The 55,379-nt window shown below is 67.7% G+C and carries 60 protein-coding genes and 1 other RNA gene (2 of these 61 running past the window's edge); 36 read left to right on the top strand and 25 right to left on the bottom strand.

Features of this window, described 5'->3' with window-relative positions:
- The 5 genes from ON22_RS08355 to ON22_RS08335 form a co-directional block, all read left to right on the top strand.
- Nucleotides 1-342 carry the 3' end of a M20/M25/M40 family metallo-hydrolase gene (locus tag ON22_RS08355; protein ID WP_033244981.1) on the top strand. 1,071 nt of this gene lie to the left of the window's left edge, so the window shows 342 of its 1,413 coding nt (coding positions 1,072-1,413); its start codon lies off the left edge, out of view; it ends in the stop codon at nt 340-342.
- A gap of 78 nt (nt 343-420) precedes the next feature.
- Entirely contained in the window at nt 421-612 is a 192-nt protein-coding gene (locus ON22_RS08350; RefSeq protein ID WP_033244980.1) for a hypothetical protein, read from the top strand.
- 421 nt (nt 613-1,033) lie between these two features.
- The gene (locus ON22_RS08345) at nt 1,034-2,719 is read left to right on the top strand and encodes a sodium:solute symporter family protein (RefSeq protein WP_033244979.1); all 1,686 of its coding nucleotides are present in this window, start codon (nt 1,034-1,036) and stop codon (nt 2,717-2,719) included.
- Complete coding sequence (locus tag ON22_RS37515) at nt 2,716-2,844, top strand: putative transporter small subunit (protein WP_033244978.1); 129 nt, start codon at nt 2,716-2,718, stop codon at nt 2,842-2,844. The genes ON22_RS08345 and ON22_RS37515 overlap by 4 nt, the downstream gene beginning before the upstream one ends.
- A 243-nt stretch (nt 2,845-3,087) precedes the next feature.
- A complete protein-coding gene (locus ON22_RS08335) occupies nt 3,088-3,972 on the top strand; it encodes an alpha/beta hydrolase (protein WP_231508630.1) in 885 nt (294 codons plus the stop codon).
- A gap of 116 nt (nt 3,973-4,088) precedes the next feature.
- On the opposite strand, the gene ON22_RS08330 is transcribed toward ON22_RS08335, so the two are convergent.
- Nucleotides 4,089-4,652, bottom strand: a complete 564-nt coding sequence (locus ON22_RS08330) for a TetR/AcrR family transcriptional regulator (RefSeq protein ID WP_051743120.1) — start codon at nt 4,650-4,652, stop codon at nt 4,089-4,091.
- Complete coding sequence (locus ON22_RS08325) at nt 4,639-6,174, bottom strand: MFS transporter (protein WP_051157302.1); 1,536 nt, start codon at nt 6,172-6,174, stop codon at nt 4,639-4,641. Before ON22_RS08325 ends, ON22_RS08330 begins: the two co-directional genes overlap by 14 nt.
- A gap of 178 nt (nt 6,175-6,352) precedes the next feature.
- On the opposite strand from ON22_RS08325, the gene ON22_RS08320 reads away from it, so the two are divergent.
- Nucleotides 6,353-6,631 (top strand): HPr family phosphocarrier protein, encoded by a 279-nt coding sequence (locus ON22_RS08320; RefSeq protein WP_033244977.1) that lies wholly within the window; start codon nt 6,353-6,355, stop codon nt 6,629-6,631.
- A gap of 52 nt (nt 6,632-6,683) precedes the next feature.
- Here ON22_RS08320 and ON22_RS08315 read toward each other — a convergent pair whose 3' ends face one another.
- The 3 genes from ON22_RS08315 to ON22_RS08305 form a co-directional block, all read right to left on the bottom strand.
- The gene (locus ON22_RS08315; protein WP_033244976.1) at nt 6,684-9,695 is read right to left on the bottom strand and encodes a bifunctional [glutamine synthetase] adenylyltransferase/[glutamine synthetase]-adenylyl-L-tyrosine phosphorylase; all 3,012 of its coding nucleotides are present in this window, start codon (nt 9,693-9,695) and stop codon (nt 6,684-6,686) included.
- Nucleotides 9,696-9,756: 61 nt separating this feature from the next.
- On the bottom strand, nt 9,757-11,094 hold the full coding sequence (locus ON22_RS08310) for a glutamine synthetase family protein (protein ID WP_033244975.1): 1,338 nt from the start codon (nt 11,092-11,094) through the stop codon (nt 9,757-9,759).
- An 87-nt stretch (nt 11,095-11,181) separates the two neighbouring features.
- Nucleotides 11,182-12,726 (bottom strand): alpha/beta hydrolase, encoded by a 1,545-nt coding sequence (locus ON22_RS08305; protein ID WP_033244974.1) that lies wholly within the window; start codon nt 12,724-12,726, stop codon nt 11,182-11,184.
- A gap of 166 nt (nt 12,727-12,892) precedes the next feature.
- Between ON22_RS08305 and panB the strand changes: the two genes are divergently transcribed.
- From panB to ON22_RS08285, 4 genes are all read left to right on the top strand, one after another.
- Nucleotides 12,893-13,765 (top strand): 3-methyl-2-oxobutanoate hydroxymethyltransferase, encoded by an 873-nt coding sequence (panB, locus tag ON22_RS08300; RefSeq protein ID WP_086007690.1) that lies wholly within the window; start codon nt 12,893-12,895, stop codon nt 13,763-13,765.
- A 90-nt stretch (nt 13,766-13,855) separates the two neighbouring features.
- Complete coding sequence (locus ON22_RS08295) at nt 13,856-14,323, top strand: hypothetical protein (protein WP_033244973.1); 468 nt, start codon at nt 13,856-13,858, stop codon at nt 14,321-14,323.
- Nucleotides 14,323-15,288 (top strand): prolyl aminopeptidase, encoded by a 966-nt coding sequence (pip, locus tag ON22_RS08290; protein ID WP_033244972.1) that lies wholly within the window; start codon nt 14,323-14,325, stop codon nt 15,286-15,288. Before ON22_RS08295 ends, pip begins: the two co-directional genes overlap by 1 nt.
- Nucleotides 15,285-16,166 (top strand): CHAD domain-containing protein, encoded by an 882-nt coding sequence (locus ON22_RS08285; RefSeq protein WP_033244971.1) that lies wholly within the window; start codon nt 15,285-15,287, stop codon nt 16,164-16,166. The genes pip and ON22_RS08285 overlap by 4 nt, the downstream gene beginning before the upstream one ends.
- A 92-nt stretch (nt 16,167-16,258) precedes the next feature.
- On the opposite strand, the gene ON22_RS08280 is transcribed toward ON22_RS08285, so the two are convergent.
- Nucleotides 16,259-16,597, bottom strand: a complete 339-nt coding sequence (locus ON22_RS08280) for a hypothetical protein (protein WP_033244970.1) — start codon at nt 16,595-16,597, stop codon at nt 16,259-16,261.
- A 382-nt stretch (nt 16,598-16,979) separates the two neighbouring features.
- On the opposite strand from ON22_RS08280, the gene ON22_RS08275 reads away from it, so the two are divergent.
- Nucleotides 16,980-17,363: a hypothetical protein gene (locus ON22_RS08275; RefSeq protein WP_063820553.1), complete on the top strand. Its 384-nt coding sequence runs from the start codon at nt 16,980-16,982 to the stop codon at nt 17,361-17,363.
- 91 nt (nt 17,364-17,454) lie between these two features.
- On the opposite strand, the gene ON22_RS08270 is transcribed toward ON22_RS08275, so the two are convergent.
- Nucleotides 17,455-18,285 (bottom strand): SDR family oxidoreductase, encoded by an 831-nt coding sequence (locus ON22_RS08270; RefSeq protein WP_033244969.1) that lies wholly within the window; start codon nt 18,283-18,285, stop codon nt 17,455-17,457.
- Between the two features lie 429 nt (nt 18,286-18,714).
- Between ON22_RS08270 and ON22_RS08265 the strand changes: the two genes are divergently transcribed.
- Entirely contained in the window at nt 18,715-19,116 is a 402-nt protein-coding gene (locus ON22_RS08265; protein WP_156052329.1) for a hypothetical protein, read from the top strand.
- Between the two features lie 268 nt (nt 19,117-19,384).
- Here ON22_RS08265 and rnpB read toward each other — a convergent pair.
- Nucleotides 19,385-19,799: RNase P RNA component class A (rnpB, locus tag ON22_RS34510), an RNA gene on the bottom strand.
- Between the two features lie 53 nt (nt 19,800-19,852).
- Nucleotides 19,853-20,482: a TetR/AcrR family transcriptional regulator gene (locus tag ON22_RS08260; protein WP_033244967.1), complete on the bottom strand. Its 630-nt coding sequence runs from the start codon at nt 20,480-20,482 to the stop codon at nt 19,853-19,855.
- A 37-nt stretch (nt 20,483-20,519) separates the two neighbouring features.
- On the opposite strand from ON22_RS08260, the gene ON22_RS08255 reads away from it, so the two are divergent.
- Together ON22_RS08255 and ON22_RS08250 are read left to right on the top strand one after the other, a co-directional pair.
- Nucleotides 20,520-21,248 (top strand): 2-oxoglutarate/malate transporter, encoded by a 729-nt coding sequence (locus ON22_RS08255; RefSeq protein ID WP_051157300.1) that lies wholly within the window; start codon nt 20,520-20,522, stop codon nt 21,246-21,248.
- Nucleotides 21,249-21,287: 39 nt separating this feature from the next.
- On the top strand, nt 21,288-22,175 hold the full coding sequence (locus ON22_RS08250; RefSeq protein ID WP_033244966.1) for an alpha/beta hydrolase: 888 nt from the start codon (nt 21,288-21,290) through the stop codon (nt 22,173-22,175).
- Between the two features lie 79 nt (nt 22,176-22,254).
- Here the strand turns inward: ON22_RS08250 and ON22_RS34485 are convergent, their stop codons facing one another.
- Nucleotides 22,255-22,923: a DUF4870 domain-containing protein gene (locus ON22_RS34485; protein WP_051157299.1), complete on the bottom strand. Its 669-nt coding sequence runs from the start codon at nt 22,921-22,923 to the stop codon at nt 22,255-22,257.
- A 191-nt stretch (nt 22,924-23,114) separates the two neighbouring features.
- A complete protein-coding gene (locus ON22_RS08240; RefSeq protein ID WP_033245362.1) occupies nt 23,115-24,593 on the bottom strand; it encodes an MDR family MFS transporter in 1,479 nt (492 codons plus the stop codon).
- Nucleotides 24,594-24,724: 131 nt separating this feature from the next.
- Here ON22_RS08240 and ON22_RS08235 point away from each other — a divergent pair, with 131 nt between their 5' ends.
- The 3 genes from ON22_RS08235 to ON22_RS08225 all read left to right on the top strand — a co-directional run bounded on the left by ON22_RS08235 (nt 24,725) and on the right by ON22_RS08225 (nt 27,379).
- A complete protein-coding gene (locus ON22_RS08235; protein WP_033245361.1) occupies nt 24,725-25,342 on the top strand; it encodes a TetR family transcriptional regulator in 618 nt (205 codons plus the stop codon).
- Nucleotides 25,343-25,500: 158 nt separating this feature from the next.
- Nucleotides 25,501-26,253, top strand: coding sequence for a 3-oxoacyl-ACP reductase FabG (gene fabG / locus ON22_RS08230; protein WP_033244965.1), 753 nt, complete (start codon nt 25,501-25,503; stop codon nt 26,251-26,253).
- A gap of 154 nt (nt 26,254-26,407) precedes the next feature.
- Nucleotides 26,408-27,379, top strand: coding sequence for an Rpn family recombination-promoting nuclease/putative transposase (locus tag ON22_RS08225; protein ID WP_033244964.1), 972 nt, complete (start codon nt 26,408-26,410; stop codon nt 27,377-27,379).
- A gap of 125 nt (nt 27,380-27,504) precedes the next feature.
- On the opposite strand, the gene ON22_RS08220 is transcribed toward ON22_RS08225, so the two are convergent.
- Together ON22_RS08220 and ON22_RS08215 are read right to left on the bottom strand one after the other, a co-directional pair.
- On the bottom strand, nt 27,505-28,473 hold the full coding sequence (locus ON22_RS08220; RefSeq protein WP_033244963.1) for an MsnO8 family LLM class oxidoreductase: 969 nt from the start codon (nt 28,471-28,473) through the stop codon (nt 27,505-27,507).
- A 36-nt stretch (nt 28,474-28,509) separates the two neighbouring features.
- Nucleotides 28,510-29,514: an alpha/beta hydrolase family protein gene (locus ON22_RS08215; protein ID WP_197039680.1), complete on the bottom strand. Its 1,005-nt coding sequence runs from the start codon at nt 29,512-29,514 to the stop codon at nt 28,510-28,512.
- Nucleotides 29,515-29,557: 43 nt separating this feature from the next.
- Here ON22_RS08215 and ON22_RS08210 point away from each other — a divergent pair, with 43 nt between their 5' ends.
- A complete protein-coding gene (locus tag ON22_RS08210) occupies nt 29,558-30,127 on the top strand; it encodes a helix-turn-helix domain-containing protein (RefSeq protein WP_033244962.1) in 570 nt (189 codons plus the stop codon).
- Between the two features lie 30 nt (nt 30,128-30,157).
- Here ON22_RS08210 and ON22_RS08205 read toward each other — a convergent pair whose 3' ends face one another.
- The gene (locus ON22_RS08205; RefSeq protein WP_033244961.1) at nt 30,158-30,754 is read right to left on the bottom strand and encodes a DUF1707 SHOCT-like domain-containing protein; all 597 of its coding nucleotides are present in this window, start codon (nt 30,752-30,754) and stop codon (nt 30,158-30,160) included.
- A 227-nt stretch (nt 30,755-30,981) separates the two neighbouring features.
- On the opposite strand from ON22_RS08205, the gene ON22_RS08200 reads away from it, so the two are divergent.
- Nucleotides 30,982-31,170 carry a hypothetical protein gene (locus tag ON22_RS08200; RefSeq protein ID WP_033244960.1) on the top strand — a complete coding sequence of 63 codons (189 nt, stop codon included), beginning with the start codon at nt 30,982-30,984 and terminating at the stop codon, nt 31,168-31,170.
- 116 nt (nt 31,171-31,286) lie between these two features.
- On the opposite strand, the gene ON22_RS08195 is transcribed toward ON22_RS08200, so the two are convergent.
- Nucleotides 31,287-32,090, bottom strand: coding sequence for a Fic family protein (locus tag ON22_RS08195; protein ID WP_231508629.1), 804 nt, complete (start codon nt 32,088-32,090; stop codon nt 31,287-31,289).
- Between the two features lie 207 nt (nt 32,091-32,297).
- Between ON22_RS08195 and ON22_RS08190 the strand changes: the two genes are divergently transcribed.
- The 4 genes from ON22_RS08190 to ON22_RS08175 all read left to right on the top strand — a co-directional run bounded on the left by ON22_RS08190 (nt 32,298) and on the right by ON22_RS08175 (nt 35,429).
- Nucleotides 32,298-32,696: a TOBE domain-containing protein gene (locus tag ON22_RS08190; protein WP_033244958.1), complete on the top strand. Its 399-nt coding sequence runs from the start codon at nt 32,298-32,300 to the stop codon at nt 32,694-32,696.
- Nucleotides 32,696-33,496, top strand: a complete 801-nt coding sequence (gene modA / locus ON22_RS08185) for a molybdate ABC transporter substrate-binding protein (protein ID WP_033244957.1) — start codon at nt 32,696-32,698, stop codon at nt 33,494-33,496. The genes ON22_RS08190 and modA overlap by 1 nt, the downstream gene beginning before the upstream one ends.
- Nucleotides 33,497-33,570: 74 nt before the next feature.
- Nucleotides 33,571-34,383 carry a molybdate ABC transporter permease subunit gene (gene modB, locus ON22_RS08180; protein ID WP_033244956.1) on the top strand — a complete coding sequence of 271 codons (813 nt, stop codon included), beginning with the start codon at nt 33,571-33,573 and terminating at the stop codon, nt 34,381-34,383.
- On the top strand, nt 34,380-35,429 hold the full coding sequence (locus ON22_RS08175; protein WP_081595412.1) for an ABC transporter ATP-binding protein: 1,050 nt from the start codon (nt 34,380-34,382) through the stop codon (nt 35,427-35,429). The genes modB and ON22_RS08175 overlap by 4 nt, the downstream gene beginning before the upstream one ends.
- A gap of 55 nt (nt 35,430-35,484) precedes the next feature.
- On the opposite strand, the gene ON22_RS08170 is transcribed toward ON22_RS08175, so the two are convergent.
- Complete coding sequence (locus tag ON22_RS08170; RefSeq protein WP_033244954.1) at nt 35,485-35,946, bottom strand: MarR family winged helix-turn-helix transcriptional regulator; 462 nt, start codon at nt 35,944-35,946, stop codon at nt 35,485-35,487.
- A gap of 92 nt (nt 35,947-36,038) precedes the next feature.
- Between ON22_RS08170 and ON22_RS08165 the strand changes: the two genes are divergently transcribed.
- A complete protein-coding gene (locus ON22_RS08165) occupies nt 36,039-36,611 on the top strand; it encodes a YceI family protein (RefSeq protein WP_033244953.1) in 573 nt (190 codons plus the stop codon).
- A 21-nt stretch (nt 36,612-36,632) separates the two neighbouring features.
- On the opposite strand, the gene ON22_RS08160 is transcribed toward ON22_RS08165, so the two are convergent.
- Nucleotides 36,633-37,043 carry a hypothetical protein gene (locus tag ON22_RS08160; protein ID WP_033244952.1) on the bottom strand — a complete coding sequence of 137 codons (411 nt, stop codon included), beginning with the start codon at nt 37,041-37,043 and terminating at the stop codon, nt 36,633-36,635.
- A 117-nt stretch (nt 37,044-37,160) separates the two neighbouring features.
- On the opposite strand from ON22_RS08160, the gene ON22_RS08155 reads away from it, so the two are divergent.
- Nucleotides 37,161-37,970: a helix-turn-helix domain-containing protein gene (locus ON22_RS08155; RefSeq protein WP_231508628.1), complete on the top strand. Its 810-nt coding sequence runs from the start codon at nt 37,161-37,163 to the stop codon at nt 37,968-37,970.
- On the opposite strand, the gene ON22_RS08150 is transcribed toward ON22_RS08155, so the two are convergent.
- The 4 genes from ON22_RS08150 to cobC form a co-directional block, all read right to left on the bottom strand.
- Complete coding sequence (locus tag ON22_RS08150) at nt 37,961-39,184, bottom strand: bifunctional RNase H/acid phosphatase (RefSeq protein ID WP_033244951.1); 1,224 nt, start codon at nt 39,182-39,184, stop codon at nt 37,961-37,963. The genes ON22_RS08155 and ON22_RS08150 overlap by 10 nt on opposite strands.
- Before the next feature lie 50 nt (nt 39,185-39,234).
- On the bottom strand, nt 39,235-39,972 hold the full coding sequence (locus tag ON22_RS08145) for a zinc ribbon domain-containing protein (protein ID WP_033244950.1): 738 nt from the start codon (nt 39,970-39,972) through the stop codon (nt 39,235-39,237).
- A 115-nt stretch (nt 39,973-40,087) separates the two neighbouring features.
- A complete protein-coding gene (locus tag ON22_RS08140; RefSeq protein WP_033244949.1) occupies nt 40,088-41,209 on the bottom strand; it encodes a Nif3-like dinuclear metal center hexameric protein in 1,122 nt (373 codons plus the stop codon).
- Nucleotides 41,210-41,258: 49 nt separating this feature from the next.
- The gene (gene cobC, locus ON22_RS08135; protein ID WP_033244948.1) at nt 41,259-42,302 is read right to left on the bottom strand and encodes an Rv2231c family histidinol phosphate aminotransferase CobC; all 1,044 of its coding nucleotides are present in this window, start codon (nt 42,300-42,302) and stop codon (nt 41,259-41,261) included.
- Between the two features lie 43 nt (nt 42,303-42,345).
- Between cobC and ON22_RS08130 the strand changes: the two genes are divergently transcribed.
- Both ON22_RS08130 and ON22_RS08125 read left to right on the top strand, forming a co-directional pair.
- Nucleotides 42,346-42,849, top strand: a complete 504-nt coding sequence (locus ON22_RS08130; protein ID WP_051157297.1) for a low molecular weight protein-tyrosine-phosphatase — start codon at nt 42,346-42,348, stop codon at nt 42,847-42,849.
- The gene (locus ON22_RS08125) at nt 42,849-43,697 is read left to right on the top strand and encodes an SURF1 family cytochrome oxidase biogenesis protein (RefSeq protein ID WP_033244947.1); all 849 of its coding nucleotides are present in this window, start codon (nt 42,849-42,851) and stop codon (nt 43,695-43,697) included. The genes ON22_RS08130 and ON22_RS08125 overlap by 1 nt, the downstream gene beginning before the upstream one ends.
- Before the next feature lie 209 nt (nt 43,698-43,906).
- Here ON22_RS08125 and ON22_RS08120 read toward each other — a convergent pair whose 3' ends face one another.
- Complete coding sequence (locus ON22_RS08120) at nt 43,907-46,564, bottom strand: AAA family ATPase (protein ID WP_033244946.1); 2,658 nt, start codon at nt 46,562-46,564, stop codon at nt 43,907-43,909.
- A gap of 142 nt (nt 46,565-46,706) precedes the next feature.
- Between ON22_RS08120 and ON22_RS08115 the strand changes: the two genes are divergently transcribed.
- A complete protein-coding gene (locus ON22_RS08115; protein ID WP_033244945.1) occupies nt 46,707-47,123 on the top strand; it encodes a Dabb family protein in 417 nt (138 codons plus the stop codon).
- A 246-nt stretch (nt 47,124-47,369) separates the two neighbouring features.
- Entirely contained in the window at nt 47,370-48,509 is a 1,140-nt protein-coding gene (locus tag ON22_RS08110) for a glycosyltransferase (protein WP_033244944.1), read from the top strand.
- A gap of 98 nt (nt 48,510-48,607) precedes the next feature.
- Here ON22_RS08110 and ON22_RS08105 read toward each other — a convergent pair whose 3' ends face one another.
- Nucleotides 48,608-48,901 carry a hypothetical protein gene (locus ON22_RS08105; RefSeq protein WP_033244943.1) on the bottom strand — a complete coding sequence of 98 codons (294 nt, stop codon included), beginning with the start codon at nt 48,899-48,901 and terminating at the stop codon, nt 48,608-48,610.
- Between the two features lie 376 nt (nt 48,902-49,277).
- Between ON22_RS08105 and ON22_RS08095 the strand changes: the two genes are divergently transcribed.
- The 3 genes from ON22_RS08095 to ON22_RS36600 all read left to right on the top strand — a co-directional run bounded on the left by ON22_RS08095 (nt 49,278) and on the right by ON22_RS36600 (nt 51,038).
- The gene (locus ON22_RS08095; RefSeq protein ID WP_033244941.1) at nt 49,278-50,174 is read left to right on the top strand and encodes a helix-turn-helix domain-containing protein; all 897 of its coding nucleotides are present in this window, start codon (nt 49,278-49,280) and stop codon (nt 50,172-50,174) included.
- A complete protein-coding gene (locus ON22_RS08090) occupies nt 50,171-50,359 on the top strand; it encodes a DUF397 domain-containing protein (protein ID WP_033244940.1) in 189 nt (62 codons plus the stop codon). The genes ON22_RS08095 and ON22_RS08090 overlap by 4 nt, the downstream gene beginning before the upstream one ends.
- A 355-nt stretch (nt 50,360-50,714) precedes the next feature.
- Nucleotides 50,715-51,038, top strand: coding sequence for a hypothetical protein (locus tag ON22_RS36600; protein ID WP_156052327.1), 324 nt, complete (start codon nt 50,715-50,717; stop codon nt 51,036-51,038).
- An 18-nt stretch (nt 51,039-51,056) separates the two neighbouring features.
- Here the strand turns inward: ON22_RS36600 and ON22_RS08080 are convergent, their stop codons facing one another.
- Nucleotides 51,057-51,989 carry a cobalamin biosynthesis protein gene (locus ON22_RS08080; protein ID WP_033244938.1) on the bottom strand — a complete coding sequence of 311 codons (933 nt, stop codon included), beginning with the start codon at nt 51,987-51,989 and terminating at the stop codon, nt 51,057-51,059.
- Between the two features lie 388 nt (nt 51,990-52,377).
- On the opposite strand from ON22_RS08080, the gene sigJ reads away from it, so the two are divergent.
- The 4 genes from sigJ to ON22_RS08065 all read left to right on the top strand — a co-directional run bounded on the left by sigJ (nt 52,378) and on the right by ON22_RS08065 (nt 54,930).
- Nucleotides 52,378-53,328 (top strand): RNA polymerase sigma factor SigJ, encoded by a 951-nt coding sequence (gene sigJ / locus ON22_RS08075; protein WP_051157296.1) that lies wholly within the window; start codon nt 52,378-52,380, stop codon nt 53,326-53,328.
- Between the two features lie 58 nt (nt 53,329-53,386).
- Nucleotides 53,387-53,902 carry a gamma carbonic anhydrase family protein gene (locus ON22_RS08070; RefSeq protein WP_033244937.1) on the top strand — a complete coding sequence of 172 codons (516 nt, stop codon included), beginning with the start codon at nt 53,387-53,389 and terminating at the stop codon, nt 53,900-53,902.
- A 171-nt stretch (nt 53,903-54,073) separates the two neighbouring features.
- Complete coding sequence (locus ON22_RS37220; protein WP_169332458.1) at nt 54,074-54,241, top strand: hypothetical protein; 168 nt, start codon at nt 54,074-54,076, stop codon at nt 54,239-54,241.
- 65 nt (nt 54,242-54,306) lie between these two features.
- Nucleotides 54,307-54,930, top strand: coding sequence for a TetR/AcrR family transcriptional regulator (locus ON22_RS08065; RefSeq protein WP_033244936.1), 624 nt, complete (start codon nt 54,307-54,309; stop codon nt 54,928-54,930).
- Between the two features lie 6 nt (nt 54,931-54,936).
- Here the strand turns inward: ON22_RS08065 and ON22_RS37850 are convergent, their stop codons facing one another.
- Nucleotides 54,937-55,379 carry the 3' portion of an Eco57I restriction-modification methylase domain-containing protein gene (locus ON22_RS37850; protein WP_051157295.1) on the bottom strand. 1,552 nt of this gene lie beyond the right edge of the window, so only the last 443 of its 1,995 coding nucleotides appear in the window; the start codon falls outside the window, past its right edge; the stop codon is at nt 54,937-54,939.

The raw sequence follows: 55,379 nt of genomic DNA, 5'->3' as shown, positions 1-55,379 counted from the left end.
CGGACTGTGCGCGATACACAGGTATCGATCGAACTGGTGGGGATGTCGGCCGAACCCTCCCCCGCCCCGGCGCCGGGACCGCAGTTCGATCTGATCGCCGAACTCACCCGGCAGGTGGCGCCGGAGGCCGCCGTGACCACCGGTTTGGTACCGGGTGCCACCGATTCCCGCCACTACGACGATCTGGCCGCGACCCGCTGTAATTTCGCGCCGGTCCGGCTCACCGCCGCGGATCTGGAGCGGATCCACGGAAACGACGAGCGCCTGTCGCGGGTGAACTACGCCCGGCTGATCGAATTCAACCGGCGCCTCTTCACTGCGCTCGCCGAGTCGGATCGGTAGCGCTGACACACCGGGCAAAGTCAGCGGACGGTGGATGATCCTGATCGGTCGACCAGGCCATCGGATAAGCTCACCTGCATGAGTGTGGGTGTTTTCGAGTCGAAATTCTGTGGTTCGGGGCACCTCGGCAGCGAAAGCGCCACCGTCACATCCATTCCGCCGACCGCCGGCGTCCCGGTACGCGGTAGCCAGACGGCGCTACCGTCCACGGCCTCCAAATCGGACGGATTCCCCTCCGGAGCCGATCCCGGAGAGTCCGCCGCTGCCTGACTGATTCCACTCAGCTGAGCGGCGCAGCCGCGCACAGAATTCTGTGGACTTCATACCGCCTGGCGAATACGCCACTGTGCCGGGCCTTTCGCGGCAGCCACTGCCGCCCGGCCGGCGGGATACCCGTATGCCACGCGTCCGGACATCCGTGAAAAGGCCTGGCTCGGCTGCGCCCGCGACCGGACAGGTGGCAGCTCTGCGTCCGATATCCGACTGATTCCACTGGCCGACGATGCGCGCCGCCGAGCGGCGCGCATCGCGCGGTAGTACCCGGCAGGGAAGGAGAACTGTGGATTTTGCACAGCGCACGACCGGCCACGCCGGTCGTATCGTTCCGCCCGATTGACGCGGCGTTCGCATCCGACCGTTCGCTCGGCCCTTGCATTGCGGGCCGGGTCCATGACGAGAAAGTGAGAACGCTGTGGGCGAGCTACAACGCCTATCGGGACCTGTCGTGGTCCTGCTCATCCTGCTGTTCTTCGGTGGCAGCTTGTACATCTCCATCCGGATCAGCAGGAAGAAGGAGAACGCCGACGGGTATATGACAGGCGGTGGCCGTATCGGTTTCGGTATTTCCGCCGCCTCGATGACAGCCACCTGGATCTGGGCGTCGTCGATGTACGCATCGGCCACCTCCGGCTACACCTACGGCATCTCCGGACCCATTCACTACGGGTTGTGGGGCGCGCTGATGATCCTGCTGATCTATCCGTTCGGGCGCCGGATCCGCCAGGTCGCGCCACGGGCGCACACCATCGCGGAAGTCATGTACGCCCGCCACGGGCGGTCCAGCCAGCTCATGCTCGCAGGATCGAATGTGATCGGCAGCCTGATCAGCCTGACCTCGAATCTGATCGCGGGCGGTGCGCTCATCGGCATGCTCACACCGTTCACCTTCAGCCAGGGCATTGTGGCGATCGCGGCCGGGATTCTGCTGTACACGCTCTGGTCGGGATTCCGTGCCTCGGTGCTGACCGACTTCGTGCAGGTGCTCGCCATGCTCGGTGCCGTCGTGATCATCATTCCGGTGGTGTTCTTCGCCGCGGGTGGTCCCGGCCTGTTCGAGACCGGGGCAGCCAACCTGACTCCGCAGCAGGGCAACTTCTTCTCCTCCGATGCGTTCTTCAACCAAGGCGCCCCCTATATCGCGGCGGTACTTGCCTATGCGATCGGTAACCAGACGATCGCGCAGCGGCTGTTCGCGGTGCGCGAGGATTTGATCAAGAAGACGTTCGTCACCGCGACGGTCGGGTACGGGGCCACGATCATCGGGATCGGCATGCTCGGTGTCATCGCCCTGTACGCCGGGATCGATCCGATCGACGGCGATGTCAACAATCTGATTCCGCAGATGGCGGCGACGTACCTGAGCCCATTGCTGTTGTGCGTGTTCTTCGTGATGATCATCGGTTCGCTCTCCTCGACCGCCGATGCCGATCTCACCGCGCTCGCGTCCATCACGATGGCCGATATCTACGGCCACAATGTGGCGGGCAAGAAACATGCCGATCCGCGCACGATGATCCTCATCGGCCGGATCACGATGATCGTCGCGATCGCGGCGGCGCTCTATTTCGCCGGTTCGCAGCTGAACATCCTGGATCTGCTCGTGTTCGTGGGTGCGATGTGGGGAGCGCTGGTGTTCCCGGTGATCGCGAGCTTCTACTGGAATCGGGTCACCAATCTCGCCTTCAGCGCGGCAGTGGTTCTGGGCCTGGCCGCGTTCATCCCGGTCCGTTTTTCCTGGGTGGACCTGTCGGGCCCGCTCGGCATCGTCTCCGATGTGTGGGCCACGATCGGTATCGGTGTTGTGCTCGGGCTGATGGCGTTCGGGTTCTTCGGCAGGCGGGTGGCCCTCGTCGCGGGCACGGTCTCGACCCTCGCCGCCGCGCCGTTCACCATCGGGTTCCTGCACACCTACCCCGTGCTGTCCGGGTCGCTGGTGGCCTATTCCGTGAGCACGGTGACATGCGTGGTGCTGACCTTGCCGGCCAGGCGGGAGTTCGATTTCGCGCTCATCAAGCAGCGCACAGGCGATTTCGACGCCCGGCCGGCGGAAACAACGCAGCCGGAAACTCTGGACCCGGCCGGAAAGGAAACCGTATGACCGCCCTGCTCACCCTTTATGTGCTGATCTGGCCGCTGATCGTCGCCGGCGTCCTGTTCGTCATCGTGCGCGCCTTCGTCCGGGAGTGGCGTGACGCCAAAGCAGAAGGCCGCGACATCATCTAGTCCGGCCGGTGAACCGGCAGGTCGCGACGAGCCGCCGGCCGGCCCGGATCCACGGAAACCACGAGCCCCTGTCCCGGGTGAACTAGGCTCGGCTGATCGAATTCAACCGACGCCTGTTCATCGCGCTCGCCGACCCGAGACAGGGGCGCTGACGAGCCGAGGGGTCAGGAACCGAGATGACGGGAATTCCCGCCGGCACCTCGGCTTCCGCGGATCCTGTGGACCGGCGGTGAGGGAGGACCAGTGACCGGCGACCAGAACATCCGCACCGAGCGCGGGAAATTCGAGCATGCCGGTCACCGGCTGGCCCGCCGCTCCTGGCTGCCCGAGGCACCGGTGCGCGGGGTGGTCGTGCTCGTCCACGGGGTGGCCGAGCATTCGGGGCGATACGACCGTGTCGGCCGGACGCTGGCCGCGGCCGGTTTCGCGGTCCATGCCCTCGATCATGTGGGCCACGGGGAATCCGCACGGATCGGCGCACCGGCCAATCTCGGTTCGATAGCCGATGCCGCGGACAAGGTGGCAGCCCTGCTGGCGCTGGTCCGGGACGAGCATCCCGGGGTGCCCGCGTTCGTGATCGGGCATTCGATGGGTGCGCTGATCACGCTTTACCTGGCGACCCGGGAGCCGCTCGACGTTGCGGGTGTGGTGGTTTCGGCGCCGCCGCTGATCATCGATGCCGGGAACCCCGTGCAGCGGCTACTGGCGCCGCTACTCACCCGTCTCACGCCGAATCTGGGTGTGCTGGCACTGGATTCGTCGCAGATCAGCCGCGACCCGGACGTGGTCACCGCCTACGACAACGATCCGCTGGTATTCCGCGGCAAACTGCCCGCCCGCACGGCCACCGAAATCCTGGCCTCCGCGGGGCAGGTGCTCGACCGGTTGCCGCAGTTGCGCGTACCGACCCTGGCGATGCACGGAACCGCCGACGCCATCGCCGCCCCGGCGAGTACCGACCGGATCGAACAGCGCGCGGGCACCACCGATCTCACGGTGCGCCGCTACGACGGCCTGTACCACGAGATCTTCAACGAACCCGAACGCGATCAGGTCCTCGCCGATGTGGTCGCCTGGTTGACCGCCCGGCTGCCCGAGCCCGGCGGACCGGTCGACGGAGGAGCTTGATCCACAACCCCGCCGGCCGGGTCGTACTCACGCCGGACGAGATGGTGTCGGGTCCGTGTACGCCGCGCCGGTCGGTCTGCGCCTCTGCGCATCGTTCGATGGGGCGCGGGCAGGTGTCAGGACTCCTCCGTCATCGCCAGTAGCTCCGCTCGCGCCTCAGCGAGATCCGCACTGGTCAGGTAGGGGCTGGACCGCGCGACCGCGAGCCCGTCCGCGGCGTATCGGATGATCAGGACACGCGCTCGGGGCAGACCGTCGGCGTCGAAGGCGGCGTTCAGCTTTTCGGCGTCCCGTGCATACAGCGATTCGACCTCGGACAGGTTGCCGAGCGCGGCGCTCAAGGCGATCGGGTCGAGAATGGTTCCGTAGAGGTCGCCGCCGCCGGTCATCGCGCGGATATAGCCCCGGGTGAACTTTCCCGGGCGGTTCTCGGACAGGTCGATACAAGCGTGGATCTCGGCCCAGCAGCGCTCGATGGTGTGTTCGACCACCCTGGACAGCAGTTCCGCGCGGCTAGGGAAATGATGCCGGAGACCGCCTTGGGTCACGCTCGCCGCCTTCGCGATCGCGGCGAGACTGGCCTTGGATCCGTGTTCCGAGAACATCTGCTCGGCCGCTTCGAGGATTGCCCGGCGGGTACGTTCTTTGTCCCGCGTGGCAACCGGTTCAGTGCGAGTCATCGGCACTCACCTTGGCATCCCGTGGCGAGGGAATCACGCGCCAGGCCACCACCGCCGAGACGATGAGGAGCCCCGCGGCGAGGAACGAGGTGGTCTGCACCGCGTCGGCGAATGCGGACCGGGCGTGCTCGACGACCGCCGCATCGGTGACGGTGTCGACTGTTACGGCGAGGGACTGCTCCGCGGCCGCCGCATCGGCGGCGGCTGTGCCGGCGGGTAGGTCCAAGTGCGAGCGGTACATCGCCAGGTGGACCGACCCGAGGACCGCGATACCCAGGGCCACTCCGAGTTCGTAGGCGGTTTCCGCGATGGCGGATGCGGCGCCGGCGCGTTCTTTCGGTACCGCCGAGACCACCGCGTCCGTCGAGAGTGTCATCGCCACACCTACACCGAGCCCGATCACGACCAAGGCGACGCCGAGTCCCCAGTAGGTGGTCTGGGAGGTGGTCAGGCCGATCCCGGCCAGACCGATCGCCGCGACAGCCAGGCCCAGCCCGATTGCCCGCCCGGCGCCCAGCCGCGCCGACAGCACGGCGACGAACGCGATGACCGCCATCGACGCCAGAGTTGTCGGTAGTTCGGCCAGCCCGGCCTGCAACGGTCCGTACTGACGAACCAGTTGCAGATACTGAGAGAAGAAGAACAGCAGGCCCACGAACGCAAAGATCGCCAAACCGTTGGCGGCCACCGCACCCGAGAACGCGGGCAGCCGGAACAGGGAGATATCGAGCAGTGGATCGGTGAGCTGCTGCTGGCGGCGCAGGAAGACCCACCCGGCGGCCAGCCCGAGCAGCACGCAGACCGGGATCGTCCAGTCCCATCCACTGCCGACCCAATGCTTCACGGAATACACGAGGGGGACGATCGCCACGATCGACAGCAGGGAGGACAGCAGATCGATGGGAGTTGTGGCGCGTCCACGGGATTCCGGGATCAGCACCGGTCCCGCGATCAGGACCAGCGCCATGATGGGCAGGTTGATCAAGAACACCGAACCCCACCAGAAATTTTCGAGCAGCACACCACCGACCAGGGGCCCCAGTGCCGCGCCGGCCGTCGCGCCCATCGACCAGAACGCGATCGCGGTGGTGCGTTGTTTCGGATCGGCGAACATCGCCCGGACGATCGACAATGTCGACGGCATCAGCGTCGCCCCGGCCACGCCCAGGAGTACTCGCGCGGCGATGAGGGTTTCGGGATTCGGTGCGAACGCGGAGATGAGCGATGCGATACCGAAGGCCGCGGAACCGAGGAGCAACAGGCGTTTCCGGCCGATCCGGTCGGCCAGGTTGCCCATGGTGATCAGCAGGCCCGCCAGCACGAACGAGTAGATATCCCCGATCCACAGCAGCTGTGTGGCAGTGGGTGAGATATCGGCGGTCAACGCCGGCACCGCCAGGTAGAGCACCGTGGCGTCGACGGCGAGCAGCGTGACGACCAGCACGAGCACACCCAGTGCCGCCCATTCCCGGCGGCCGGCGCGGAGCGAGATGTCCAAACCTTCGGCAGTCACGGATATCATCCTAACCGCTCGAATGAGTTGTTGAAGGACCCGAGTGAGCTTTTACACTTTCGCTGACGTCACCGTCCGCGGGGCAGGGGATATTCGACGATCGGGCCGCCGGACGTGATGTGCCGGCGACCGGACACGATCGACGCCGGATCACTACACTGGGCGCATCTGTGGTGAAGGAGGACCCGTGTACGTCGAAGAAATCCGTTCACCCGGTGCGCTGACCACGGAATCTGCCGAAGAGCTGGCCATGAGCGCCGCCGGCTACACCTCTCGCATCACCGTCGCGGCAGGCGGCCACGCGGTTAACCTGCCCGTTCTCCCGTGGTGCTGGACCGACCTCGGTATCCGCACGGGCAGCCGGGTGACGATCACCGCCGAAGGCGGCAGCCGCCCGCCCGACCTCGAGGACCGGCGGGCACTCGAGGCCGTCGTCACCTGCCTCCGCTCACTGGGCGCTGCGTGAGGGATTCCGCCAGGCCCACCGCAGCCAAGGGGCTGCGGCACTCGGCAGGCACCTAGACGCCGAAGACTCGTTCCACCACCCCGCGCGCCCGACGGGTGACCCGCAGGTAGTTGTCGAGGAATTCCCCGCCGTCGTCACTGGGCCAGCCGGCCACCCGCGCCACCGCGGACAGGGTGCGGCCCGGTGCGGGCAGCTGGTCGCTGGGTTTCCCGCGTACCAGTACCAGGGCGTTGCGGGCCGCGGTGGCGGTCAGCCAGGACTGCCGGAGCAGGTCGGTGTCCTCGGTGCCGAGCAGTTCGTGGCTCGCGATGACATCCAGGGCTTCCAGGGTGGAGGTGTTGTGCAGTTCCGGGACCTCGTGCGCATACCGCAACTGCAGTAGTTGCACCGTCCATTCGATATCGGCGAGCCCGCCGCGACCGAGTTTGGTGTGGGTGGCGGGATCGGCGCCACGGGGTAGCCGTTCGGAATCCACCCGGGCCTTGATCCGCCGGATCTCGCGCACCGCGTCGGCCGAGACACCGCCGGCCGGGTAGCGCACCGGATCGATCGTGTGCAGGAATCGCAGCCCGAGGTCTTGATCGCCGGACACCTGATGGGCCCGTAGCAGCGCCTGCACTTCCCAGGGCTGCGCCCACTGGCGGTAGTAGGCGTCGTAGGCCGTAAGCGTGCGCACCAGCGGCCCGCTACGGCCCTCGGGACGCAGGCCGGCGTCGACCTGCAGCGGCGGGTCGGTACTGGGAGCGCCGAGCAGTTTCTGCACCTGTTCGGCGATCCCGTTGGCCCATTTCACCGCGACGTGTTCGTCCTCGCCCGGCCGCGGGTTGCAGACGAACAGCACATCGGCGTCCGATCCGTAGCCCAGTTCCATTCCGCCGAGCCGGCCCATGCCGATCACCGCGAAATCCGCGGGCGCGGGGGCTCCGCGTTCGGCCACACTGGCGCGGATCACCGCCCGCAGCGAGGCCTCGAGCACCGCCACCCACACCGAGGACAGCGCGGCACAGACCTGCGGGACATCGAGCAGCCCGAGCAGATCCGCCGAGGCCACCCGGGCCAGTTCGTGCCGGCGCAGCGAACGAGCGGTCGCCACGGCACGTCTGGGGTCGTCGTAGCGGTCGGCGGCGGTGAGGATACTGCCCGCCACATCCGCGGGCTGGGGCCGCAGCAGCAGCGGGCCCTCGGGGCCGTCGGCGAACATACGGATGGTTTCGGGGGCGTTGATCAGCAGGTCGGGCAGGTACGCCGAGGAACCCAGGATCATCATCAGCCGCTGCCCCACCGCGCCTTCGTCGCGCAGCACCCGCAGATACCAGTCCTGGTCGTTCAGGCCTTCCGAAACCCGCCGGTAGGCCAGCAGGCCGGCATCGGGGTCGGGGGTATCGCCGAGCCAGGCCAGCAGGGTCGGCAGCAACAGCGCCTGGATCCGGCCCTTCCGGGAAATACCGCTGGTGAGGGCCCGCAGATGCCCCAGGGCATGTTCCGGGTCGGCGTAGCCGAGCGCGGCGAGCTGGCGGACGGCGGCGTCCGGGCTGAGCCGTAGCGCGGCCGATTCGATACTGGCCACCGATTCCAGCAGCGGGCGGTAGAAGAGTTTGGTGTGCAGGCGGCGGATCCGGCTGGTGTTGCGGCGCAACTCCACCTGCAGGACACCGGCGGCATCGCGTTTACCGTCGGGCCGGATATGCGCGGCCCGGGCCAGCCAGCGCATACCTTCCTCGTCCTCGGCGGCGGGCAGGGTGTGTGTGCGTTTGAGCCGCTGCAGTTGCAGCCGGTGCTCCAGCAGCCGCAAGAATTCGTAGGAGGCGGTGAGGTTGGCGGCGTCCTCGCGACCCACATAGCCGCGCGCGGCCAGCGCGGCCAGTGCCTCCACGGTGCCCTGTACATGCAGTTTCGGATCCACACGGCCGTGTACGAGTTGCAGGAGCTGCACCGCGAACTCCACATCGCGCAGGCTGCCGCTGCCCAGTTTCAGTTCCCGGTCCCGCAGGTCCTCGGGCACCAGATCCTCCACACGGCGCCGCATGGCCTGCACATCGGGAACGAAATCCGGGCGTTCGGAGGCGGTCCACACCATCGCTCCGGTGGCCGCACGGTACTGCTCCCCCAGTGCCAGGTCACCGGTCATCGGCCGCGCCTTGAGCAGCGCCTGGAACTCCCAGGTCCGCGCCCAGCGCTGGTAGTAGGCCAGATGTGATTCGAGGGTCCGGACCAGGGCGCCGGCCTTGCCTTCGGGCCGCAGCGCCGCGTCCACCTCGAAGAACGCGGAACTGCCGATGGTCATCATCTCCGCGGCCAGGCGGGTGGCGGTGGCGTCGGCGGGTTCGGCGACGAACACGATATCGACATCGCTGACGTAGTTGAGTTCGCAGGCCCCGCTTTTGCCCATGGCGATAACGGCCAGCCGCACCGGGCACGGTTCGTCACGGCATACCCGCGCCACCGCCACCGCGAGCGCGGTGGTGAGCGCCGCATCGGCGAGCGCGGTGAGCTGACGGCCCACCACCTCGTACGGGATGACCGGTTCGTCCTCCACGGTCGCGGCCAGATCGACGGCGGCCAGCAGCATCAACTGATCGCGGTAGCGTTTACGCAGCGCGGCCACCACTTCGGGCCCGGATTCGGTGGCGCGGAACAACATCGGCGAGGCATGGGGCCCGGTTTCGGGTTCGGCGCCGACCACCGCGAGCAGATCGGCGATCACTTCGTCCCGGTCGGGCAGTTCCTCGCGGCACAGCATCGTCCAGGACCGCGGATCGGCCACCAGATGATCACCGAACGCGGTGGAGGACCCGATGAGCGCGAACAGCCTGCCCCGCAGGGTCGGCTCGGCGCGGATCGCGGAATCCAAGCCGTCCCAATCGCTTCCGAGAGATTCCCGGATCCGGATCAGGGTGGCGAGCGCGAGATCGGCATCCGGTGCGCGCGACAGCGCCCACAGCACCGCGATGCTCTCGACATTGTCCCAGCCGAGGGTTGTCAGCGATTCGGCGGCCGTCGGCTCGAGTAATCCGAGCCGACCGGCGCGGGGGACGGCGGACCGGGCGGACGGTGGGCGGACCATGAGCCAAAGTTAACCGGTCCGCGCCGCGAAGTGTGCCGGACCCCCGCCCGCCGCCGCGTCGTTACAGGCCGAGGTACTCCTGCAGTTCGAACGGGGTCACCTGGGTCCGGTAGTCCGCCCATTCCCGGCGCTTGTTGCGCAGGAAGAAATCGAAGACGTGCTCGCCCAGCGTTTCGGCGACCAGTTCCGACCGTTCCATCGCCTTGAGTGCCTCGTCCAGCGTGCCGGGCAGTTCCTTGAAGCCCATGGCACGCCGTTCCGCCGCGGTGAGCGACCAGACATCGTCCTCGGCTTCGGACGGCAGTTCGTAACCCTTCTCGATCCCCCGCAGGCCGGCGGCCAGCAGAACAGCGAAGGTCAGGTAGGGGTTGCAGGCCGAATCGGGGCTGCGCACCTCGACCCGGCGCGACGAGGCCTTGTTCGGGGTGTACATGGGCACCCGGACCAGCGCGGAGCGGTTGGACCGGCCCCACGAGGCCGCCGTCGGCGCTTCGCCGCCGTGGATGAGTCGTTTGTAGGAGTTCACCCACTGGTTGGTGACGGCGCTGATCTCGTGCGCGTGTTCGAGAATGCCGGCGATGAAGGCCCGCGCTGTCCCCGAGAGGTTGTCCGGATCGTCGGGGTCGGCGAAGGCGTTCGCCTCGCCTTCGAACAGGCTCAGATGCGTATGCATGGCCGACCCGGGATGCTGGGAGAACGGTTTGGGCATGAACGTCGCGCGCACGCCCTCGTCGATGGCGACTTCCTTGATCAGGTAGCGGAAGGTCATCACATTGTCGGCCATCGACAGCGCGTCGGCGTAGCGCAGATCGATCTCCTGCTGGCCGGGCGCGCCTTCGTGATGGCTGAACTCCACCGAGATGCCCATGGATTCGAGGGCATCGATGGCGTGGCGCCGGAAGTTCGGGGCGGAATCGTGCACGGCCTGGTCGAAGAACCCGCCGGTATCGGCGGGGACGGGCGGGAGTCCGTCGGCCTGGTTCTTCAGCAGGAAGAATTCGATCTCCGGATGCACGTAGCAGCTGAAGCCGACATCACCGGCCTTGTTCAGCTGCCGCCGCAGGACGTGGCGCGGATCGGCCCACGACGGTGAACCGTCGGGCATGGTGATATCGCAGAACATCCGGGCGGAATGCTGATGCCCTTTACTGGAGGCCCACGGCAGCACCTGGAAGGTGGAGGGATCGGGCCGGGCCACCATATCGGCCTCGGAGATCCGGGCGAACCCCTCGATGGCCGATCCGTCGAATCCGATGCCCTCCTCGAAGGCCCCTTCGAGCTCGGCGGGCGCGATGGCGACGGACTTCAGATAGCCCAGCACATCGGTGAACCAGAGACGTACGAATCGGATGTCCCGCTCTTCGAGCGTCCGCAGCACGAATTCCTTCTGGCGATCCATGTCCGCGAGCGTAAGCACCCGGCGTTAAATCCGTGTTACATGGCGTGCTGCGCTGTGTGTCGGCTCGTCGGCGGAGCCGAATACCGCTCAGCAGCGCAGGCCCTCGGGCGGCGATTCCAGGTCGATCAGATAGCTGATCACCGCATCGTCGACGCAGGTCGCGCCGCCGTTGAAGACAACAGTGTGGCTATCGCCCTCATGGGTGATCAAGGCCGCCCCGAGTTGCCCGGCCAGATCCACGCCCGCCTGATAGGGCGTCGCCGGATCCCCTGTGGTGGAAACCACCACCGTCTGCGGGAGGCCTTCCACGGAAATCTCATGCGGTCGGCTGGTGTTCGGGACCGGCCAGCCCGCGCACAACTCCAGCGGCGCCGCGCCGGTACCGCGGCCGTCGTCCAGGAAGGGGGCCGCCTCACGATATTCGGTGTCCTGGCGCCCGGCCACGGCCCGATCGGTGACCCGCGGATCGTCCACGCAGCGGATCGCGTTGAAGGCGTCGGTCAGGTTGCTGTAGCTGCCGTCGTCGCGGCGGCCGTTGTACATATCGGCGAGCTGCAGCAGGGTATCGCCGCGACCCTGGCTCAGCTCGGTGAGCGCGACGGTGAGCACCGGCCAGAAATCGGCGCTGTAGAGGGTCTGCTGGACGCCGGTGATCGCATCGTCATAGCCGAGACCGCGCGGATCGGTGGTGGCCGCCGGGGTATCCCACAGCGGATCCACCAGCTCCCGGAAACGTGGGATCACCTGCGCGAGGTCGGTGCCCAGCGGGCAATCCGCCGATTTCACGCAGTCCGCGGCATAGGCGTCGAAGGCCTGCTGGAAACCGGCCGCCTGTCGTAGCGATTCCGCGACCGGATCCTGGGTCGGGTCGATGGCGCCGTCCAGGACCATCGCCCGCACATTGCCCGGGAACTTCTCGGCATACGCCGTACCGAGCCGCGTGCCGTAGGAGTAACCCAGATAGTTGAGCTTCGGATCGCCCAGTACCGCGCGGATGATGTCCATATCCTGCACGACCTCACGGGTCCCGATATGGGCGAGCAGATCGGCGCCGCTGCGCGCCATACAGAGATCGGCGTATTCGCGGTTCTCGGCCTCGTCGGCGGCGATCCCCGCCGGCGTATTCGGTTCGGGTGTTTCGGCGCGCTCGGCGTCGGCCTCCGGCGGGGTCAGGCAGGTCACCGCGGGAGTGGACGCGCCGACTCCCCGCGGATCGAAACCCACCCGGTCGAATCGTTCGGCCACCGGCGTGCCGCCGCCGATCGTGGCGGTGGACAGTCCCGACATCCCCGGTCCGCCCGGGTTGAGCAGCAGCGACCCGATCTTCGAGCCGGTCGCGCGCATCCGCGACAACGCCAGCTGTGCGGTCGGGCCGTCGGGCTCGGCATAGTCGATCGGTACCTCGATCCGCGCGCACTGCGCGGCCGGCGGCAGGCTCTCCCCCGGCGCGACATACCCGGCGCAGGATTCCCACTGCGGTACCTGCTCGTAGAAGCGGCTCAGCTCCGCGGGGACGGGCGCCGGTGGCGCTGTCGCCACCTCTTGCTCGTCCGCGCATCCCGCGACGAGGATCGCCACCGCCGCCAGCACACCCGCCGGCACTCCACACCGCCCACTCCGCACCGGCGCCATGCTAGCCCCACCGGCGCCGACCACCGTGGATGTGACCAACCGCACCGGGTCGCGGGGTTAGTTCCGGCTCTGTCGCGGGTGCACACTGGTAGACGTCACACCCACCCGGGGACCCGGTCAGGGCCTCGAGGAGACGAAAGGGACGATGATGTCCGAATCATCAGCCATGCCCGATCCCGCCGTGGAAACGCCCGCCTACGGCGCCGCGAAAGCTCCCGGCGCCGCGGATTCCGCGAAACCGGCCCGCCGGCCGACCCGCGTCCAGCATCTCCAGCAGATGAAGGCGACGGGCGAACGCTGGGCCATGCTCACCGCCTACGACTACTCCACCGCCCGCCTCTTCGAAGAGGCGGGGATCCCGGTCCTGCTGATCGGCGATTCGGCCGCCAATGTGGTGTACGGGTACGACACCACCGTGCCCATCACCACCGACGAGCTGATCCCGCTGGTCCGCGGCGTGGTACGGGGTGCCCCGCACGCCCTGGTGGTCGCCGATCTCCCGTTCGGCAGCTACGAGAGCTCCCCCGAGCAGGCACTCGCGACCGCTACCCGGTTCATGAAGGAGGGCGGCGCGCACGCGGTGAAACTGGAGGGCGGCGAACGCGTCGCCGATCAGATCGCCTTGCTCACCGCCGCCGGAATCCCGGTGATGGCGCATATCGGGTTCACCCCGCAGAGCGTGAACACCCTCGGCGGTTTCCGGGTCCAGGGCCGCGGCGCGGGTGCCGAAGGCCTGCTGACCGATGCGATCGCGGTGCAGGCCGCGGGCGCGTTCTCGGTGGTGATGGAGATGGTGCCCGCCGATGTCGCCGGCCAGGTCACCCGGAAGCTGACCATCCCGACCATCGGGATCGGCGCGGGCGCCGACTGCGACGCCCAGGTGCTGGTGTGGCAGGACATGGCCGGGTACACCAGCGGTAAAACCGCGAAGTTCGTGAAGCGGTTCGCCGCGGTGGGTGACGAACTGCGCACGGCCGCCGCCGCGTACGCCGCCGAGGTGCGCAGCGGTACTTTCCCGGGGCCCGAGCACAGCTTCTGAGCCCGCGTCCGGGCCGGAGCGGCTTCCCACCTCTGCCGGAGATGGCAAACTCGGTGTCGAGAAGCTTTCGACTCGAGTACAGAGGTACTGATGCGGCAACGCGCTTGGACAACCGTTCGGACGGCACGGGGCGCCCTGGTGGTGGCGGGAGTGTGCGGGGCGGCACTGCTGACCGCATGTGGTGGTGTGCAGACCGGTTCACCGGCCGCGAGCTCTTCCGTCACTTCCACCACCACGAGCGCGACCGCGGCGCCGACCGGCACCGGCACCGCGCCCGCCACCCCACTCGAGGTTTCGGACAAAGCTGCGCAGAACCTGTGCGCCATGCTGGAACCGGAGCTGTCGAATTGGCGGGTTCAGGGGCCGACGATCGGCCGGATCGGCCTGAACCTCATGGCGCACGAATGGGCGCTCACCAACGGTGTGGGCAATCCCCAGCTCCTGGGTGATACCGCGGTTGTCGACCGGGCCACCACCGCCGCTTGCCCGGATGTGCGGACCGAGGCCCTCGATGCGCTGGGGCTGCCCGAGCTGGCAGCCGGCGTGCTGACGCTGTGATGCGCACCCTGTATCCCCCGGTCGAACCGTACGACCGGGGCATGCTCGAGGTCGGCGACGGTCAGTCGATCTATTGGGAGACCAGCGGTAACCCGGCCGGTAAACCCGCGGTGTTCCTGCACGGCGGCCCGGGCGGCGGCACCTCCGCGCTCAACCGCCGCTACTTCGACCCCGAGCGCTATCGGATCGTGCTCCTGGATCAGCGCGGCTGCGGGAATTCCACCCCGCATATCGCCGACGGCGCCGATCTGTCGGTGAACACCACGGCGCATCTGATCGCCGATATCGAGGCGGTGCGCGCCGAGCTCGGAATCGAGCGGTGGCTGGTCTTCGGCGGTTCCTGGGGTTCGACCCTGTCGCTGGCCTACGCGCAGAAGTATCCGCACCGCGTGACCGAACTGGTGTTGCGCGGGATATTCCTGCTGCGCCGCAAAGAAATCGACTGGTACTACAACGGCAGCGCGGGATACGTGTACCCGGACGAATGGGAGAAGTTCCTCGCCCCCGTCCCGGCCGCCGAACGCGACGGCGACCTGGTGGAGGCCTACCACCGGTTACTGCATTCCGCCGACCCCGGCGTCGCGACCGCGGCCGCCGTCGCCTGGTCCACCTGGGAAGCCGCGACCAGTTCGCTGCGCCCCGACCCCGAACGGACCGCCGATGCCGGCGATCCTCGTTTCGCGCTCGCCTTCGCCCGGATCGAGAACCATTATTTCCGGCACGGCGGATTCCTCGACGAGGGGCAGCTGCTGCGCGATATCGCTGCGATAACCCATATTCCGGGGATCATCGTGCAGGGCCGCCACGATATCGTCTGCCCGGCGGTCAGCGCATGGGATCTGCACCGGGCCTGGCCCGACTCGCGGCTGCGGATCGTCGACGATGCCGGGCATTCGGCCACCGAACCCGGAATCGTGCATCACCTCGTCGAGGCCACCGATACCTTCGCGGCGGTACCCGGATGAGCCCGGAACCCGGCACCGCCGGGGCCGCACTCACCGCCGCGTTACGTGCCGATATCGAACGGTTACTCGCGGCCGAACCGGAAGTCCGGGCCGACGCCGACGATTCGGTGCACCAGATGCGGGTCGCGACCCGGCGGCTGCGCAGTGTGCTGCGCTCCTACAAACGGCTGCTCGACCCCGATGCGGCCAACCGGGTGCGCACCGAATTGGCCTGGCTCGCCGGAATTCTGGGGGTCGCCCGGGATGCGGAGGTCCGCGGTGCCCGATTCGCCGACCTCCTTGCCCGGTATGCCGAAAAGGATTGCGCCGCATTGAAGCCCACGCGTAAGCGGCTGGTCCGGGCGGAGCGCGATCGTTATCTCGCCGCCCACCGCGCGGTACTCACCGCGCTGGACAGCGCCCGCTACCGGGACGTCCGTGGCGAGCTGAAGAAGTGGCGTAAGCACCCACCGTTGCGCACCTCGGTGAGCGGTTCGCCCGCGGCCGAGGTTTTCGATTCCGTACTGCGGGCCGACCGTAAACGGGTGCGCCGTCTGGTGCGCGCCGAACCGACCGCGGCACCCGCCGACCGGGTCGAGCTGCTACACGATATCCGCAAGAGCGCCAAGCGGTTACGGTACTCCTGCGAGGCAGCGGAAGCGGTGCTGAACGAATTCGCGGCGGATCTGGGCGGGCGGGCCAAACACCTGCAGACCGTGCTCGGCGACCATCGCGACGCGGTCGAATCGTATGACGCCCTGCGCGCACACGCCGCCGCCGCGCACGCCGCCGGTGAGGACACTCGGTTGTACGAAACCCTCGCCGATGCCGAGGACACCGCGGCCGGCCGCTGCCTGGCCCAGTATCCGGCGGCCGCGGCGGCCATCGACAAGTCCTGAGCAGGCCACACCGCGGACACCCACCGAATACAGACGGCCCGGGCCGGTACCGAGATCCGGTACCGGCCCGAGCCGCGAAAAGTGTTGCCGCGCTACTGCACTGCCAGCATCGACCCGTTCAGTTCGTGCAACGGACCGAATACGGTGAAAACCACCCGGCCGTTCGGCTGTGCCGACGACACCGCCGCGGCCGCATCCAGCGCCATCCCGAACGAGGGAGCCGACGGATGCGGAATAGCCGCGAGCATATGCCCGAAATTGCTGTTGTGCACCCACTGGGTGTCCGCGGGGCTGAGGTCGACCCGCACCCCACCGACATCGGGCATCGGCGTCACGGCGACCGCCCCGGCCGAACCGGCGCCCACGGTGGCGAGAACGGATGCGGCCCCGGCGATGAAGGCTCCGGCTGCCAAGGTACGTGCTACCCGCATATGTGATGTGACCTGTCTTCGATAGGTATGAATCGGCTCGACGGCACATTCGAGGGGCGCCGGCGAGCCTGCCGACGCGCATACCTTATGACGCCGATCACCCTTTATGCCACCTCTGCACGAATCTCTCGCGAAAAGTTCGCCCTTCCCCCGCAACTGCTACTGTGGCGGACCGTAAGCGTTCAACGAATCCGAGTTGGAGTTTCCTCACGTATGTCCACTCTCATCTATGACTATCTGCTTCCTCTCGTCGGCCCGCAGCAGGCCACCGCACTGGCGCAGATGTTCGTCGTCGGACCCACTGCCTGAACGGCCGCTGGGTGAACATCGCCCCCCGCCCGGCGGGGGGCGGTGTCCACCTCGTGGAGTTACCATCCGGGCCGTGAAAAGACCCTCAGCTCTCCTGCCCGCAGCCCTCGTGGCATTCGCGGTCGCCGCGACCGCCTGCCAGAGCGACAGTGCGGAGCCGGATACCGCCGCGACCTCGTCGGTCGCGAACCCCGATACCGCGAAAATCGACCAGGTGAAGGCCGGTTCCTTCGTCATCGGTTTCCGCGGCGCTTTCCCCGGGCTGGCCGAGGGCCACGATGACGCCGCGATCACCGCGATCTTCACCGAGACCTGTGCCGATATCCGGTCGGGTACACCCGAGGACGAGGCCACCGCCGCGCTCACCGGCCGCCTCGATACCGGCGGGACTGCACCGGCACCACAGGAAACCGAGGCCGTCTATCAGATGGTTGCGGCGATGTGCGGGCAGCAGTAACAACAGCCCATACCGGGGTTTCCGACCGATACCGGGAACGTGCGGAATGTACGGTCCGAAATAGCCGGAAAGGGCGGAAATCCCTTTTCGCTCAATCCCGCAGATCGGGGCCGGGATCGAAAATCCCGGACGCGTAACGTGCCGCCCATTCGGCGAATGTCATCGCCGGGCGTCCGAGGATTTCTTCGGCGACCCGGTTCGCCGGCAGCGTGATCCCGTCCAGCCCGGTGAGCACATTGTCGACGTACCAGGTGGCGGTATCGCCCATGGCCGGAGTGAGTGCCCGGATCGTTTCCTCGCGGGTCGACCGCACGAATTCGATCTCTCGGCCCAGTGCGGACGCGAGTTGCGCCAGCAGTTGCGCCCGGGTGAGTTTCTCCGGCCCGGTCAACGAGTAGGCGCGACCGATATGGTCGTCGCCGGTCAGCGCCGCGGCGGCCACGGCCGCGATATCGTCCATGGCGATCGGGGTGCTGCCGGCATCGGGGTCGGGTTCGCGGACCGTGCCCGTCTCCCGGATCTGCGGCGCCCAGATCCCGGTGTTCTCCATGAAATCCCCGGGCCACAGATGCGTCCATGCCAGGCCACTCGCCTCGACCGCATCCGGGACCGTGCCCCACCAGCTGTCGGGTTCGCCGGACAGATCGACGATATGACGAACCCCCGCGGCCCGCGCCAGCGCAACCACGTCGCCCGCGATGTCCGGTGCCGGGGCCAGGTACATCCGTTCGACGCCGTCGAGCGCCGCGGGCAAGGTTTCCGGTTTGCGGACATACCCGCGAACGGCCGTCACTCCCTCCGGCAGCGCGGCCCGCGCGGGGTCCACGGTCAGCGCACGAATATCCGTGACACCGCGGGCCAGCAGTTCATCGACGACCTTCCGACCGATATTGCCGGTGGCACCGGTCACCAGAATCGTCATTCATCCTCCCGTCCCCAGAAAATCGACCCGGCAAACGCCGGTGGACGGTCATGGTGTGCAGACCGGTATTCGGGTGTCCTGGACCGCTGAACGACGAGAACCGAAGTCCTCGGCAGGATTCGAACCTACGTCTCCGCCGGAAAAGGGCGATAACCGATATTGCTCCGGCCCGTCCACCACGGCGCGCCGACGGCGGCGACTGTAATACGCGCGGGTTCCGCTGTCCAACCCCTATTTTTTGGGACACCTCGGGCAGTAACCCCGAAACCGACCGGCGCGACTACACAGATAACCGCGTCGTTGCAGCGCAACGACAGGTTAGCGGCGGGCACCCGGGCCTTCGACGCCCGGGCTTCCGCCACCGAGACCGCCATGCCCGAACCGAAGCGGCAGCAGCTCCGGCGAAGGCTCAGCCCCGAGGAAGTTCCGATGAGCTATATCGACATCCTGGTCCGCCTGCAGAGCGCGGACCATCGGATCCTCATGGACCGAGCAGCCGTGAAGGGCCGCACCGTCACCGAGCTGGCAACGGAGGTGTTACGGGCCGGGATCCACAGCCGGGCCCGGGAGGCCCGCGAAGCCTCCTGGGAGGAGTACCGCACAACCCACCGGATCGGCGCTGCCGAGGTGGACGCGGTGCAGGCGGCGTTCGTCGCGGGCTGGGAAACGGCCCACGGAAGAGTCGGCGCCGCACCCGTCCGCCGGCCGCGTAACCGGGCCGCCACCACAGCCGACGCGGAGGGTAGTACCACCCGGATGCGCAAACTCCCCTCCGTCCGGGCCGTCGCGACACCGGTCACTCGCGCGCCCCGCGCTACCAGGGTTCGATAACGGGGCGTCAGTGGAGCGGGCGGATCAGAGCCGCCGACGCAGCCGGATCCGATAGTCGCGCAGCGACTAGGGACCTGCTGTAGCCGGTCCCCCGCTGTCCCGTCTGTGTCCCGCGTCCCGTCGAAATCCCGTCTCTCCGGGCGCGTGGTGGCGTGTCTGTCGCGTGAGTCGCGTAGCGGCGGGTTCGACAGGAAACGGGTTCTGACCTGCTGATCCCAACCGGTTCTAACCGGTTGTAACCCACTCTGATCGTGGGATGTTCGGGGCGCGGATGAGCCGGCCTTTAAGCCGGATCCTGTCCCCGGTTCGCACCGGGTGGCGGCCATCCATCTGGGCACACCGTCGCCGGGTACCTCGAGCGGTCCACCCGCAGGCTCGGGCGAGCAGCCCTCGAACACCTGCGCAGCCGCACCGTGGGTGCGGCCTTCGACCTTGCTCCGGGCGGGGTTTACCGAGCCGCCCCGGTCACCCGGGGCGCTGGTGCGCTCTTACCGCACCGTTTCACCCTTACCGCGCGGCCCTGACGGGCCACGGGCGGTCTGTTTTCTGTGGCACTGTCCCGCGGGTCGCCCCGGGTTGCCGTTAGCAACCGCCCTGCTCTGTGGAGTCCGGACTTTCCTCGGCGCCCGGCGTGACACCACGTGAGTGTCCGTTCCCGGCGCCGCGACCGCCCGGCCGGCTCATCCGCCGCTCACGATACTCGCTGCCGGCCCCGGCTCCCGCCCCGCCCAGCCGATCACGAGGGTGTCAGCAGTTCCCGGGCCAGGGCCGTGCCCCACCAGTGCTCGACCCGGTCCGGCGCCCACCCACGCTCGCCGGTCAGCACGGTGAACACGTCGATATTGCAGAGTGCGGCGTAGATATCGACGGCCTCGTCCACCGTGAGCCCGGATCGCAGCACACCATCCGGCCATCCGGAGAACACCTGGACGCGGGTCTCGTCGGCGCGGTGGCGGCCGTCGCGATACTCGCGCGCGAGTTCGGGTTCCGCGCGACCTGCCTCCCGCAGCAGCACGATGACATCTCCGGCCCGTTCGAACAGCCGGCGGTCGTAACCGGCCATCGCCGCCAGCTGCGCGGCCGGGCCGGGCGCCGCTTCCAGTTCGGTGATCATGCGCGGAAGGTCGCCGGAGAGGTCCGCGGCGTCGGCAAGAGCCCGGGTGAGCCCGGTCTTGTTGCCGTAGGCCGCATACACCGTGGGCACCGAGACGCCGGCGGCCTTGGCGACCTCGCGCACCGTCGTGGCCGCCCACCCGCGCGTGACGAAGAGTTCGCGAGCGCAGCGGGCGATCTGCGCGGTGGTCTCCTGCGCCTGTGCGGTTCTGCGCAGCGAATCGTATCGGCGCCGGTCGGACTCGCCGTCCATGGTTCCCCTTTCGGTTTACGTACCTTATATTCAATATATGCCCAGCAAATACTTCGATGCCGTGGTCGCCCAGCGCACCGCCGGTGCGGCGGGAATCGGCTTCGCACTGCTCATCGTCGCTGCCAATCTCGTCCTCGTACCCGCCGGAATGCCCTCGCCCGGTTCAACCACCGATGAGGCGATCGAATTCTTCCTGGCCGCCGACCAGCCCACCATCGCGGTCTCGGCACTACTGCCTACCGTCTGGGCACTGGCGACCCTGTTCGCGGCAGGCGCACTGGCCGCGGTCCTCCCCAGGGGCGGCCGGACCGCCTGGGCCTATGCCGGTTTCGCCGGAGTACTGCTACAGAACGCCACCTTCACCCTCGTGGTCGCGATCCGGCTGGCGATGACCACGGTCGACGATCCGGCGAGTATCGGCACACTCTGGGCCCTGCACGAAGCGGTATTCGGGTTCAACGGCACGTTCCTCGCGCTGGCCATGTTCGGGCTCGGCACAGCCGGATTCGCCGCCGGCCTGCTCGCCCGGTGGCTGCTGGTACTCGGAATCGTCGCGGCCTGCCTGCAATTCGCCTCGGCGACCCTCACGCCGCTGATCGTCACCGGTCACGGCAGCCTCTCCCTGCTCGGACTGGCCGGCTGGCTGCTGTGGGCGGTGTGGCTCACCGGCTACGGAATCACCCTGATCCGCTCCGCCGGGCGCCCCCACCACGGCCCCGGCACCACGGCCCCGGCCGGTCGCGGCGCCGGCGCCCAGCCGGACTGACAACTTCGGCAAAACAACACCTCGGTACCGTCACTGATCATGGAGCGTGTGGAGGTCGGCTTCCCGTCGGGAGGTCAGAAATGTGCCGGCTGGCTTTACCAACCGGCCGGTCCGCCCAAACCCCGCCCCATCGTGGTGATGGGGCACGGACTGGGTGCGAACCGGGAAATGGGTCTGGATCGGTACGCGCGGCGATTCGCCGCCGCGGGAATGGGGGTTCTGGTATTCGATTACCGGCATTTCGGTAGCAGTGACGGCGAACCGCGGCAAACGGTCAATATCGCGCGGCAGCGCGAAGACTGGACCTCCGCCATCGCCTACGCGCGGGCTCTGCGAGGTTTCGACGCCACGCGGATCGCGCTGTGGGGGACGTCGCTGGGCGGCGGTCACGCACTGTCCGTGGCACCCGACGATGCCTATATCGCGGCGGTCGTGGCACAGGCTCCGTTCGTCAGCGGATTCTCCTCGGCGCTGGCGAAGGGGCCGATCAGCCTCGTGAAGGTCGGCACCCTGGCCATCACGGATGCACTGTTCGGCACGATCTTCCGTAAGCCGGTCCAGATCCGGCTCGCCGGGCGTAAACGCGCCGCGGCGATGGCGACCGGTAAGGAAGTACCGGCCGGGTTCGGCCGGCTGGCCGAAGAGAGTCCGGCGTACCGGCCGAAGATTCCGGCGCGCGCGGCCTTTCCGCTGCTGTTCGACCGGCCGGGCAGGCATGCCAAGGAACTGAAGATGCCGGTGCTGTATGCCCTGTGCGACAAGGATTCGATCACACCGGTGAAACCTGCACTGCGCGCCGCCGGGAAAACCAAACACGCCCAGGTGAAGCGCTATCCCGCTGGGCATTTCGATATCTATTTCGACGATCTGTTCGAGCAGACCGTCCACGACCAGACCGAATTCCTGACAGCGGTACTACGGCCGTGAAAAGCCGCGGTACCGGGCAACTGCGCCGTTCCGGTACCGCTGCCGGGTTGCGGGCCGGCGATCACCGGCCCGCATCCGCTCATTTCACGAACGGAACATTGATCGGGTACTTGTACTCCTCGCCCTTGTTGGCTGCCAGACCGGCCATGATCATGAAGACCAAGGCTGTGATCCCGACGATCGGCATCAGTACGAGTCCGATCAAGATGATCGTCAGCAGGATGCTCACGATCATGCCGATGAAGAACAGGATCTGAAAGTTCAACGCTTGCACGGCGTGCCGACGGACGAATTCGTCGCGATCCTTGTACATCAGCCAGACGATCAGCGGCGCGATCCAGCCGAGCAGAATGCCGCCCAGGTGCGCCAGCATGGCCCACATCTTGGCATCGGCAGGCGATACCGGCGCACCGGTCGCACCGTATGGCGGCTGCCCCGGCTGGACGTAACCCTGCGGGGGTGCGCCGTACTGCGGCTGCCCGCCGAAACCCGGCTGCGACGGGTACGGCTGCCCCTGCGGGAACTGCTGACCGGACGGATACTGCTGACCCGGCGCGTACTGCTGACCCGAGGGATACTGCTGGCCGGGCGCGTACTGCTGACCGGACGGATACTGCTCCCCCGCTGCGAACTGCTGCCCCGGCGGGTACTGCTGCCCCGATGCGTACTGCTGACCGGACGGATACTGCTGGCCCGGCGGGTACTGCTGCCCCTTGGACGGGTCGAAGGGCGGCTGAGGATCGGTCATCACATTCCAAACTTGCAGGCGACAGGACTTCCCGAGCATAAGGGCGCGAACGGGCCTACGGGAGTGCGGGTTTCCCACACCTAGGTGAATGCGCAGTACCCCGGAATTCCGGGAACAGGGAATTCCGGGGTACTGCGTCGTCCACGATGTCGCCTACGCCGCTACGTCACGTCCTGAGTACGTCACCGACCTCAGTGCGCCACCTTCGTCAGCCGGTCACTCTCTTCGGCCGGAGTCGTCTGCTTCGGTGAGCGCACCATCGCTGCCGCAGCGATCAATACCAGCGACAGCACAGCCGCGACCAGGAAGGCGGTGTGCACACCGTCGGCGGCAGCCGAGACCGGCTGGGCTCCCTCGCCGAGCGACGATTCGGTGCCACGGGTCATCATCGTGATGAACAGCGCGGTACCGGCCGCACCCGCGACCTGTTGCACGGTGCTCACGGTCGCACTGCCGTGGGAGTACAGCTCCGGCGGCAGCGAACCCAGCGCCGAGGTCATCAACGGTGTCAACCCGCAGCTGATGCCCGCGCTGACGATCACATGCGCGGTGATCACCAGCGCGATCGAGGAGTGCTCGTCCAGGGTGGCCAGAATCCAGCAGCCGATGCTGAGCGCGATGGTGCCGGGCAGCACCAGCGGCCGCGCGCCCCACCGGTCGAACAGGGCACCGACGAACGGGGCCAGCAAGCCCATGACCAGACCGCCCGGCAGCAGCACCAGCCCGGTGGTGAGGACGTCCTTGCCGAGTACGTTCTGCAGATACATGGGCAGGATGATGAGCGCGCCGAACAGGCTCAGCATCAGGCAGGCCATCAGGATGACGGCGAGCCGGAACGGGCCGACCGAGAACGTCCGCAGATCCAGCAACGCCCGGCCCCGGTCCACCAGTTTCAGCTGGCGCACGACGAAGAGCGCCAAGGCGGCGGCACCGACCGTGAGCGATACCCACGGCGGGATCGGCGCATGTCCGGACGCCGATTCACCGATACTGCTCAGCCCGAAGACAAGCCCGCCGAATCCGAGTGCCGCCAGCGGTACGGAGACGAAGTCGAGGTGCGCCTTGCTCGGCTCGGTGACGTTGCGGATGAACACCCCACCCAGCACCAGGGCGAGGACGGCGAACGGCAGCACGATCCAGAACATCGCCCGCCAGCTCAACGACTGCAGGATGAGCCCGGATACGGTGGGCCCGACGGCCGGAGCCACCGAGATCACGATCGACACCAGTCCCATCGTCTTACCGCGGGACCGCTCGGGCACCAGGTTGAGAATGGTCGTCATCAACAGCGGGATCATCAGCGCCGTGCCCACGGCCTGCACGATCCGCCCCATGAGCAGGACTTCGAATCCGGGCGCCAGCGCCGCGATCACTGTCCCGCCGCTGAACATCGACATCGCGGCGATATAGATCGCACGCAACGCGAATCGCTGCAGGATGAATCCGGTCGTGGGGATCACGATCGCCATGGTCAGCAGGAAGCCGCTGGTCAGCCACTGCGCGGTGGCCGCGCTGATCTCGAGATCCGCCATCAGGGTCGGCAGGGCCACGCTGAGGATGGTCTCGTTGAGGATCACGACGAATGCCGCGACGAGCAGGAGCCCGATCAGCAGAAACGCCCCCGGGGCACGCTCGCCGTCGTGGTCTGTGTCGGCGGTTGTCGTCGCCACCGAGTTGTCTATCACGTGGGTTTATCCGCTCGATAGTGCCGCTGTTACCGAGCCACCCTAACAAAAATGGCAGTCGCTGACATATTGGCATTGATTGCCCCACCGCGACCGTGAGGAAGTACCCTGTGCCCGTGCTCTCTGCTACGCCACCCCTCGACTTGCGTGCGCGACGCCGGAATGCCACCCGCATCGAGATCCGGGAGGCCGCCCTGGCCCTGTTCGAACAGCAGGGTGTCGACCACACCACCAGCGAGGAGATCGCGCGCGCGGCAGGTATTTCCCAGCGAACCTTCTTCCGCTACTTCGCGACGAAAGAAGAATGCGTCCTGTTCGACTCGTTCGGATTCGACGAGGCCGTGCACGGCTGCCTCGAAACCGCGGATATGCCCTCACTGTCGCTCACCGATATGCAGACCGCGATCGGCCGAGTGATGGAAGACATACGCAACGACGAACAGAGCGAAGTCGCCGCGACCGCCCTGCGGATCCAGAAGCTGATCTCGGCCGACGCCGCCCTCAGCCGGGCCGTCCTCGCCCACTACGCCGACAACACCAAGCGTTCGATGGCGCTCATCGAAGGACGATGCCCGGCCGCCGACCGGCCCCGGGTGCGGACGATCGTCCAGGTCGCGCAGCTCTCGGTGCAGCTCGCGTTCGAGGAATGGGTCGAGGCCTGCGCACCGGGCGGCGGCGATTCCGACCTGGCATCGATCTACCGCACCGTCTGCGCCCGCATCCGCACACTCTGACCACCGGATCGGTGCGCACGTACCGGCTGCGCCGAACCGGTACTGTCCGACCGGCACAGCGTCACCGCAGAGATCTTGTCCCGGCACCCTCTCGCTCCCGGCGCGCGCACGTTGTTAGATGGCGTAAGAACTACCGCCACAGGAGAGGATTCGAACGTATGGCCGACAGGATCGCAGTGGTATCCGGCGCCGCCCGCGGAATCGGGGCCGCCATCGCCCAACGGCTGGCCTCCGACGGGATGAAAGTCGGGGTCCTCGACCTCGACGAAACCGCCTGCGCCGACACCGTATCGGCGATCACCGCCGCCGGCGGGCAGGCGCTGGCGCTCGGCGCCGATGTGAGCAAAGAGGATTCGGTGAACGCCGCGATCGAACGGCTGGCCGCCGAACTCGGCGAACCCACCGTGGTGGTCAACAATGCCGGCGTCCTGCGCGACAACCTGCTGTTCAAGATGAGCGTCGACGACTGGGACACCGTGATGGGTGTCCATCTGCGCGGCGCCTTCCTGCTCACCCGGGCCACCCAGAAGTACATGGTCGAGCAGAAGTGGGGTCGGATCGTCAATATGTCCAGCACGTCGGCACAGGGCAACCGCGGCCAGGTGAACTACTCCGCGGCCAAGGCCGGTATGCAGGGTTTCACCAAAACCCTGGCCTTCGAACTCGGTAAATACGGCGTCACCGCCAATGCGATCGCACCCGGTTTCATCGTCACCGATATGACTGCCGCCACCGCCGCCCGAGTCGGCGTCGATTTCGAGGACTTCCAGAAAGCCGCCGCCGCGCAGATCCCCGTACAGCGGGTCGGGCGGCCGGAGGATATCGCGAACACCGCGTCGTTCCTCGTCAGTGAGGGTGCGGGATTCGTATCGGGTCAGGTCATCTATGTTGCGGGCGGGCCGCAGGACTGACAGCCACAAGGGCGGGACGACTCCCAGATGGGCCGTCCCGCCCGTATTCCATCGGTATTCGCTTTCGACAGTGCGTGGCGTGATTGTGTCGTCGCGGCGCGTCTCGTGGTCCGAGCGGTGGGCGCGTCGCGCGGTAACCGGTACGTTGCCGAATATGGTTGTAAAGCAGGATAATCCGCATGATTCGCTGTTCCGGCAGATCATGTCGGACCCTGCCGCGGCCGCGGGGGAATTGCGGGCTGTCCTCCCGCAGTGGCTGGTGGCGCTGATCGACTGGGACAGTATGGTGCTGGCGTCGGGAGCCTATATCCTGCCGGATCTACGAAACCGTGACAGTGACGTGTTGTTCCGGACCACGCTGGCCGGCCGCGACGGGTTCGTGCATCTGCTGCTCGAGCATCAGAGTTCGCCCGATAAACATATGCCGCTGCGGGTGCTCGAATACATGGTGGCGATTTGGGGCAGGTACCTCAAAGAGCATCCGAACACCGAGTACTACCCGCTGGTGATTCCGGTGGTGGTCAACTCCGGCCCGAATACCTGGCGATGGAACTACACCACCGAACTGGCGGATCGCATCGGCACCGACGCGAGTGTACGGGCGCGACTGGGTGACCTGCTGCCGCGGTTTCGGATCCTGGTCGATGACCTGGCCTGGATCGATTTCGACCAGCTCTACGCCCGCGGTCTCGCCCCCTCGGTGCTGATGATGCTGATCCTGCACCGTCTCGCTTTCGGAAACGAACACCTGGACCGGGATCTGCAACCGCATATCGAGGTACTGCGGGCAGTGGAAGAGTCCCCGAGCGGGGCCGATGACCTGTATGGCCTGTTCAGCTACATTAGTAAGGTGTCCGAGACCAGCGCGCAGGATCTGCAGCGTGTGGTCGATCGGCTGGGTCCCCTGGCGAAGGAGGTCGCGGTGACGACAGCAGAACAACTCCGAGCGGAAGGCCAGGCCAAGGGCCAGGCCAGGGTCTTGCTACGCCAGCTCTCCCTGAAATTCGGCCCCTTGCCCGACGGGATCGCCGAGCGGGTGGGGGCCGGTGACCCCGCCGAGCTCGAGGTGTGGACCGAGCGGGTGCTGACCGCGAACAGTCTCGAGGAGTTCTTCAGCGGTAGCTGAGCGACAACCGACAGTGCCGATGATCCAAGTCACCTATGTGGCGGGCGGGCCGCAGGACTGATGTCGTCCCCGGCGGGGTGGTATCCGGTACAACCGCACCATCCCGCCGACCCGGGCCCGCATCGCTATCGATCCTGTAGCGAGGCGAGGAACTCGTCGGTTTTACTGACGTCGTCACGATCGTAGGCGCTCACGCTCGCAAGGATTTCGGAGGCGCCGGTTCGCTCGAGAAGATCCGTGAGTGTGTCGGCCACCAGGTCAGGGGTGCCCGACACGGCCGCGTCCAGCCACCCGTTCACAGCGTCGGCCTTCTTCGTGCGCGCGCTACCGAGCATGCGTCGCACATCCTCGACAGGTTGCAGTGCACGGAACTCCCCGATATCCCGGGAGTCGGCGAAGGCCCAAGCCTCCGGCAGCAGAAGATCCCGCGCGCGCTCGGCGGTCTCCGCAACGGAGATATCGACACTCACCATCAGGTACGGATCCGGTGTGCGGACGCCGGGACGGAAATCCCGGAAATAGGCGTCGATCGCCTTCGTGTCCCGCAGCAGCGGTCCTCCGATCACCGCGGGCAATCCCAGCTCGGCGGCCAGAGACAGCCCGTCCTTGATGGCGAGCAGGAACACCGGCGGCGGCTCGACCCGGGGCCTGACCGTGATATCGGCGTCTCCGTTCAGATAGGAGCGGATCTCCTCGATATCGGCCTCGTATTCCCCCGCACGCAGCGTCGTTCGGCCCAACGCCCGGCGGACCGGAGCCGTGAACCCGAGCGAACCACCGAGCCCGATATCGACCCGGCCCGGATAGAGCGCCTCGAGCAGTAACGCCTGCTCCGCGACCACCAGCGGGCTGTGATTGGGGACCATGATTCCGCCCGTGCCCAGCCGGATACTGCTAGTGTGTGCCCCGATCGCCGCGAGCAACAGCGTGGGCGCCGCGCCGGCGATCCCCGGTACCGCGTGATGTTCCGCAGTCCAGAATCGCTCGAAGCCCAGCTCATCCGCCCGCACCGCTCGCTCCACCGTGGTGGCCACGGCAGCGGCATCGGACTCACCGCTACGTGTCCGTGCGCGGTCCAGCAGGGAGATACGCATCAGTCCTCCTCAACCTCTCTGCTGTGGCGCAACGCATCAGCCGTGCGATCTCATCCAGTCGGCGATATCGGCCACGACCTCCGGGTCCACATGGTGCGGTCGCGTGTAGTCCGCGGGCATCGATGGGCCGGTCCCGGGGAAGAACATGTGATCATCGGCCGGATAGGTCCGGGTCGTGATCCCCGGGCGGCCGGCCAGACCGGCCCGCCATCCGGCCAGATCGCCGTCGACGGTGACCTGATAGTCACGTTCGCCCTGCATGAACAGCATGGGGACGTCCAGCGTCGCGGCGACCGCCACCGGGTCGTAGGCACGCATATCCAGCCAATACGGTGCGGGCATCCCGAACGGTAGTTTCTCGCTCGGTGTGGTGGGCGAAAGTTCCGGGCTGTCCACCAGTTCCGCCTGTTCGGTGGCGGTCTCAACGGTGGGTAACACCGCAGCGGTCGCCGGATCGACCCGTGCCAGATGGTCGACGACGCGAACCATCGACCATTGGATCGGCACCGTATCCCCGGCGAGGACGACCAGGCCCGCCACCACGGGTTCGGTGGCGGCCACCCGGGGCGCGAACCTTCCGCCCATACTGTGCCCGATCACGAAGACGCGATCGCTGTCGACCGTGGGCAGACCGCGCAGTATCTCGATACCGGCGACAGCGTGCGGAACGTATTCGTCGGTCGGTGTGAATTCGGGCGTGGCAGCCATCCGGTCGCGGTGTGTGTAGGTGACCTTGTCGAAGCGCAGCACCGCCACACCCCGACCGGCCAAACCCCACGCGATGTCCTTCAGGTTCTTGTTCGGCCCCGCGGTACCGTCCCGGTCGAACGGCCCACCGCCGGCGAGCAGTACGGCCGCCGGAAACGGCCCCTCTCCGCAGGGCAGGGCGACGGTGCCCGGCACGGCCGAAGGACCCGACCCCACCGTCACCTCCTGCTCGGCGAACGCCTCCGGGTTCGCATAGGCAGGCGGCTGCCACGTTTCGGTATCCGCAACAGCCGGTTCGACTGGATCCACGACGGCCTCCACAAGCTCGATCATTCTCAACTTTGCGAACGGTATCACGAGTGAGAATATCAACTCCATGGATTCCCTGGAGCTCCTGGCGCATCCGGTGCGATTGCGTATCGTGCACGCCCTGTCCGGCGGACAGACCTGCACCACCACCCAGCTGTGCGCCCGCCTGACCGACGTATCGAAGGCCACCGTCTATCGCCACGTCGAGTTACTCACCACCGCCGGCGTTCTCGAGGTCGCCGGCGAACACCGGGTGCGCGGCGCCGTCGAACGCGCCTACCGCCTACACCGGGACCGCGCCACCGTAGATCCGGACACGATCGCCTCGGCGACCCCTGACGACCACCGCACGGTATTCGCCGCCGCCATGGCCACCTTGCTCGCCGAATTCAACTCCTATCTCGACCGCCCGGACGCCGACCCCGGAGCCGACCTGGTCGGGTACCGGCAGCACGGGGTATGGCTCTCCCCCACGGAAGTCGCGGAGCTGATCGACGATCTACGCGCGGCAATCCTTCCGCGCCTGAGCAATTCGCCCACCCCCGAACGCGCACAATATCTCCTGAGCCCGATCCTGTTCCCGGCCGGCGGACGCCTCGAAATCCGGCCGCAGGAACCGTCGGCCCCCCAGAGCTGACACCGCGGTAAGCCAAGATCGGGCGGCGCCTCACCTGTTGTTCGCGCGTGCGCCGAACGGCCACCACCAGCGGCGCTTGGGATGCCGGACGGTGACCTTCGCATGCTGGACCACCCCGGAGACCCGCAGCAGTGGCAGACCGGAGACCGGCGGGCCCGCTTTGTTGGTTACGTTGCCCCACTCACTGGTCACTTCGTCGATGTCTACGCTCCAGCCCGGAGGAACGATCAGAACAATCGAGCCGTGCGCGGATTTCACCTCCACCCACACCTCCGGTGAACGCACCACGGCCTCGGTGAAATCGAGACGGACGGCGCCGTGTTCGGTTTCGGTGACAATATGCGGCGGCACCCGCCAATGCCCTTCGCGCTTCACCGAGCTACCGGTGGATCGCAGAACGAGCCGATCGGTCCGGCTTCCGTGGGCGGCCGGTACCAGATCGGCGGTGAGTGACTCCAGTTCCGGCACGGTGCGACCGGCATAGACAGCTGCGAGGCGCTCGTCGAACTCGGCCAGCTCCAGCCGCCCCTCGGCGAACGCCGCCTGAACGATCGTGGCGGCCCGCTCGCGATCGGCATCTCCGGCCCGCAATGCGGGAAGATGTTCGGGCGTCGGCTCGATCGTCATGAGTCTCACGGTAACCGAGTCGGCACGGCGGCACAGCCGGTCACGGGCAGACTCCGGCCCGGCACGAGTTCTCGCTCGATCCCGCGGCCCCGTCTTGTCGACCCGCGCCGGCACAGCGCCTTCCGGCGAGTCTGAAAGGGCTTTCAGCTGGTTTCAGGTGTCTTTCAGCACGCTCCTGCCACTGTGGCGCTCGACATCATCAGCAACGGTGAGAGGGGCGAGCAGGCATGGAGCAGAGCGTACGGATCGACGGGAACCCTTACCGTGTGGTCGGCCGGGCACGGTTGTCGCCGGTATCGCGTGCGTGCTACGGCAAGTATCGGTTCACACTGCGCCGGATGACCGACGGGACCCTGTGGTCGGCATTCGGCACCCGGATCAGCCCGGTGTCGGAGTTGGTGCGGCAGGACGTCTGAGAACAGTAAACCCCTGCCGCACAGACCTGCCCGGCGCAGCGTGGGGACATGGTGATCCGAATGATCGGGCCGGATGAATGGCCGACAGCACGTTCCATACGGCTGAACGCCAGGCCTTACTCGCCTAACGGCTTTGTTTCGATGAATTCGGCGAGATAACGCGGGTCACGGTGACCGTCGTACTCCCTCAAGAGCTCGATATACCTCCGCTTTTCGAGATCCCAGTCATATAGCTCGGGGCGGTCCGCATCTCGAGCGGCGAGGAACACCAGATCTGCGAGCAGGCGGGTAGTCCGGCCATTACCATCGGTAAACGGGTGAATGCGTACAGTCTCGGCATGGGCAGCAATGCCCAGCTGGCGATGGTTCCAATCATTCGTGTGTTGCCAGCGGTAGAGAATCGTATCCAGCGAGCTCCTGAGCTCCACAGCGATTTGCTCGGGGGCTACACCGATATTGAGCTCCCGGCGCCGGAAGCTCCCGGCCCAGCTCCAAATATCTCCGTAGAGACGACGGTGCAGATCACGCAGAAAATGGTCGGTCAACAGGTCGTCCACATCCAGGCGACCGTCGAGCACCGCTAGCATGAACTCCGCTGTTGTCTGCGCTTGAACACCCTGTTCGAGGTCGTATACGGAAGCCTTACCGACAGGCTCACCGAGCAGCTCCCGGACAGCTGGGAGCAGCATACTCAGTTCGTCCTCAGAGACCGGCGTTTCCCCATAACCCGGCGCGACTGACATCAGACCTCGTGGCGACGCTCGGCCAAGAACTGTTTCACGCGTTCGGAACGCACAAAGCCGGCTGGCACGACGCGGCGTTCCAAGCGCGCCGAGGCTCTGGTCGACCGTATAGCCGACTGCCTTACGGCCTCCTTGGTCGCCTTGGAACTCGACATCGCAGGACGCTTCACTATCCACCTCGCTCTCCGAACTTGCCAGGTCATGGTACCGCTACTGCGCAGCGGCCGAGGACCAGGAGACATCCCTGACGCCGACTCGGCTCGGATCCTCCCCCCAACTCCATAGCGACGATGATCCTCGGCCTGAACAGGGAAATTTACGCCACTCGCATCTGAATAAAAGTTTCGGAAATAGTACTGCATATGCGGGTATATAGTCCATGGAGTGACGTATCTGCGGATCAAGGATGCTGCCGGACTGCTCGGGGTCAGCGATGACACCGTCCGGCGCTGGATCGATCAAGGGCGGCTGCCGTCGATTCAGTTGGAGAACGGGCGCAAGGGGGTCCGCGGGCAAGATCTGGCCGCGTTCGCGCGGGAGATCGCCGACGCGCCCGAACCGGGCGTAACCGTGGCAGCCTCGGCTCGTAACCGGATGCGTGGCATTGTGACCAGGGTGCTCACCGATACCGTGATGGCGCAGGTGGAGATGCAGGCCGGGCCGTTCCGGCTGGTATCGCTGCTGAGCCGGGAATCGGTGGAAGAACTCGGGCTCGAAGTGGGCAGTGTGGCGGTGGCGTCGGTGAAGTCGACGCATGTGGTCGTCGAGATACCGGAGAGCTGATGAAGACGATGATAGGTCGCGTAGTGCGTCGCCTGACCCCGGCGGTCGCGCTGATCGTCGTACTGGCCGGCTGTGTGTCGGAGAACCCTGGGAGCGAATCGACCGGCGGGCCGGGGGACGGGCTCGACGGCACCCTCACGGTGTTCGCGGCGGCCTCGCTCACCGAAGCGTTCACCACACTCGGTGAGCAGTTCGAGGATGCCCATCCGAATGTGGATGTGGTGTTCAGTTTCGCGGGCAGTTCCGCACTGGCCGAACAGATCCGGCAGGGCGCACCGGCCGATGTGTTCGCCTCGGCGTCGCCGCACAATATGGAACAGGTGGTCGTCTCCGGCGATATCACCGGCGGGCCGGTCACCTTCGCCCGCAATCGTCTCGAAATCGCGGTACCGACCGGGAATCCGGCCAGTATCAGCGGTCTCGCCGATTTCGGCCGGCCCGAACCGCGGATCGCCCTGTGCGCCGAACAGGTGCCGTGCGGGGCAGCGGCCGATAAAGCCTTCGCCGCGGCCGGTGTCGTCCCGCAACCCGATACCCGGGAGCCGGATGTGAAAGCGGTACTGACGAAGGTCACGCTCGGTGAGGTGGATGCCGCGCTGGTGTATCGCACGGACATCCGGGCCGGGGGCGAGAAGGTGACCGGAATCGAATTCCCGGAATCGGGCGAGGCGATCAACGACTATCAGATGGCGCAGGTGGCCGCGGCACCGAACCCGGCCGCGGCGGCGGCATTCGTCGATTTCACGTTGACTCCACAGGCTCGATCGGTGTTCGCGACGGCCGGTTTCGACGCTCCGTGAGTGGCGGGACCCGGCGGCGCCCGACACAGTCGGCGCGCCCAGCGAAGCCCCTGCCGGCAACGCGGCCGTCCCGTATGACCACATGGCGCCGGCGCCGGGCCGTACGCGGCCGGCGCCCGCTGGTGCTGCTGGTGCCCGCCGTGCTGGGCCTGCTTTTCCTGATGGTTCCGCTGGCGGGGTTACTGATCCGCGCGCCGTGGCGAGATCTTCCGGAGCGATTGTTCAGCGCGGAAGTCGGGCAGGCGCTGCGACTCTCGCTGGTGTGCGCGAGCCTGGCCACGGTGCTGTGCCTGCTGCTGGGCATCCCGCTCGCCTGGCTGCTGGCCCGCGGTGATCTGCCCGGACGCGGGCTGATCCGTGCGCTGGTCACCGTGCCGCTGGTATTGCCGCCCGTGGTCGGCGGTGTGGCGCTACTGCTTGTCCTGGGCAGGCGCGGGGTGGTCGGCCAGTACCTCTACGACTGGTTCGGGATCGCACTGCCGTTCAGCACCGCCGGTGTGGTGGTGGCCGAGGCGTTCGTCGCCATGCCGTTTCTGGTGATCTCCGTGGAGGGCGCGCTGCGCGGTGCCGACCCCCGGTACGAGGAGGCAGCCGCGACCCTCGGCGCTTCCCGCTGGCTCACCTTCCGGCGCGTCACCCTGCCCTCGATCCTGCCCGGAGTGGTGGCCGGAACTGTGCTGTGCTGGGCCCGCGCGCTCGGCGAATTCGGTGCCACCATCACCTTCGCCGGTAACTTCCCCGGCCGCACCACGACGATGCCGTTGGCGGTGTATCTGGCGCTGGAAACCGATCCCGCCGCCGCAATCGTGCTGAGCCTGGTGTTGCTGCTGGTTTCGGTGGTGGTGCTGGCGGCGCTGCGGGAACGCTGGATCCGGGGGGCACTGTGACGCTCGCGACGCAATTGCGGGTCACCCGCGGCGATTTCACTCTCGACCTGGATCTCACCGTCGCCGCCGGGGAGGTTGTCGCCTTGCTCGGACCCAACGGTGCCGGGAAGAGCACCGCGCTCCGGGCGCTGGCAGGGCTGACCCCGCTGACCGAGGGGTCGATCCGCCTGAACGAACAGGTCTGGGATGCGCCACCCAGCGAATTCGTTCCCGCCGAACATCGGTCGGTCGGCGTGGTGTTCCAGGATTATCTGCTCTTCGCTCACCTCGACGCCCTCGACAATGTCGCCTTCGGCCCCCGCGCCCGGGGTATGCGGCGGGCCGCGGCCCGCGAACACGCCGCGCACTGGCTACACCGGGTGGGATTGGCCGACTACGCCCGGACCCGGCCGCGGGAACTCTCGGGTGGTCAGGCGCAGCGGGTCGCACTGGCGCGGGCCCTGGCCGTCGACCCGGCGCTGCTGTTACTGGACGAACCGCTGGCCGCGCTGGATGCCGCCACCCGGGTGCGGGTGCGGGCCGAACTGGACCACCATCTCGGCGATTATCCCGGACATACGCTGCTGGTCACCCATGATCCGCTGGACGCGATGGTGCTCGCCGATCGGCTGGTGATCGTCGAGCACGGTGCCGTGGTGCAGCAGGGACCCCCGGCCGAGGTCGCGCGGCGCCCGCGCTCGGATTATGTGGCAGACCTCGTGGGCCTCAATCTGTTCCGCGGATCGGCGACCGGCACTCGGGTGCGACTCGACGGCGGTGGTGAACTCACCGTCGCCGAACCGGCCACCGGCCCCGTATATCTGACCTTCGCGCCGTCGGCCGTCGGCCTGCATCCGGAGCGCCCCGCTGGGAGCCCGCGTAATACCTGGCCGGTGACCGTGGCGGGTCTGGAACAGCACGCCCATACCGTACGGGTTCGCCTCGACGGCGCGGTGCCGGCGCTGGCCGATATCACCCCCGCTACGGTCGCCGAGCTCCGGATCACGCCCGGGCTGGAACTATGGGCGGCACTCAAGGCCACCGAGATCCACACCTACCCGGCATGACGCGGGCGGAGACCGGCAGCACTCATCGAGACGAGTACGGCTGTGCTCGAGCCGGCTATTGCACGCTGTCGAGTTGTTCGAGGATGCGGCCGACGATGGCGCCGAAAGCTTCCACCTGCTCGTCGGTGAGCGCGTCGAACAGTAGCTCGCGCACGGTTTCCACATGACCGGGCGCGGCCTGTTCGATCGCGGTGCGGCCCTGTTCGGTGAGCACGATAAAGGCGCCGCGGGCATCGTCGGGGCAGTCCTCGCGACGCACCAGTCCGCGCTTCTGCATCCGGCCGAGATGATGTGACAGGCGGCTCTTCTCCCACTGCATGATCTGTCCCAGCTCACCTACCCGTATCCGGGGCTCCGGCTGATCGGTGAGCCGGACCAGTACCTCGAAATCGGAGAGCGACAGCCCGGAGTCGTGTTGCAGCTGCCGGTGGAGCCGGGCGACCAGCTGGGTGTGCATCGTCAGGTAGCCCCGCCAGGCTCGGCTCTCCCGTTCGTCGAGCCATCGCGTCTCGGTCATACGGCCAGCGTAACCCAGTAGTTGACATATCACCAAGATGGCCGCACCATATGTATGACACATCAACTACTTCTTCGAACCGGAGGATCTCGATGACCAGCGCGACGAACCTGAAAGAACTCAGCGGAACCTACACACTCGACCCCACCCATACCCGGGTCGGTTTCGTCACCCGGCACGCCATGGTGACCAAGGTGCGCGGCTCGTTCAACGAGTTCACCGGCAGCGCCTACTTCGACAGCGAGAACCCGGCGAACTCCTCCGGCGAGGTCACCATCCAGGTCGCCAGCATCGATACCCGTAACGCCGATCGCGACAACCACCTGCGCGGACTGGACTTCCTGGGCCTCGACGAATACCCCGAGATCACCTTCCGCACGACGGCGATCTCCCCCACCGGCGCCGACACCTTCGACGTCACGGGCGACCTCACCATCAAGGGCGTCACCCGGCCGGTCACGGTCCCGTTCACCTTCGAAGGGCAGGCCAACGATCCGTTCGGCAACGTCCGGGTCGGTTTCGAGGGGTCCGCAACCATCAACCGCAAGGACTGGGGAATCGTCTACAACGCGACGCTGGAAACCGGCGGCGTCCTGATCTCCGACAAGGTCGTCCTCGAATTCGAGGTCTCGGCGATCAAACAGGACGATCAGACCCAGAGCTGACCATACCGGGCGGGCGCCGGTTCAGCCGGGCATCCGGCGCAACCCCACATATTCGGCCGTCGCGAACATCGCGACCACGGCGGCACCGGCCAGCAGGAACGCGATTCCCGCAGCGGTGAGCGGAAGCAGTCCGGACCCGGCCAGGGCAAGCATGCCCAGCACGGAAACAGCGTTGACCGCGACCACAGCCGTCGCGTGCCGCCGCGAAATCACCGGGTAGCCGGCGATGAGCAGCAGGCCCAGCGCACCGCCGAGCATGGCCACACCGAACGGTATCGACCACGAGGTCGGTAGCCCCAGCGGATCCCGCAGCGGCGCCGCGGCGGCCAGCATCAGAAGGCCGAAAGCTCCGGTGCCCCAGCCGTCGAGGCGCAGAACACGGCGCAACAGCTCGTCGTGGGCGGCGGGGGCGGGGGCTGTCACGGTGGTCATGGTCTTGCCTTCCGATCGGAGGTCCTGCTCCTCTCCGACTGTTCCCGCTACGGGTCAACGGCTCAATGACCTCCGAGGTCATGGTCTCGGCGCCCGGCCGCCGGATACGCTCACTCGGTGGCACCTCGCGCGGGCACCGGCCCGTCCCGGATCGGCGGACTTCTCCGGGAATGGCGGCAGCGGCGGCGGCTGAGCCAACTGGACCTGGCGCTGGCGGCCGGTTCCTCGGCGCGGCACCTGTCCTGCGTGGAAACCGGTAGGGCGGCCCCGAGCCGGGATATGGTCCTGCGATTGTGCCGGACTCTGGATGTGCCGCTGCGCGAACGTAATACGTTGCTGGTCGCCGCTGGTTACGCCCCGGCGTACCACGAGAGCAGCCTCGACGACGCTCATCTGGCCTCGGCACGCGCCGCGCTCGACCATATGCTCGTCGCCCATGAGCCCTACCCCGCTGTCGCGGTGGACCGGTGGTGGGATGTGATCGCCGGTAATGCGGCGCTGGCTGTGCTGACCGACGAAGTGGGCCCCGAGCTGCCGCCCGGACGGCCCAATGTCTACCGCCTGGTTCTGCACCCCGAAGGACTCATCGCCCGGCTGGCCAACCCGCGGCAGGTACGCGAACAACTCCTGGAACGCCTGGCGCAACAGGTCGATACCACCGGAGACCCGCGCTTGCGGGACCTCTACGACGAAGTCGCCGGCTACCCCAACCCGCCCGTGGGCATCGAAACAGCCGATTCCACCGCATCCGGACCGTTCCAGGTGCCGTTACGCATACGCACATCCGAGGGCGAGCTGTCCCTGTTCGCCACCATGGCCACCTTCGGGGCGCCCGCCGATGTGACGCTCTCGGAGCTGGCGATCGAACTCTTCTACCCGCTCGACGATTTCACCGCCCGCTACCTGCGGTCGCGATATCAGAGGTAGCTCGTATCGTTGACCAGCCGGACCGACGAACCGCCGTCCGGGTAGAACTCCGCCAGCGACAGCGACGCCAAGTCCAGATGCAGCCGGTACAGCAGCGACGGGCCGACGCCCAGTGCGAGCTGCAGCAGCGTTTTTATGGGGGTGACATGGCTGACCACCACGATGTTCGCGCCCGGATACCGGGCCACCAGGTCGCGGCGCGCTTCCTCCACGCGCTCGCGGACGGCGTCGAAACTCTCGCCGCCGGGTGCGGGCAGGGAGGGGTCGCCCAGCCAGCGGGCGTGCAGGTCCGGGTCGCGTTCGGCGGCCTCACGGAAGGTCAGGCCCTCCCAGTCGCCGAAATCGGTTTCGGTGAGCCCGTCGATCACCCGGACTTCGAGGCCGAGCGCGGCAGCCGCGGCTTCGGCGGTTTCCCGGGCACGGCCGAGCGGTGAGGAGACGACCGCTCCGATATCGCCTTTGGCGGCAAGCATTTTCGCTGCGCGGGCTGCCTGCTCACGACCTACCGCGGTGAGCGGCGGATTGCCCCGGCCCGAATAACGCCGTTGCACCGAGAGTTCGGTCTGCCCGTGCCGCAGCAGCAGGAACCGGGTGGGGCGACCGGTCGCACCGGTCCAGCCCGGCGACGCCGAAAGACGTGCGGAGGCACTGCGGGAATCGGCGACCGGGTCGGCACCTGCAAACCCGGCGGCCGCTCCCGGAGCGGTGCCGGTGGATGCGGGCGCAACCGATTCTCCGGCCGCGGCGGCCGGGCTACTTCCTGCGGAGGTAGCGGCGACGGCCTCGTGGACTTCCTCGATCAATCCACCATCGTCCATGGCCTCGTTCGCGAGCCGGTCGGCATGCGAGTTCTCGGCGCGCGGGATCCAGCGGTAACTCACCTGATCGAATCCCGCGGCCAGGCGGCGGGCGCGATCGGCGAGCGGGATCATCGCCGGGTGTTTGACCTTCCAGCGTCCCGACATCTGCTCGACCACGAGTTTGGAGTCCATCCGCACCGCGACCACCCGCGCCCCGAGTTCCGCCGCGGCTTCCAGCCCCGCGATCAGGCCCCGGTATTCGGCGACATTGTTGGTGGCGACACCGAGAGCTTCCTTACGTTCGGCGAGAACCGCGCCCCGGTCCGCGTCGAACACCACGGCGCCGTACCCCGCGGGGCCCGGGTTCCCCCGCGACCCCCCGTCGGCCTCGACGATCACCTCACGCGCACTCATTCGGCCTCCCGCTCCGCGCCCACCTCACGACCCCGCCCCGGGGCCCGAACTCACAATCCGGATTCTTTGGTCCGCACCAGCAGCGCACCGCATTCGGTGCAGCGCACCACCACATCGGGCGCCGTTTTGGCGATCCGCGCGATCTCCCCGCGGTCGATTTCGATCCGGCATGCCCCGCACCGGCGGGCCTGCAGCAGGGCCGCGCCGGTCCCGCGTTCGGTGCGCTGCCGGTCGTAGATCTTCAGCAGTTCTTCCGGGAAGATGCCGACGAGGTTCGCGCGGTCGGTGTCACACCGCTGCTGGGCGACGTCGAGGTCGGCCACGGCCGCATCACGGCGTTCGCGGGCGGCGACGAGATCGGATTCGGCCTTGTCGAGCCGGGCGCCCGCGTGTTCGTGATCGGACGCGGAGGCCTCCCGCCGCTCCATCACCTCGAGCAGTTCGTCCTCGAGCACCGAGCGGCGGCGTTCCAGGCTGCCGAGTTCGTGCTGCAGTTCCGACAGCTGTTTGGCGCCGACCGAACCCGATTCGAGCGCTGCCCGGTCGCGTTCCTCACGTTTGCGGACCGCATCGACCTCGCCCTCGAGTTTGCGGATATCGCGGTCCAGATCGTCGAGCACGATCTCCACGGCCACGGCCGCGTCCTTCTGCGCATTGCGTTCGGCCTCGAACCGGTCGACCTCTTGCTGTTCGGGCAGAACTTTGCGCCGGTGCGCGATCCGGGTCAGCTCGGTGTCGACCTCGGCGAGACGCAGCAGTTTGGCCTGAATCGATGGTTCGACATTCAACGCGAACGAACTCCCTGCACGCTGTGGACGGATAGAACGTCCACCGTACTCGGTCGCCGGACGGGCCGACCGGCCGCCGGTCCCGATCCCGGCGACCCGATCCGGCCCCGGCGGCTCAGCCGCCGCAGCCGACGGTCCACGGGTCGGTCCGCACCCGCGACACCCGCGTTTCCAGCTCCGGCAGACCGGCCCGGACGACCTCCGCGGCCTGCGCGCACCACGGGAACTCGGTGGCCCAGTGCGCGGCATCGATCAGCGCCGGCCCCGAACGGCGCAGATGTTCGTCGACGGGGTGATGCCGCAGGTCGGCGGTCAGATACGCGTCGACCCCGAGCCTGGTAACTGTGTCGAGCAGCGAATCGCCCGCGCCACCGCAGACCGCGACCCGGCGCAGTACCCGGTCGGGGTCGCCGGCGGAGCGCACACCCCAGGTGGTTTCCGGTAAGGCGGCGGCCGCGCGGGCGGTGAATTCCCGCAGAGTCAGCGGTTCGGCCAGTGTCCCGACACGGCCCAGGCCGAGGTTGCCGGGTAGCTGGGCGCGTTCGGTCACGTGGTAGGCGGGCTGTTCGTAGGGGTGTGCGGCGCGCAGGGCCGCCAGGATCGCGCTGCGGTCGCGGGGTGCGGCGACGACTTCGATCCGGTCCTCGCTCACCCTGGTCAGCTCGCCCACCGTGCCGACGGCCGGGTTCGCGCCGTCCAGCGGACGGAACTGACCGGTCCCGGTGACCCGCCATGCCGCCTCCCGGTACTCACCGGAGCCGCCTGCCCCGGCGGTGAACAGCGCCGTCAGCACCGCTTCGGCGTGGCCGGCCGGTACCTGGATGCTCCACTTGTCCACGGCCGGAACCGGTTTGGGTTCGAGCGGTCCGGTGACGGTCAGGCCGAGTGCCGCCGCCAGCGCGTCGGAGACTCCGGGGTCGGCGGAATCGGCGTTGGTGTGTGCGGTGAACAGCGCACAGCCGGCGCGGACGAGCCGGTGGATCAGCGCACCTTTCGGCCGGTCGGCCGCCACACTGTCCACTCCCCGCAGCAGCAGCGGGTGGTGCGCCACCAGCGCCTGGGCTCCCCAGGTGACGGCTTCTTCGACCACCGCCTCGGTGACATCGACGGCGAACAGCACCCGCCGCACATCCTCACCCGGGTCCCCGCACACCAGTCCCACCGAATCCCACGATTCGGCCAGCCGGGGCGGGTAGGCCGTCTCCAGCGTCTCGATGAGTTCCGCGAGCCTCGCCACACCACACCTTTCGTCTACCGGCAGACCGGACGAGGGTCCGCCGAAACCGTCAACCCGATATTCCCGCGGCATGCAGAGCGTCGACAAGGCGATCGACCTCCGCGGCCGAGCGCACCGCAACCCGGAGATGATCCGGGCCCAATCCAGGGAAGGTATCGCAACGCCGCACCGCGACCCCCTGCTGCCGCAGATGCTTGCGCACCAGCTCCCCGTCCCGGACCTCCAGCAGCAGGAACGGGGCCGCCGCCGGGGAGCCGACCCGGACCCCGGCCGCGGTCAACCGCGGGGCCATTGCCTCCCGGTCATGCGCGATCCGCTGCGCCCGGTCCGCCGTTTCCGCCACGGCCCGCGGCGACGCCGTCGCGGTGATCGCCGCGAGCTGGAGTGTTCCCAACGGCCAATGCGCACGCCCTTGAACAAGACGCTGCAGTACGGCGGGCGCAGCGAGAAGATAACCGCAGCGCAACCCCGCCAGCGCCCAGGTCTTGGTAAGGCTGCGCAGGACCAGCAGCCCGTCGCCGGCTTCGGCGGCCAGCGATTCCGGTTCCCCGGGGACGGCGTCCATGAAGGCCTCGTCCACCACCACGATCCGCCCCGGGCGTTGCAGGGCGCGCAGGGTGTGTGCCGGGTGCAGCACCGAGGTCGGATTGGTAGGGTTGCCGACGACCACCAGGTCGGCTTCCTCGGGCACCAGCGCCGGATCCAGGGTGTAGGGCGGTTCCAGCACGACCCGCGTCACCGGGACCCCCGCCTCGCGCAGCGCGAGCTCCGGTTCGGTGAACGACGGGTGCACCACCGCCGCCAGCCGCGGCCGCAGACGCGGCAACAGGGCAAACCCCTCCGCACCGCCGGCCAAGGTGAGCACCCGACCGGGTTCTATCCCGTGCCGGGCACCGACCGCATCCCGGGCCAGCCGGTCTTCCTCGGCCGACGGATACCGCCCGAGCGAATCCAGGGCCGCGGCCAGCCGCTCCCGCAACCATTCCGGCGGCCCGCTGCCCTGGACGTTCACCGCGAAATCGAGCAGACCCGGGAGAGCTTCCACATCACCGTGATGACGTAAACCGGCGAGATCGACGTGGTCGGCGAGCATGAGACGCACCCTACGTGGCGCTGCCGGGGTGCGACCCGCCAGAATGGCAGTCGTGGGTGAGCTGCACATATCGTTCGTCTGTACCGGCAATATCTGCCGGTCCCCGATGGCGGAGAAGATCCTGGCCGGGCATTTGTCGCGCGCCGGCCTGACCGATCGGGTCCGGGTGAGCAGTGCGGGCACCCACGGCTGGCATACGGGCGCCGACGCCGATCCGCGCACGACCGAGACCCTGCGCCGACACGGCTACCCCATCGGTCATCGCGCCGCCGAGTTCGGTGCCGAGCACGAGGACGCGGATCTGGTGGTCGTGATGACCACCGATCACGACCGCAACCTCGCCGTCCGCGGGGTGCCGGCGGAGCGCCGGCGCTTGCTGCGGAGTTTCGATCCGGACGCCGACGGTACGGATGTGCCCGACCCCTATTACGGCTCGACCGCCGAATTCGACCTGGTCCGCGACCAGATCGAGGCCGCGGTGCCCGGCCTGCTGGACTGGGTCCGCACCACCCTCGCTGCCCGCGCCGCCGAACCGGAGCCGGCCTGATGCGCCGCCTGGCCTTCCTGCTGCGCCCGGGCTGGCTGATCCTGGCCGCGGTGGTGGCCGGGTTCGCCTACATGTGTTTCACGGTGCTGGCGCCCTGGCAGCTGGGCAAGAACGATGCCACCTCCGAACGCAACCAGTTGATCGAGGATTCGGTGGACGCGGCCCCCGTCGCGATCACCGATCTGCTCGACGGCGACGCGGCGACCGAGTGGCAGAAGGTATACGCCGAGGGCAGCTATGTCCCGGATTCGACCGTGCTCGTCCGCCTGCGGCATCTCGACGGTGCCCCCGCTTACGGGGTGCTGTCGGCGTTCACTCTCACCGACGGCCGCACACTGCTGGTCGATCGCGGGCTGGTCGCCGCGGTGGACGGTTCCCAGCCGCCCTCGATCGAACCGGCGCCCACCGGGACCCAGCGCCTCGAGGCACGGGTGCGGGTCTCGGAGAATATCGACCCGGAGCGGGCCCCGGCCGTACAGAACGGGATCCCGCACGTCTACTCGATCGACGTCCCGCAGGAAACCACCGTCCTCGGCTTACCCCTGACTCCGGTGCCTGCGGGTGAGCGCGGCGGCTACCTCCAGCTCGCCGACGACCAGCCGGGCGCCTTCACCCCCGTCCCGCTCCCCCAGCTCGAATCCGGCCCCTACCTCTCCTACGGCCTGCAATGGCTGGCATTCGGCATCATGGCCCCACTCGGCCTCGGTTACTTCGCCTGGGCCGAGATCCGGGAACGCCGCAAGTCGCGGGCCCCGGCGCACCCCGAACCGACCACCCCCGAATCCGAACCCGAACCCGTCACCAAGGAAGCACGCCTGGCCGACCGCTACGGTCGCACCCCGCGCTGAGTGCTCAGCGTCCCGGATGCCCGCGCAGGATCTACTCCGCCATCGGAGACCGCAGATATTGCCGTTCGCTGCCGGCCGGCATGCACCGACCCCGATTCGGTCGGCGCCTGCCATTCATATCCATTGGTGGTGAGTGAGTCTGGTGGTGAGTGAGTCGGCAGCGCCCAGATCCCCGATCTCGGTGGCTGCCGGATCTGCGGGCGTCTCCTTCATTCGTGCAGTCCCGACAGGTCGCGAAGCTGCCGGCGCGAGGCGAGACCGAGTTTGCGGAAGATACTGCGCAAATGCGCGTCGACGGTGCGTGGGCTGATGAACAACCGGGCCGCCACCTCTTTCGACGTAGCACCGCCCGCTACGAGCCGGGCGATATGCAGTTCCTGACCGGTGAGGCCGTCGATACCGCTCTCGGCGCGCCCGCGGACCTGCTCACCGGTCGCGCGTAACTCACCGGCGGCGCGATCGGCGAACGCGCCCATTCCGATATCGGTCAACTGTTCATGGGCATCTCGCAACTCGCGGCGGGCGTCGCGCCGCCGGCCGCGGCGACGCAGCCATTCGCCGTAGAGCAGATGCGCTCTGGCCAGATAAGGGCGCACCGGACTCTGCTCGAGATACCCGATCGCCACCCGGAAAGCGTCCTCGTCGCCGGTAACGAGCGCGCGAGAGTAGGCGCCGACCCCCAGCGCCCACGGGGTGCCGCTGCCCTCGGTCCGTTCGGTGAGCGCCGCCAGCGCCGCCTCCGCCCGCTCGTTCTCGCCGCAGCGCACGGCCGCCTCGACCAGTTCCGGTAACGCGATCGCTGCCACGAACAGATCGCGGTGCCGGTTCGCGGCGGCCGCGGCAGGCAGCGCCGCCGGATAGTCGGCGAGACCGTTGCTCAGGACCGCGGTCGCCCAGCGCGCGTTAGCGATCGTCTGCCCGGTTCCGCTCACTTTCGCCTCGGCGGTGAACGCATCGATCACGGGCCGCGCCTCGGCCGGACGGCCACGCAACGCGGCCAGGTGCAGCCGGGGATATGCCAGCGGCGCCACACCGACCGCATCCGCCACTGCTTCCTCTTCCGCGATCGCCGCCGCGGCCGCACGGAAATCTCCGATGTGCACCGCACTGGCGGCCCGCATACCCAGCCCCAGACGCAATGTCAGCGGCGACCCTGTTTCCCGTGCACCGGCCAGCACCCGTTCGGTGATCATGTCGTGTGCGTCGACATCCCACAGCTCCACGGCCAGCATCGCCGCCAGCGCGGGCCGGCCTGCCCATTGCGGCGGTGCGGCGAGGATTTCGCGGACCGGACGCGCTCCGGCGCGGTGGCCGTCGATCGTCAGCCGCACGAGCGCATCGAGCAGGTCGGGCGGGCCGGCGACCGGTGGTGCGGACCGTGCCGCCTCGACCACCATGTCCATCACCCCGCTCGCCCGCCCGACCACCAGGGCCATCTCGACGGCATCGAGGTAGCAGTCCCGCGACCTCGCGGGATCCGTGCCGGCGAGGCGTCGCGCCGCGCGCAGCATGAATTCCGGGCCGTCACCGTCGCAATGGCGGACGAACGCGATCCGTCCGCGCATCGACTCCACCTCGGCCCGGGCAGTATCGTCGCCGTTCGCTTCCGTAACGGTGGTGAGCAGGTGGGCCGCGTCGTCCACCGCACCGGCATCCAAGTGGGCACGCGCTGCCGAGAGAGTGCGCTGGTATCGGCGGCCGGGGTCCAGCGAGAGCGCGGCGGCCCGTTCGTGGAATGCCGCGGCCGCCGCCACTCCGCCGCGGGCACGTGCGCGGGCGGCGGAGCGGTCCAGTTCGGCGGCGATCTCCTCATCGGGGCCGGTCCCGGCCTGGGAACGGTGCCAGGCCCGCCGATCGGGGTCCTTCAACTGGTCGGTGACCTCGGCCAGCGTCCGGTGCGCGGCATACCGCTGCCGCACCTCGGCAGTCCGGTAGACCACCGACCGGGCGAGCGGATGACAGAACCGAACGCCCGGACCGAGCACCACCAGGCCGGAAGCTTCCGCGTAGGCGCCCGCCGCCGGTTCGATACCGAGCCGGCCGGCCGCCGCCCACAAGAGGTCGGCGTCGCCGGTGGGGTCCGCGCTCGCGACGGTCAGCAGCAACCGCACCTCGTCGGGCAGCGCAGTGAGCCGATCGGCGAAACTACGTTCGACCCGGCCCGGCACCGTGACCGGGCCGGGGAGCGAAAACCCACCCGCACCGGGCAGTTCGAGCAGGGCGAGCGGGTTGCCACCGGCCTCGGCCAGTATCCGGTCGCGTACCGCGGGATCGAGGGTCGCCCGGATGCTGTCCAGCAACCGGTGTGCCTCGTCGCCGGCCAGCCCGCTCAACTCGATACTCGGCAGTTCCGCGAAGCCGTGCCGGGTAGCCAACACCAGCGCGATCGGCTCCACCGTGATCCGGCGGGCGAGAAAGATCAGTACCCGCATCGACGCGTCGTCGACCCAGTGCGCATCGTCGACGAGGCAGAGCAACGGCCGGCTCTCCGCCGCCGTGGCCAGCAACTCCAGTACCGCCATCCCGATACGGAAGATCTCCGGTGTGCCGTCGCCGGCACCGAACGCGGTCGCCAGCGCAGTCCGGTGAGAAGTGGACAGGCCTTCGAGTCCGCCGAGCAGCGGCACACACATCTGATGCAGTGCGGCGAACGGCAGTTCGGCCTCCCACTCCGACCCCGATGCCTGGAGAATCCGCACGCCGCGTGCGGTGCGCCGGAGGTGGTCGAGCAGCGTACTCTTACCGATCCCCGCCTCGCCGCGCACAACCAGAACCCCGCCGGCGCCCGCCGCGGCCCCCGCGGTCAGCGCCGCAAGCCTGCGGTATTCCTCGTCCCTTCCGACCAGAGCATGCGCCGGTGTACCCACGCCGCGAACAGTACGCGGAGATCACCTACCCCGCCGATGTAGGTGATTTTCACCGACGCGAACACCATTGTGCCGGTGCGATTCTCGAAGTGTCCGGCAGCCACGACCGGCCCGGGCACCTACACCGGAAGGCAGAAATCCGATGATCCACCACATCACCCGTCTCACGCTGCGCCCCGATGCTCCCGCAGACAAGGTCGCCGAGGCACTGGAAAGCCTCCGCAACCAGGGGCGGGTCATTCCCTCGGTCGTCTCGTTCGTGGTGGGCCGCGACATCGGCGGCGACTTCGAATGGGGCGCAACCTATGTGATCGAGGACCTCGACGGCTACTGGGAGTACCTGAAACACCCCGCGCACCGGCGCACCGACGAGATCGGCCTGCCCCTCGTCGAAAATTTCGTCTCCTTCGATGTCACCGACGACGAGGACCCGGAGATCGCCACGAAAATCGCCCTCCTGCACCAGCGCCGGTACGAGGAGGACCCGGCCCTCGCACAGCTGGTCGCAGACCTCGCCTCCTACTCCGGCGCGAGTGCACCGGGCCCGCATGCCGGCTGACCGTAACCGTCGAACGAGTACGGGAGCAGCAGTGATCACCCCACCCACAGCACTGTCACACCGTACTGCGATGGGCGATCGCCGCTGCGAGTCATCCGCTGACTCCGGCTCTCCGCCGGTCCGCCGCGGCCCACTACCGTCGACTCCGAAAGCGGTGCCGCAGCACTGGAAACACTCTTCACAACATCATCCGGAAAGCACCGCCGAGCTTTCCGCACCTGAACAGTGCACACCTTTGGAGCAAAATTGCGTTTACTCTTCTCCGTCACCCCGGCGTTCGGCCATCTGTTCCCGGTTGTGCCACTGGCGCGGACGGCACTCGACCGCGGACACCGCGTCGGCGTTCTCACCTGCTCCGGAATGGCCGAAGTGGTGGCACGCGAAGTGCCCGGCGCCGACCTTCTTCCCGCCGGGACCATGCCGCTCGAATTCTCGCTCCTCGCCCAGGAACGCACCGGGATCGATGTCATGCAGCCCACGCCGGAAGTGATCGGCGAGATCTTCGGTGGCGCCCGCCTGGAAACAGCGATAGACGATGCCGTCGCGGCCGCGCGCGAATGGCGTCCGGACGCGGTGATCGCAGAGGCGTTCGACACCGTCGGCCCGGCGGTGGCCGCCACCCTCGAGGTGCCCTGGCATCAGATCGGCCTGGGCCCGGCGCTACCCGAACCGGTCGTCGCGGAGATCACCGGCGCGGCCGCGAAGCGATACAGCGACCGCGGGCTCGTCCCGGCAGTACCGCGCTGCTATATCGACCCCTGCCCACCTGCTGTTCAAGGACCGGATATCCGCACCGATGTACCGCGTGTACCCATGCGGCCGGAACCGCATTCCACACCGGGTTCGACGTGGGAGCCGCCGGCGCGGCACCCTGGGCAGCCACACGTGCTCGTCACTCTGGGCACCATTTTCTCGGACCGGGCCCTGCTCGACGAGGTGGTGGGGGCCGTCGCAGCCACCGGCGCCGGCGTGATCGCGACGGTCGGCATGGCGATGAAGGAGGAGACGACCGCCGCGCCACTTGTTACACACCCCGAATCCGTGCATTTCGTCCAGTTCGCCCCGATGGACCAGCTGCTGTCCGGCGTCGACCTGGTGGTCTCGGCCGGCGGCGCCGGAACTGTGCTGGCGGCGATGAGCCGGGCCGTGCCACTCGTGCTCTGGCCGCAGGGCGCCGACCAGCCGATCAACGCCGCCCGCGCACAGGCCGCCGGGGTCGCGCTGGTCGTGGACACGGCCGCCGCTCTTCCCGATGCTGTCACCGCGGCACTACAGGACACGAACCTGCGCGAAGCAACCGCGAAGGCCGCGCACCAGATCGCCGCACTCCCGGCGCCCACCGAGGTGCTGAACGAAATCGTCACACTCTCAACGGCCGCAGACTGATACTCCGGCCGCGCGCACCCACGTTGCAGCACAGTGCACCCGGCCGGCGCTGCGACCGATCACCGCCGGAGTCGCCCGGACACGACTGAATCCCGAAATCACTCGAGTGCATTCAGCCCCACCAACGTGGCAAAGACCAGTGCACCGTGCTGGGTGCCTTCGTCACCGGAAAGAATCGCGTCAAGCAGTGGCGCATTGCTCAGCATCCCGGCACCGAAGTGACCGGATTCCGTGGCGCTGACCATGACGGCATAGAGGACCGAGGCATAGACCCTGGACCGCGGCACCGCGAGATTCGGTGCATCGTTCAATTGCGCGTCCACGGCGTCGATTACATCCTGGATCACGCCGATCTCGAGTTCGCGCAGTTGACTCTCCATGTCCAGGGCCATCAGAACCCGAACTGCGGACGGTCGGATGGAACCAGCCGATCATGGTCCACCAGCATGGTTTTGGCCTGCGATTTCAGGCGGCATACTGTAATTGGGCAGTCGATGTGCTCCTGCATGATTCGATGTGCACGGTCGACAGTCATAGCGGTTACGGCGCTATGGTTCAGGGGCGGAACGGAATCCATCAGGGCACCTCCGGTGTGTTCGGTCGGGTGGCTTCGCTATGAGACTGCCGCGCAGGAACCGTTGAATACAGGGCAAAACAGCTGGTCAGCGAAATTTCACCGAACTACCATGCAGTGTTGTGCAACACATTCTATGATCGGCGCGTTCTGCAACAAGCAATCGGCTTGTAACGCAACAAGAGGGGGAGCGCATGAAGGAGGATCGGTCGCTCGAGGTGGGCGGGACACTGCCGCGTCGGCAGCTGGGCCGCTATCTCAAGGAGGCGCGGGAGGGGTCCGGGATGACGTTGGAGCAGGCCGCCTCCTTGATGGAGTGGAACAAGTCGACGCTGAGCCGACTGGAACGCGGACTGACCGAGCGGGTCCGGGCGCGCGATGTCCTCGCACTGTGTGAGAACTATGGACTCGACGACAACCAAACGGCGGTGGCCCAGGGCCTCGCCGAACAGACACCGGCCAAGTCCTGGTGGCATGCCTACGGGGACCTGATCCCGTCCTGGTTCAACCTCTATGTCGGACTGGAGGCCGGAGCCCAGGAATTGGCCGCCTACCAGCCCCTGCTGATCCCCGGCATTCTGCAAACGGCGGATTACACACGGGCGATCGACCGCCGCTACTTCTCGGACGAGACCGAGGACGAACTGGAACGCAGGGTGCAGGTCCGGTCGCAGAGGCAGCACATCCTCACCCGCAAACGCCGTCCGGTCACCGCATCATTCGTGCTTCACGAGTCCGTATTGCGGACCGTGGTGGGTGATAGGCGAGTGATGGTCGCTCAGCTGCGGCACCTGGCCGATATCGGCACCCTGCCGAATGTGGAGGTGCGGATCCTGCCCTTCGATGCCGGGATCCCCTTGGGGGCGGCACTTCCACCTTTCACGATCATGGACTTCGGTACTGATGCACTGGGCAGGATGACCCAGCCGCCGGTGGTCTACTGCGAGAACTACACAGGGAGCGTCTACCTTGAAAGGCAGGCGGATGTGCTCAGATTTCGCGAGGCCTTTGCCACCCTGCGAGTGGCCGGACCGGACACCCGAGCGAGCCGCGACCTGTTGAGAGAAATTGCAAGGAGTTTTGCAACGTGAAGGTTGATTTGTCCGGAGCCCGCTGGTTCAAGTCGCGCCACAGTCAGGGCGGAGCCGATTGCGTAGAGGTCGCCCACCTCGACGGTGGCGTGGTCGGGGTGCGCGATTCCAAGAATCCGACCGGCCCCGCCCTGGTATTCACACCGGCCGAGTGGGACGCCTTCCTGGGCGCCGCCCGCCTCTGATACGAGGCCACAGCATAGCCCCTCGCCAACTCTGAGCCAGGGCTATGGAGCTTCCAGCTTCACCGGCCGCGACAGGCCACCGCCTTCTCGACTCTTTCAAGACCCTGCAAACTCAAATGCCGAAGTCGGCGATCTTCGCACCGATCTGTCGCCCTGGCAGGATTAACCTCTACGTGCCAACACATCCGGCGGCCCCTCCGCAGTCGTCAGTACGCTCGATGCCGCATCTGCCGGGCTGCTACCAGGCGCATGGCGGATCCAGCTCGCCAGCCGTGGCTCCGGCAAGCGTCTGACCTTCGATTACATCGCAGAAGGCCTCGACGATGACCTCGTCCGCCTCGTCGACTGGTGGGTATTGATCCGTCACAAGGTCGCACACCGCGCGTTGCCGCAGCTTCCGGAGCATTGGGTCGAAATCTCGGACGCCAAGGATGGGCGGACCATCAATACCACTTTGGCACGGTCGACGTTCACGATGTTCCTTCAGCTCGCCGATCAAACGATCCGAGGTATTACGGAAGCGGCGGAGTACAACGACCCGAATGAGCTCTGGCTTCCGGAGGACTGGCTGACCGGCGCCATCCGCCCCCAGCGCGGAGTAACCGAACCCGACCAGCTCCAACTCTGGTTCGGACGCTCCCTCGTAACCGACTCGACAAGTCGCAGCCGCCACGACTGACTCAATCGTGGCTCTGGCTCAAGCGCGGTTCGGCGCAGGCCGAGCCACGACCAGCACTACGGCCGAGGCAAGCGCCGCGTATTGCACCAGTGTCGACAACCGCACCGCCCGGCGCAGGTCGGCGACGGCCGGGGGTGGGCCGTCGCCGAGTTCGGGGCGCTGTTCGATCCCGTGCCGGTATTCGGTGCTCCCGCCGAGCCGGATACCGAGCGCGCCCGCGGCCGACGCCTCCACCACGCCTGCGTTGGGGCTCGGGTGCCGACGCGCATCGCGGCGCCATATCCGAATGACGTCACGTGGTCGCCCACCGACCGCCGGCGCCACCACCGCGGTCAGCAGGCCGGTCACGCGCGCGGGTAGCAGGTTGGCGATATCGTCGACGCGCGCCGCAGCCCAGCCGAACCGCCGGTACCGTTCGTTGCGATAGCCGATCATCGCGTCCAGCGTGTTCACCGCCCGATAGCCGACCAGCCCGGGCACACCCGCCACGGCACCCCATAGCAAGGGCGCGACTGCGGCATCGGAGGTGTTCTCCGCAATCGACTCCAGCGCGGCCCGGGTCAGCCCGTCGGCATCGAGGACCTCCGGGTCGCGACCGCACAGCGCGGGCAGCAGTTCCCTGGCTCTCGCCAGATCGCCGGATTCGAGCCGCTGCGCCATCGCATACCCGGTCCGTGCCAGACTTCGCCCGCCCAGCACGGTCCAGGTCGCCAGGGCCACCGGCAGCGCACCCCCACGACGGACCGCGAGGCCCCCGCTCACAGTTGCGCCGACCAGCACCAGCTCGTGCACGATCCCGGCCCGCCGCCGATCCGCGTAGGTCGTCGTCTCCAGGGACGCCGCAAGCATCCCGAACCCGGCCACCGGATGCCACCGCTGTGGATCGCCGAACAGACGGTCCAGCGCGAATCCGGCCAGCAGACCGGCCGCCGTCGAAACACCGCTACGCACCGGCCGAGCCTAACCACCACCGCATGCGGGCGGCTGCGGGGGCGCCGTAGGCCTGGGAGGACCGCCGCGCACTTCGCCGATCCGGTGGGCATTGCCCAGTTGTCGCGACCGGCAGCTCGGCGAGATCGCCGTGCTGTTACCGCACTCCCAGGTCCCGAGGGCTTTCGAACGCATCCCTCGCCGCCACGCCGGTCTCAGCGCAGTAGGTAGCCGAGCGATCGCGGTGCCGGTGGCTGCGGCAATGCCGAGACCGGCCGGTGAACTGGAAGCATCCAGTTACGGCGCAATATCCTGGTGAGCGGCGCGGTTGTCACAGACCGAGTGCCGCTTTCGTCATCACGACGACACCGTTTCGCCCGGCCCACCGGCCCGAGGACAAGGAACCGCAGTGACCGACGGACACGCCCCCACCGACCTGGCCGCTCGTTTCGAGGAATTGCGCCCCTACCTGCGCCGGCTCGCCTACAGCACGCTCGGCAGCCTGGCCGATGCCGACGATGTGGTGCAGGAGGCGTGGTTGCGGTTGCAGCGGCATCACGAAACGGGTGGCGCGCCCATCGACAATCTGCAGGCCTGGCTCAGCACGGTTGTCGGGCGGCTGGCGCTGGACCAGCTCGGGTCGGCGCGGGTGCGGCGCGAACAGTATGTGGGCGAATGGCTGCCCGAGCCCGCGGTGGCGGACTGGGAGGATCCGGCGGACCGGATCTCGCAGGACGAACGGGTCACCATGGCGCTGCTGGTGGTACTGGAATCGCTGTCTCCGGCCGAGCGCACCGCCTTCGTTCTGCAGGATGTGTTCGGTATGGCCGGCCCGGAGGTCGCCGAGGTGGTGGGCCGCACCCCGGCCGCCGTCCGCCAGCTGGCTTCGCGGGCCCGGAAGCGGGTGGAGGACGGGACGCCGCGTTTCCCGGCGTCACCGGACGAACACCGGAAGGTGGTTTCGGCGTTCGCGCTGGCGTGGCGGTCGGGGGATGTGAATGCCCTGCTGGGGGTGCTCGACGACCGGGTCGTGCTCACCGCGGACGGCGGCGGGAAGGTGCCCGCGATCCGCAAGCCGGTGCAGGGCGCCGAACTCATCGCCAAGATGCTGCTCGGCTGGTATCACGCACCGTCGGCGCCCGGTGGCTGGGGCCGGTCGATCGAGGTCAACGGCTCGCCGGGGCTGCTCGTTTTCGACGGCCGCCATCCGGGGGTCTTCTCTTTCACTGTCGATGCGGGCCGGATCACCGCCATCCACGCCGTCCGCAACCCCGACAAACTGCGCAACCTGCCGGCGGATATCGGCGCCGAGTGGATGCTGAACGAGTCGGCGGAGGGCACCACATCCGGAGAGAGCTGAGGCGGCGCGGCGGTCACCGTCTCCCCGGACGCGGACACCGGCGGGTTAAGTTCGGTTCATGAAGATCGAAGTCAGCGGACATCAGCCCGAGATTCACGACTCCGCGTGGATCGCGCCGACTGCGTGCGTGATCGGCAAAGTGAAGCTCGAGGCGCAGGCCAGTATCTGGTACAACGCTGTACTGCGCGGTGATACCGAACTGATCACCGTGGGTGAGCGCAGCAATATCCAGGACGGCTGCGTGCTGCACGCCGACCCGGGTTTCCCGACCACGGTCGGCGCCGGTGTGTCGGTGGGTCATAACGCGATCCTGCACGGTTGCACGATCGAAGACGATTGCCTGATCGGCATGGGCGCGACAGTGCTCAACGGCGCCGTGATCGGGCGCGGGAGCTTGATCGCGGCGAATGCGCTGATCCCCGAGGGTGCGCAGATTCCGCCGGGTTCGCTGGTGGCCGGTGTCCCGGGCAAGGTGCGCCGGGAGCTCACTCCCGAGCAGCAGCGCGGGCTGGAGCTCAATGCCATGGTCTACCTGCACCATATGTCCGAGCACCAGACTGCCGAGGAGTTGTGAAACGCCTCCCCGGACACTTTTACGGACAAGCGTCCAGTTGGTGGCTGATACGATGGAACCAACGTATCCGGGGAGACGGGCGAGCTCGAAACCCGCTGTCCTGCAAGACGTCGGCGTTTCGGGCGAGCCCGAGCGTGTAGGCACCCCAGGTGCCGGCAGGAGGTGTGACGGGTGGCGTGTGAGCATTCCGGGCGGGTCGGTGTGGCCGATATCGCCGCGCAGCCGGGGGGTATCGAGGCGCTACGGCGCCGCGTACACGAACTCCGTTCCAGCGGAGAAGATTTCGCGGCCAATGCGATAGAGCGGGAGATGGCCGAACTCGACCTGCCCACGGAGTGACCCCCGGCACGAAACCAATGCGCAGGTCATGTGGTGGACACAAGGTCCGATACAGTGGGGAAACCATGCCACCCGTACCACCGATTCTGCAGCGCATCCTGTCCGAAGCACCCACCGACAGCGTGAAGGTCCTCGACAGCGCGCTCTCGGCGTTCCTGGACTTCGGGATCAAACGCACCAGCATGGGCGAGATCGCGCGGCGTTCCGGGATCAGCCCCGCGACCCTCTACCGCCGCTTCGAATCGAAGAACGACCTCGTCGAAGCGGTGACGGTCCGGGAAGCTCAGCGGTTCGTCGCCAAAATCGACGATCGGGTGCGCACGGTCGCCGGCTCCGAGGATCAGCTGGTGGAGATCTTCGTCGCGTTCATCTCCGCCATCGCGGGCAACCCGCTGTTGTCGCGGCTGCTGCGCACGGAACCGGACCTGGTACTGCCCCGCCTCACCACCGAGGCCGGACCGATCCTCGCCGTCGGCCGCACCTACCTGGCCGCGAAATTGCGCGAACTCGGCGACTACGGCGACAACGCCGAGTTCGACCCCGACCTGGTCGCCGAGATCATGGCCCGGCTGGCGCTCTCGCTGGCCCTCACCCCCGACGGGCTCATCCCCATCGAAGACGAAGCAGCCGGACGCGAATTCGCCCGCCGCACGCTGCTGCCGATGGTCTCCGGGTCGACCGCGGGCTGAGCGCCCTCACAACGCGAAGGCCCGATTCACCAGATCATCCAGTTCCTGCTGCGCCACCAGCGCGCGCTCCGGTTCCTGGACCAGCGCACGCACCAGGTCCGCGATCGCGACCGCCGGCGCGCCGGCCGGATCCGGTAGCGGCAGCCGGGAAACGTACTGCGTTATCCAGCGGCGACGGCCGGAATACAACCGGTTACCGCAGACGGCGTCGTAGAACCGCACCCCCAGCGCCGAGTTCGCGATACCCATCATCAAACAGGCCAGTTCCTCGGCCGGGAAATCACCGTCCAGCTCGGACAACGAAATCCAGTAGCAGTCACCGTTGACCACCGCACCCGACCGGTCCAGCGCGAACCGCGGCCGATCACTGATATCCGGGAAAACCACCTTGGGCGTCCGCCACATATGCGGCCGCTGCGGAACCCAGTGTTCGAACCATTTCCGGCCGG

Source organism: Nocardia carnea NBRC 14403, assembly GCF_000308515.1.
GTDB lineage: Bacteria > Actinomycetota > Actinomycetes > Mycobacteriales > Mycobacteriaceae > Nocardia > Nocardia carnea.
Note: the sequence above shows the minus strand (reverse complement) of the source record. Positions and strands in the feature narration are given on the sequence as shown.

Excerpts from the sequence above, each read along its gene's own strand:
- ON22_RS08350 (WP_033244980.1), top strand. The coding sequence starts at position 421 with ATGAGTGTGGGTGTTTTCGAGTCGAAATTCTGTGGTTCGGGGCACCTC.
- ON22_RS37515 (WP_033244978.1), top strand. The coding sequence starts at position 2,716 with ATGACCGCCCTGCTCACCCTTTATGTGCTGATCTGGCCGCTGATCGTC.
- ON22_RS08330 (WP_051743120.1), bottom strand. The coding sequence starts at position 4,652 with ATGACTCGCACTGAACCGGTTGCCACGCGGGACAAAGAACGTACCCGC.
- ON22_RS08325 (WP_051157302.1), bottom strand. The coding sequence starts at position 6,174 with ATGATATCCGTGACTGCCGAAGGTTTGGACATCTCGCTCCGCGCCGGC.
- ON22_RS08315 (WP_033244976.1), bottom strand. The coding sequence starts at position 9,695 with ATGGTCCGCCCACCGTCCGCCCGGTCCGCCGTCCCCCGCGCCGGTCGG.
- ON22_RS08310 (WP_033244975.1), bottom strand. The coding sequence starts at position 11,094 with ATGGATCGCCAGAAGGAATTCGTGCTGCGGACGCTCGAAGAGCGGGAC.
- ON22_RS08305 (WP_033244974.1), bottom strand. The coding sequence starts at position 12,726 with ATGGCGCCGGTGCGGAGTGGGCGGTGTGGAGTGCCGGCGGGTGTGCTG.
- panB (WP_086007690.1), top strand. The coding sequence starts at position 12,893 with ATGCCCGATCCCGCCGTGGAAACGCCCGCCTACGGCGCCGCGAAAGCT.
- ON22_RS08295 (WP_033244973.1), top strand. The coding sequence starts at position 13,856 with ATGCGGCAACGCGCTTGGACAACCGTTCGGACGGCACGGGGCGCCCTG.
- pip (WP_033244972.1), top strand. The coding sequence starts at position 14,323 with ATGCGCACCCTGTATCCCCCGGTCGAACCGTACGACCGGGGCATGCTC.
- ON22_RS08285 (WP_033244971.1), top strand. The coding sequence starts at position 15,285 with ATGAGCCCGGAACCCGGCACCGCCGGGGCCGCACTCACCGCCGCGTTA.
- ON22_RS08280 (WP_033244970.1), bottom strand. The coding sequence starts at position 16,597 with ATGCGGGTAGCACGTACCTTGGCAGCCGGAGCCTTCATCGCCGGGGCC.
- ON22_RS08270 (WP_033244969.1), bottom strand. The coding sequence starts at position 18,285 with ATGACGATTCTGGTGACCGGTGCCACCGGCAATATCGGTCGGAAGGTC.
- ON22_RS08265 (WP_156052329.1), top strand. The coding sequence starts at position 18,715 with ATGAGCTATATCGACATCCTGGTCCGCCTGCAGAGCGCGGACCATCGG.
- ON22_RS08260 (WP_033244967.1), bottom strand. The coding sequence starts at position 20,482 with ATGGACGGCGAGTCCGACCGGCGCCGATACGATTCGCTGCGCAGAACC.
- ON22_RS08255 (WP_051157300.1), top strand. The coding sequence starts at position 20,520 with ATGCCCAGCAAATACTTCGATGCCGTGGTCGCCCAGCGCACCGCCGGT.
- ON22_RS08250 (WP_033244966.1), top strand. The coding sequence starts at position 21,288 with ATGGAGCGTGTGGAGGTCGGCTTCCCGTCGGGAGGTCAGAAATGTGCC.
- ON22_RS34485 (WP_051157299.1), bottom strand. The coding sequence starts at position 22,923 with ATGACCGATCCTCAGCCGCCCTTCGACCCGTCCAAGGGGCAGCAGTAC.
- fabG (WP_033244965.1), top strand. The coding sequence starts at position 25,501 with ATGGCCGACAGGATCGCAGTGGTATCCGGCGCCGCCCGCGGAATCGGG.
- ON22_RS08225 (WP_033244964.1), top strand. The coding sequence starts at position 26,408 with ATGGTTGTAAAGCAGGATAATCCGCATGATTCGCTGTTCCGGCAGATC.
- ON22_RS08220 (WP_033244963.1), bottom strand. The coding sequence starts at position 28,473 with ATGCGTATCTCCCTGCTGGACCGCGCACGGACACGTAGCGGTGAGTCC.
- ON22_RS08215 (WP_197039680.1), bottom strand. The coding sequence starts at position 29,514 with ATGATCGAGCTTGTGGAGGCCGTCGTGGATCCAGTCGAACCGGCTGTT.
- ON22_RS08210 (WP_033244962.1), top strand. The coding sequence starts at position 29,558 with ATGGATTCCCTGGAGCTCCTGGCGCATCCGGTGCGATTGCGTATCGTG.
- ON22_RS08205 (WP_033244961.1), bottom strand. The coding sequence starts at position 30,754 with ATGACGATCGAGCCGACGCCCGAACATCTTCCCGCATTGCGGGCCGGA.
- ON22_RS08200 (WP_033244960.1), top strand. The coding sequence starts at position 30,982 with ATGGAGCAGAGCGTACGGATCGACGGGAACCCTTACCGTGTGGTCGGC.
- modA (WP_033244957.1), top strand. The coding sequence starts at position 32,696 with ATGAAGACGATGATAGGTCGCGTAGTGCGTCGCCTGACCCCGGCGGTC.
- modB (WP_033244956.1), top strand. The coding sequence starts at position 33,571 with ATGACCACATGGCGCCGGCGCCGGGCCGTACGCGGCCGGCGCCCGCTG.
- ON22_RS08170 (WP_033244954.1), bottom strand. The coding sequence starts at position 35,946 with ATGACCGAGACGCGATGGCTCGACGAACGGGAGAGCCGAGCCTGGCGG.
- ON22_RS08165 (WP_033244953.1), top strand. The coding sequence starts at position 36,039 with ATGACCAGCGCGACGAACCTGAAAGAACTCAGCGGAACCTACACACTC.
- ON22_RS08160 (WP_033244952.1), bottom strand. The coding sequence starts at position 37,043 with ATGACCACCGTGACAGCCCCCGCCCCCGCCGCCCACGACGAGCTGTTG.
- ON22_RS08150 (WP_033244951.1), bottom strand. The coding sequence starts at position 39,184 with ATGAGTGCGCGTGAGGTGATCGTCGAGGCCGACGGGGGGTCGCGGGGG.
- cobC (WP_033244948.1), bottom strand. The coding sequence starts at position 42,302 with ATGCTCGCCGACCACGTCGATCTCGCCGGTTTACGTCATCACGGTGAT.
- ON22_RS08130 (WP_051157297.1), top strand. The coding sequence starts at position 42,346 with ATGGCAGTCGTGGGTGAGCTGCACATATCGTTCGTCTGTACCGGCAAT.
- ON22_RS08125 (WP_033244947.1), top strand. The coding sequence starts at position 42,849 with ATGCGCCGCCTGGCCTTCCTGCTGCGCCCGGGCTGGCTGATCCTGGCC.
- ON22_RS08115 (WP_033244945.1), top strand. The coding sequence starts at position 46,707 with ATGATCCACCACATCACCCGTCTCACGCTGCGCCCCGATGCTCCCGCA.
- ON22_RS08105 (WP_033244943.1), bottom strand. The coding sequence starts at position 48,901 with ATGGCCCTGGACATGGAGAGTCAACTGCGCGAACTCGAGATCGGCGTG.
- ON22_RS08095 (WP_033244941.1), top strand. The coding sequence starts at position 49,278 with ATGAAGGAGGATCGGTCGCTCGAGGTGGGCGGGACACTGCCGCGTCGG.
- ON22_RS08070 (WP_033244937.1), top strand. The coding sequence starts at position 53,387 with ATGAAGATCGAAGTCAGCGGACATCAGCCCGAGATTCACGACTCCGCG.
- ON22_RS08065 (WP_033244936.1), top strand. The coding sequence starts at position 54,307 with ATGCCACCCGTACCACCGATTCTGCAGCGCATCCTGTCCGAAGCACCC.